General features: G+C 70.2%; 48 protein-coding genes and 1 riboswitch. Of the genes, 23 read left to right on the top strand and 25 right to left on the bottom strand.

Going from position 1 to position 47,924, the window contains the following annotated elements; all coding sequences use genetic code 11:
• On the bottom strand, positions 1-1,587 hold a 1,587-nt coding region (locus RCH12_RS14550; protein ID WP_327017326.1), incomplete at its 3' end, for a metallophosphoesterase family protein.
• 65 nt (positions 1,588-1,652) lie between these two features.
• On the bottom strand, positions 1,653-3,860 hold the full coding sequence (locus tag RCH12_RS14545; protein ID WP_327017325.1) for a metallophosphoesterase family protein: 2,208 nt from the start codon (positions 3,858-3,860) through the stop codon (positions 1,653-1,655).
• A gap of 424 nt (positions 3,861-4,284) precedes the next feature.
• Here RCH12_RS14545 and RCH12_RS14540 point away from each other — a divergent pair, with 424 nt between their 5' ends.
• Together RCH12_RS14540 and RCH12_RS14535 are read left to right on the top strand one after the other, a co-directional pair.
• Positions 4,285-5,649, top strand: coding sequence for a glycosyltransferase 87 family protein (locus RCH12_RS14540; RefSeq protein WP_327017324.1), 1,365 nt, complete (start codon positions 4,285-4,287; stop codon positions 5,647-5,649).
• Positions 5,646-6,251 (top strand): histidine phosphatase family protein, encoded by a 606-nt coding sequence (locus RCH12_RS14535; protein ID WP_327017323.1) that lies wholly within the window; start codon positions 5,646-5,648, stop codon positions 6,249-6,251. Before RCH12_RS14540 ends, RCH12_RS14535 begins: the two co-directional genes overlap by 4 nt.
• 80 nt (positions 6,252-6,331) lie before the next feature.
• On the opposite strand, the gene RCH12_RS14530 is transcribed toward RCH12_RS14535, so the two are convergent.
• Entirely contained in the window at positions 6,332-7,510 is a 1,179-nt protein-coding gene (locus RCH12_RS14530) for a class I SAM-dependent methyltransferase (protein ID WP_327017322.1), read from the bottom strand.
• A 102-nt stretch (positions 7,511-7,612) separates the two neighbouring features.
• On the opposite strand from RCH12_RS14530, the gene RCH12_RS14525 reads away from it, so the two are divergent.
• The 3 genes from RCH12_RS14525 (at position 7,613) to RCH12_RS14515 (ending at position 12,434) form a co-directional block, all read left to right on the top strand.
• Positions 7,613-10,963: a DEAD/DEAH box helicase gene (locus tag RCH12_RS14525; protein ID WP_327017321.1), complete on the top strand. Its 3,351-nt coding sequence runs from the start codon at positions 7,613-7,615 to the stop codon at positions 10,961-10,963.
• 8 nt (positions 10,964-10,971) lie between these two features.
• Positions 10,972-11,856 (top strand): DUF1206 domain-containing protein, encoded by an 885-nt coding sequence (locus RCH12_RS14520; RefSeq protein ID WP_327017320.1) that lies wholly within the window; start codon positions 10,972-10,974, stop codon positions 11,854-11,856.
• Between the two features lie 77 nt (positions 11,857-11,933).
• On the top strand, positions 11,934-12,434 hold the full coding sequence (locus RCH12_RS14515; protein WP_088457584.1) for a glutathione peroxidase: 501 nt from the start codon (positions 11,934-11,936) through the stop codon (positions 12,432-12,434).
• Here RCH12_RS14515 and RCH12_RS14510 read toward each other — a convergent pair.
• Both RCH12_RS14510 and RCH12_RS14505 read right to left on the bottom strand, forming a co-directional pair.
• Positions 12,431-12,814, bottom strand: coding sequence for a cupin domain-containing protein (locus tag RCH12_RS14510; protein ID WP_327017319.1), 384 nt, complete (start codon positions 12,812-12,814; stop codon positions 12,431-12,433). The genes RCH12_RS14515 and RCH12_RS14510 overlap by 4 nt on opposite strands.
• A 224-nt stretch (positions 12,815-13,038) precedes the next feature.
• Positions 13,039-14,607 carry a carboxylesterase/lipase family protein gene (locus RCH12_RS14505; protein ID WP_327017318.1) on the bottom strand — a complete coding sequence of 523 codons (1,569 nt, stop codon included), beginning with the start codon at positions 14,605-14,607 and terminating at the stop codon, positions 13,039-13,041.
• Between the two features lie 159 nt (positions 14,608-14,766).
• Between RCH12_RS14505 and RCH12_RS14500 the strand changes: the two genes are divergently transcribed.
• From RCH12_RS14500 to RCH12_RS14470, 7 genes are all read left to right on the top strand, one after another.
• Positions 14,767-15,330, top strand: a complete 564-nt coding sequence (locus tag RCH12_RS14500; protein ID WP_103430931.1) for a dihydrofolate reductase family protein — start codon at positions 14,767-14,769, stop codon at positions 15,328-15,330.
• A 60-nt stretch (positions 15,331-15,390) separates the two neighbouring features.
• Positions 15,391-16,335 carry a carbohydrate kinase family protein gene (locus RCH12_RS14495; RefSeq protein ID WP_103430796.1) on the top strand — a complete coding sequence of 315 codons (945 nt, stop codon included), beginning with the start codon at positions 15,391-15,393 and terminating at the stop codon, positions 16,333-16,335.
• Positions 16,336-16,543: 208 nt separating this feature from the next.
• Entirely contained in the window at positions 16,544-17,437 is an 894-nt protein-coding gene (locus RCH12_RS14490) for a hypothetical protein (protein ID WP_327017317.1), read from the top strand.
• Positions 17,438-17,530: 93 nt separating this feature from the next.
• Positions 17,531-18,502, top strand: coding sequence for an aldo/keto reductase (locus RCH12_RS14485; RefSeq protein ID WP_327017316.1), 972 nt, complete (start codon positions 17,531-17,533; stop codon positions 18,500-18,502).
• Positions 18,499-19,500 carry an NAD-dependent epimerase/dehydratase family protein gene (locus RCH12_RS14480; protein ID WP_327017315.1) on the top strand — a complete coding sequence of 334 codons (1,002 nt, stop codon included), beginning with the start codon at positions 18,499-18,501 and terminating at the stop codon, positions 19,498-19,500. Before RCH12_RS14485 ends, RCH12_RS14480 begins: the two co-directional genes overlap by 4 nt.
• A gap of 28 nt (positions 19,501-19,528) precedes the next feature.
• Positions 19,529-20,413, top strand: a complete 885-nt coding sequence (locus RCH12_RS14475; RefSeq protein ID WP_327017314.1) for an aldo/keto reductase — start codon at positions 19,529-19,531, stop codon at positions 20,411-20,413.
• Positions 20,410-20,712 carry a putative quinol monooxygenase gene (locus tag RCH12_RS14470; protein ID WP_103430800.1) on the top strand — a complete coding sequence of 101 codons (303 nt, stop codon included), beginning with the start codon at positions 20,410-20,412 and terminating at the stop codon, positions 20,710-20,712. The genes RCH12_RS14475 and RCH12_RS14470 overlap by 4 nt, the downstream gene beginning before the upstream one ends.
• A gap of 40 nt (positions 20,713-20,752) precedes the next feature.
• Here the strand turns inward: RCH12_RS14470 and RCH12_RS14465 are convergent, their stop codons facing one another.
• From RCH12_RS14465 to dnaK, 5 genes are all read right to left on the bottom strand, one after another.
• Positions 20,753-21,676, bottom strand: a complete 924-nt coding sequence (locus RCH12_RS14465) for a LysR family transcriptional regulator (RefSeq protein WP_327017313.1) — start codon at positions 21,674-21,676, stop codon at positions 20,753-20,755.
• Positions 21,677-21,839: 163 nt separating this feature from the next.
• Positions 21,840-22,253 (bottom strand): heat shock protein transcriptional repressor HspR, encoded by a 414-nt coding sequence (locus tag RCH12_RS14460; protein WP_103430802.1) that lies wholly within the window; start codon positions 22,251-22,253, stop codon positions 21,840-21,842.
• Between the two features lie 8 nt (positions 22,254-22,261).
• Complete coding sequence (locus tag RCH12_RS14455; RefSeq protein WP_103430803.1) at positions 22,262-23,266, bottom strand: DnaJ C-terminal domain-containing protein; 1,005 nt, start codon at positions 23,264-23,266, stop codon at positions 22,262-22,264.
• Entirely contained in the window at positions 23,259-23,894 is a 636-nt protein-coding gene (locus RCH12_RS14450) for a nucleotide exchange factor GrpE (protein WP_103430804.1), read from the bottom strand. Before RCH12_RS14450 ends, RCH12_RS14455 begins: the two co-directional genes overlap by 8 nt.
• Positions 23,894-25,762, bottom strand: coding sequence for a molecular chaperone DnaK (dnaK, locus tag RCH12_RS14445; protein ID WP_103430805.1), 1,869 nt, complete (start codon positions 25,760-25,762; stop codon positions 23,894-23,896). Before dnaK ends, RCH12_RS14450 begins: the two co-directional genes overlap by 1 nt.
• 221 nt (positions 25,763-25,983) lie before the next feature.
• On the opposite strand from dnaK, the gene RCH12_RS14440 reads away from it, so the two are divergent.
• Genes RCH12_RS14440 through RCH12_RS14430 form a run of 3 tightly spaced genes read left to right on the top strand, consistent with a single transcriptional unit; the run spans position 25,984 to position 28,717 of the window.
• Entirely contained in the window at positions 25,984-26,709 is a 726-nt protein-coding gene (locus RCH12_RS14440) for a response regulator transcription factor (protein ID WP_279326934.1), read from the top strand.
• Positions 26,706-28,238 carry a sensor histidine kinase gene (locus RCH12_RS14435; protein ID WP_207795473.1) on the top strand — a complete coding sequence of 511 codons (1,533 nt, stop codon included), beginning with the start codon at positions 26,706-26,708 and terminating at the stop codon, positions 28,236-28,238. The genes RCH12_RS14440 and RCH12_RS14435 overlap by 4 nt, the downstream gene beginning before the upstream one ends.
• The gene (locus tag RCH12_RS14430; RefSeq protein ID WP_103430807.1) at positions 28,238-28,717 is read left to right on the top strand and encodes a 2'-5' RNA ligase family protein; all 480 of its coding nucleotides are present in this window, start codon (positions 28,238-28,240) and stop codon (positions 28,715-28,717) included. The genes RCH12_RS14435 and RCH12_RS14430 overlap by 1 nt, the downstream gene beginning before the upstream one ends.
• Before the next feature lie 39 nt (positions 28,718-28,756).
• On the opposite strand, the gene RCH12_RS14425 is transcribed toward RCH12_RS14430, so the two are convergent.
• The 3 genes from RCH12_RS14425 to RCH12_RS14415 are packed head-to-tail and all read right to left on the bottom strand — an operon-like array spanning position 28,757 to position 31,739.
• Positions 28,757-29,866 carry a Gfo/Idh/MocA family protein gene (locus tag RCH12_RS14425; protein WP_327017312.1) on the bottom strand — a complete coding sequence of 370 codons (1,110 nt, stop codon included), beginning with the start codon at positions 29,864-29,866 and terminating at the stop codon, positions 28,757-28,759.
• Entirely contained in the window at positions 29,845-30,549 is a 705-nt protein-coding gene (locus RCH12_RS14420) for a ThuA domain-containing protein (RefSeq protein WP_327017311.1), read from the bottom strand. Before RCH12_RS14420 ends, RCH12_RS14425 begins: the two co-directional genes overlap by 22 nt.
• Positions 30,546-31,739 (bottom strand): Gfo/Idh/MocA family protein, encoded by a 1,194-nt coding sequence (locus RCH12_RS14415; protein WP_327017310.1) that lies wholly within the window; start codon positions 31,737-31,739, stop codon positions 30,546-30,548. Before RCH12_RS14415 ends, RCH12_RS14420 begins: the two co-directional genes overlap by 4 nt.
• A gap of 111 nt (positions 31,740-31,850) precedes the next feature.
• Here RCH12_RS14415 and RCH12_RS14410 point away from each other — a divergent pair, with 111 nt between their 5' ends.
• The 3 genes from RCH12_RS14410 to RCH12_RS14400 all read left to right on the top strand — a co-directional run bounded on the left by RCH12_RS14410 (position 31,851) and on the right by RCH12_RS14400 (position 34,829).
• Positions 31,851-32,879: a LacI family DNA-binding transcriptional regulator gene (locus tag RCH12_RS14410; RefSeq protein ID WP_327017309.1), complete on the top strand. Its 1,029-nt coding sequence runs from the start codon at positions 31,851-31,853 to the stop codon at positions 32,877-32,879.
• 62 nt (positions 32,880-32,941) lie between these two features.
• A complete protein-coding gene (locus tag RCH12_RS14405) occupies positions 32,942-33,445 on the top strand; it encodes a GNAT family N-acetyltransferase (RefSeq protein WP_103430812.1) in 504 nt (167 codons plus the stop codon).
• A gap of 55 nt (positions 33,446-33,500) precedes the next feature.
• The gene (locus RCH12_RS14400; RefSeq protein ID WP_327017308.1) at positions 33,501-34,829 is read left to right on the top strand and encodes an MFS transporter; all 1,329 of its coding nucleotides are present in this window, start codon (positions 33,501-33,503) and stop codon (positions 34,827-34,829) included.
• Here RCH12_RS14400 and thiD read toward each other — a convergent pair.
• The 4 genes from thiD to RCH12_RS14380 all read right to left on the bottom strand — a co-directional run bounded on the left by thiD (position 34,801) and on the right by RCH12_RS14380 (position 37,542).
• Positions 34,801-35,697, bottom strand: a complete 897-nt coding sequence (thiD, locus tag RCH12_RS14395; protein ID WP_327017307.1) for a bifunctional hydroxymethylpyrimidine kinase/phosphomethylpyrimidine kinase — start codon at positions 35,695-35,697, stop codon at positions 34,801-34,803. The genes RCH12_RS14400 and thiD overlap by 29 nt on opposite strands.
• On the bottom strand, positions 35,694-36,335 hold the full coding sequence (gene thiE / locus RCH12_RS14390) for a thiamine phosphate synthase (protein ID WP_088457606.1): 642 nt from the start codon (positions 36,333-36,335) through the stop codon (positions 35,694-35,696). The genes thiD and thiE overlap by 4 nt, the downstream gene beginning before the upstream one ends.
• Positions 36,332-37,150: a hydroxyethylthiazole kinase gene (gene thiM / locus RCH12_RS14385; RefSeq protein ID WP_088457607.1), complete on the bottom strand. Its 819-nt coding sequence runs from the start codon at positions 37,148-37,150 to the stop codon at positions 36,332-36,334. Before thiM ends, thiE begins: the two co-directional genes overlap by 4 nt.
• Positions 37,142-37,242, bottom strand: a riboswitch (TPP riboswitch). (Overlaps the previous gene by 9 nt.)
• Before the next feature lie 33 nt (positions 37,243-37,275).
• On the bottom strand, positions 37,276-37,542 hold the full coding sequence (locus tag RCH12_RS14380; protein ID WP_088457608.1) for a hypothetical protein: 267 nt from the start codon (positions 37,540-37,542) through the stop codon (positions 37,276-37,278).
• A 132-nt stretch (positions 37,543-37,674) separates the two neighbouring features.
• On the opposite strand from RCH12_RS14380, the gene RCH12_RS14375 reads away from it, so the two are divergent.
• Complete coding sequence (locus RCH12_RS14375; protein WP_327017306.1) at positions 37,675-38,475, top strand: isocitrate lyase/PEP mutase family protein; 801 nt, start codon at positions 37,675-37,677, stop codon at positions 38,473-38,475.
• 37 nt (positions 38,476-38,512) lie between these two features.
• Complete coding sequence (locus RCH12_RS14370) at positions 38,513-39,382, top strand: alpha/beta fold hydrolase (RefSeq protein WP_327017305.1); 870 nt, start codon at positions 38,513-38,515, stop codon at positions 39,380-39,382.
• 34 nt (positions 39,383-39,416) lie between these two features.
• Here the strand turns inward: RCH12_RS14370 and RCH12_RS14365 are convergent, their stop codons facing one another.
• The 3 genes from RCH12_RS14365 to RCH12_RS14355 are packed head-to-tail and all read right to left on the bottom strand — an operon-like array spanning position 39,417 to position 42,273.
• A complete protein-coding gene (locus tag RCH12_RS14365; protein WP_103460293.1) occupies positions 39,417-40,187 on the bottom strand; it encodes an ABC transporter ATP-binding protein in 771 nt (256 codons plus the stop codon).
• On the bottom strand, positions 40,184-41,275 hold the full coding sequence (locus RCH12_RS14360) for a FecCD family ABC transporter permease (protein ID WP_134407922.1): 1,092 nt from the start codon (positions 41,273-41,275) through the stop codon (positions 40,184-40,186). Before RCH12_RS14360 ends, RCH12_RS14365 begins: the two co-directional genes overlap by 4 nt.
• Positions 41,248-42,273: an ABC transporter substrate-binding protein gene (locus RCH12_RS14355; RefSeq protein ID WP_241979918.1), complete on the bottom strand. Its 1,026-nt coding sequence runs from the start codon at positions 42,271-42,273 to the stop codon at positions 41,248-41,250. Before RCH12_RS14355 ends, RCH12_RS14360 begins: the two co-directional genes overlap by 28 nt.
• A gap of 197 nt (positions 42,274-42,470) precedes the next feature.
• On the opposite strand from RCH12_RS14355, the gene RCH12_RS14350 reads away from it, so the two are divergent.
• Complete coding sequence (locus tag RCH12_RS14350; RefSeq protein WP_088457614.1) at positions 42,471-43,556, top strand: carboxylate-amine ligase; 1,086 nt, start codon at positions 42,471-42,473, stop codon at positions 43,554-43,556.
• Positions 43,557-43,589: 33 nt separating this feature from the next.
• On the opposite strand, the gene RCH12_RS14345 is transcribed toward RCH12_RS14350, so the two are convergent.
• From RCH12_RS14345 to RCH12_RS14330, 4 genes are read right to left on the bottom strand one after another with little or no spacing between them, the layout of a single operon-like run.
• Entirely contained in the window at positions 43,590-44,084 is a 495-nt protein-coding gene (locus tag RCH12_RS14345) for an FBP domain-containing protein (protein ID WP_088457615.1), read from the bottom strand.
• 8 nt (positions 44,085-44,092) lie between these two features.
• On the bottom strand, positions 44,093-44,692 hold the full coding sequence (locus RCH12_RS14340; RefSeq protein WP_327017304.1) for a TetR/AcrR family transcriptional regulator: 600 nt from the start codon (positions 44,690-44,692) through the stop codon (positions 44,093-44,095).
• A 49-nt stretch (positions 44,693-44,741) separates the two neighbouring features.
• Positions 44,742-44,900 (bottom strand): hypothetical protein, encoded by a 159-nt coding sequence (locus RCH12_RS14335; protein ID WP_205748690.1) that lies wholly within the window; start codon positions 44,898-44,900, stop codon positions 44,742-44,744.
• Positions 44,901-44,940: 40 nt separating this feature from the next.
• Entirely contained in the window at positions 44,941-45,960 is a 1,020-nt protein-coding gene (locus tag RCH12_RS14330; RefSeq protein ID WP_327017303.1) for a DMT family transporter, read from the bottom strand.
• Between the two features lie 33 nt (positions 45,961-45,993).
• On the opposite strand from RCH12_RS14330, the gene RCH12_RS14325 reads away from it, so the two are divergent.
• Positions 45,994-46,590, top strand: coding sequence for a TetR/AcrR family transcriptional regulator (locus RCH12_RS14325; RefSeq protein WP_134407917.1), 597 nt, complete (start codon positions 45,994-45,996; stop codon positions 46,588-46,590).
• Here the strand turns inward: RCH12_RS14325 and RCH12_RS14320 are convergent.
• Positions 46,587-47,198, bottom strand: a complete 612-nt coding sequence (locus RCH12_RS14320) for a hypothetical protein (protein WP_327017302.1) — start codon at positions 47,196-47,198, stop codon at positions 46,587-46,589. The two genes, RCH12_RS14325 and RCH12_RS14320, sit on opposite strands and share 4 nt — an antisense overlap.
• A 102-nt stretch (positions 47,199-47,300) precedes the next feature.
• Between RCH12_RS14320 and RCH12_RS14315 the strand changes: the two genes are divergently transcribed.
• On the top strand, positions 47,301-47,783 hold the full coding sequence (locus RCH12_RS14315) for a VOC family protein (protein WP_327017301.1): 483 nt from the start codon (positions 47,301-47,303) through the stop codon (positions 47,781-47,783).
• Positions 47,784-47,924 lie beyond the last annotated feature (141 nt).

Raw genomic sequence — 47,924 nt, 5'->3', positions numbered from 1 at the left:
ACTGTTCTGGTCTCCCAGGTACAGACGGTCCTTCTCCTGGGAGAACGCCGACCCGGCCGGAAGCTTGGCGTTGGTCTTGTTCACCGAGTCCAGGCCACCGACGACCGTGTAGTCCACTGCTCCGACGGGCTCTTCGGGTTCTTCAGGGTCGGTGCCGGGGTCGGGGTTCGGGTTGCAGCCGAGGCACGGCTGACCGGTGCCGGGGTCGATGACCTGCGGTGCGGTGTCGTCGGTGACGGCCTTGCCCGCGTCGTTCTTCACGATGGTGAGGCCGTCGTAGTACTCGCCGTCGGCGGTGCGGGACTCGTAGCGCAGCTCGTCGCCGGACACGTCGATCAGCTGGTACAGCTCGATGCCGCCGCCCAGCTTGCGGAGGTGGGCGCCGTTCTCGGTCCAGAGGCGCGGGCCGGCGCCGGAGTACATCTTGGAGCCCACCACGGACACGGCGTAGACCGGGCCGTCGTAGTTTTGCGCGGCATTCCAGTCGGCCGGGTTGCCTTCCTCGGCGGCCGTGGTGTTGCCGCGCCCGTAGTTGTGGTCGTGGCCCTGCAGCACCAGGTCCACGTTGTTCGCCTCGAACAACGGCACCCAGGCCTCGCGGATGGCCCGGTTGTTGCGGCCCTCGTCGAGGGAGAAAACCGGGTGGTGGAAGAAGACCACGGTCCACTTGTTCGGGTTGTTCTCGAGGGTCTGCTTCAACCACTCGGTCTGCACGGCCAGGGCGGAGGCCTCGGTGACGTTGCTGTTCAGCGAGATGAACCGCACACCCTGGTAGTCGCTGTAGTAGACGGTGCCGTCCAGGAGCGACGCCACCTCTTCGGCCGCCGGTCCGTTGTCGGGGTATTCGAACTGGGCCTGCCACTGGCGCGAGAGCTCTTCGCCGTCGTACTCGTGGTTGCCCGCCGCCGCGAGGAAGTTCTGGGTGCCGAAGTTGTAGCCGGCCGCGTCGAACACCTCGCCCCACTGGGCGTCGTTGTTGGCGTCGTCGATGAGGTCGCCGGCCTGCAGCACGATGCTGGCGTCCGGGCGGTCACGGAAGGCGTTGCGGATGACGCGGGACGCGTCGGACTTGATGCCGTTCTGCACATCGCCGAGGTAAATGAAGGAGAAGTCCTCCGCCGTGGCTGCTGCGGTGGTGAAGTGCTGCCACTCGCTGAAGTTCGTGCCGTCGCCGATGCGGTACTGATACTGCGTCGCGGGCGTGAGCCCGGTGAAGTTCACCGTGTGGAAGGACTCCTCCCAGCCCTCCTCGGTCGTGACGGTCTCGGAGTCCGTGGCCGCGACGACCGTGTAGTCGGTGCGGTACGGCTCGGCCGTGGCCACCCGGATCTGGCCCTGCGCGGACGTGACGCCGGTGCTCGTGCGCCAGGTCACCGCCTGCGAGGTGGCCAGGTCGGCGGCGGGCGTGAGCACGATCCGGTCGGGGATGCGGGACGGGCCGTGCTGCACGATCGGGGTGACCGTGGCGGCGGATGCCGGCGCCACGACGCCGGCGAGGGGCGCGAGCAGGGCACCCGCCACGGTCGCCACCGTGAGGGTGGCGATCAGGCCAGACCTCCGGGTGCGCCGGGAGGACGAATTCGCCATGGGATGACGGCCTTTCCTGAAACGAGTGGTCGGTGGCTGCGGTGACGCGGATGCGCCGGGGCCGGTCATGCGAGGCCGCCGGGGGAGGTTCCCTCTGCGCGGCGGAAGCGACGGCCGAGGACCATGCCGGCGATGCCCAGCAGCAGGGCGATTCCGGCGGCGGCCAGCCACAGGCCCAGCGACACGACGCCGGTGTTGGCGAGGTCCTTCACGCCGGTGCTGGGGGCACCGAGCGGCAGGATGGTGATCTTCGATTCGGCCGTGACCCCCGACTCGAGTCCGCGCACCACCAGGGTGTGCGTGCCGGCCGGGATGCCGGCGGGGATGCGTCCGGTGAAGCTGAAGTTGCCCGAGGCATCCGCGGTGGGGTAGCCGAGCGTGACCGGGTCGGAGTGCAGCTGCACCTCGAGGTCTTCGTTGGGCTTGAATCCGGAGCCCTTCAGGGTGATCTGTCCACCCGCTGCCACGCCGGTGGCGGAGAGCTCGAGGTCGCCGGGGGTGTAGCTCGGTTCGGGTTGCGGGGCCGAGGTGGGTGCCGTCGTCGGTGCGGTTGTGGGCGCGGCGGTCGGCTCGGTCGTGGGCTGGGTCGTGGGCTGGGTGGTCGGCTCCGTCGTGGGCTCGGCCGTCGGAACCGGGGTCGGCTCAGCGGTCGGCTCCGTGGTCGGAACCGGGGTCGGCTCGGCCGTCGGAACCGGGGTCGGCTCCGTGGTCGGAACCGGGGTCGGCTCGGCCGTCGGCTCAGTCGTCGGAACCGGGGTCGGCTCGGCGGTCGGAACCGGGGTCGGCTCCGGCGTCGGCGGCGTGGTCGGCTCCGGGGTGGGAACCGCGCTGGGCACCACCGGGGTGGGCCGCACCGGGGCGTTGACCGTGGTCCGGGCCGAACCCGGACCGGAGTCGCGGCCCTCGGCGACATCGGTGACCAGCTTGACGCCGTCATCCGTCTTGCTGATCGAAAAGGCGTCGAACAGTTCACCGGTGACCGTGCGGCTCTCCACATAGATCTCATCGTTGGTGACATCGACGGTCTGGTACATCTGGGTGTCGCGGTTCATGCTGCGCAGGTTGGCGCCGTTGGTGATCCAGTTGTTCGTGGCCAGGTCGTCGGGCACGTACATCTTGGGTCCGGCGACGGTGACCATGTAGACCGGGCCGGTCTGGCTGGTTTCCGCGCTGGCACCGGCGGGCAGGTTCTGCTCGTTGGCGAACAGGTTGCCGCGGCCGTAGGCGTGGTCGTGGCCCTGCAGCACGAGGTCCACATTGTGCTTCTCGAAGATCGGTAGCCAGGCTTCGCGGATGATCTTGTTGTCTCGGCCGGAGGTGACCGAGAACACCGGCTGGTGGAACGAGACGACGCTCCACTTGCCCGGGTTCTGTTCGAGCGCTTGGTCGAGCCACTCGGTCTGGGCGGCCAGGTCGGCGGTGTTGATCTGCGACCCGTTCAGCGAGATGAAGCGCACACCCTGGTAGTCGGTGAAATAGGTGTTCTCGCTGAAGGTGGCCTGGATCTCCGGGGTCTGCGCCGGACCGTTCTCGGGGAACTCGAACTGCGCCTTCCAGTACTTGGTCAGCAGCGGGCCGGGGTAGTACTCGTGGTTGCCGGGGGTGGCCATCACGTTGAGGTAGGCGTTTTCGTACCCGGCGGCGGAGAACCACTCACCCCACTCGGCGTCGGCGACGTCGGTGTCGATGAGGTCACCCAGGTGCACAACGGCCTTGGCGTACGGCCGGGCCTCGAAAGCGGCACGGAAGGTGCGGGAGGCGTAGGACTTGACGTCGTTCTGGGCGTCGCCCTGCACGATGAACGAGAAGGGCGCCGGCGTCGACGACGCGGTGGCGAACTCGAACCATTCGCTCCAGGTGTCGCCGTCGCCGACCCGGTACAGGTAACTGGTGGCCTCGGCCAGACCGGTCAGGGTGGCCGTGTGGTACTTGATCGTGTAGCCGAGGTCGGTGGCGAACTCGGTGGTGCTCACGGCCGAGATCGTGGTCCACGTGGCAACGGGACCGTCGGTCATGGTGGCCAACTGCACCTGCGGAGCCGTCACATCCGTCGAGGTGCGCCAGGACACGTTCTGGCTGGTGGCCGGGGTCACCGTCGGCGTGAGGATCACCCGGTCGGGAACGGCTGTCGCGGTGTAGATGGTGGCCGGCTTCACCGCCGGCGGGGCCAGGCCGCCGGCGGCGTATGCGATGCCGGTTCCAAATGTGGTGAGTGCCAGCGCGGCGATGAGGCCGCCCGCCAGCACGGTGTTGCGCCGTTTCGGTGAGTTCACCAAGCGCGTCAAAACGCCATTCATCCCTGTGAATGCCCCTTAGGTCAGGTGACGCTGCGCGTCAGGTCGTGGAAACATGCCGCAGGGCGTATGAGCCCGCGGCGACGCCAACATTAGGACGCTGAGGGAACTCACAGGGAGCGCCAGGAGATGAGTTCAAGTCCTGTTCATGTGGTCACCGGAAGTTCCTCGAGCAGACACCGGCCGGCGTCGTTCAGGCCTCCGCTCGGCAACCGAGAGGCAACCATCCGTTCATCGCTGTTCGTTCGGGATGCCCAGTAAGAGCGGAACCACGCACCTCTGAACGCACTCTCAGGCGGCCGCCCCTCCCGGACAGCTTCTGGTTGTTTCCCTTTCACCTTCGATTCGTACACTCCCCAGTGATCGGCTTCACCAGGTCTGACTGTGGAAAGTGACGTGTGCGATGTCGTATTTTGTGGAATTGGTCGATCACCGGCTGGCCAGGCTACTCACCCCGGCCAGGCGGGACTGGCTGCGGAGCCCCCGCACCCTGCTGCTCGGCTTCCTCGGGCTGCACCTGCTCTTCCTGTTCGCGCTGCTGCCCACCATCCTCACCGGCCGGGTGCTGGGCGACCTGCCGCTCTATCGGGTCTGGGCCGAGCAGGCCCTGGCCAACGGCGTGTGGCAGGGCATCGACGTCGAGTGGGTGTATCCCATCGGCGCGATCGTGCCGATCGTGCTGGCGGATGCGGCCGGCCCACTGCTGTACCAACTGCTCTGGTTCGTGATGACCGGGGCCCTCAACGCCGCGGCCATCGGCATCCTCACCGACTGGGGTCGCGATCGGGCCGGCTACCGGGCGGCCTGGTTCTGGCTGGCCTTCAGCCTGCTGCTCAGCCCCGTCGGACTGCTGCGCCTCGAGGGGCTCAGCGCCCCACTGGTGATCATGGGCCTGGTGCTGGTGGCCCGCCGCCCCGTGCTGGCCGCCGCCTTGCTCACCGCGGCGACCTGGATCAAGGTCTGGCCGGCCGCGGTGCTGCTGGCCGTCGTGGCGGCGAGCCGGCGCCGGGTGAGCGTACTCGTCACCGGCGCTCTGATCACGGCCGGTATCGCCGGCACCGTCTGGGCGGCCGGGGGCCTGCGGTTTCTGACCGGCTTCGTCACCATGCAATCCGACCGGGCCCTGCAGCTCGAGGCGCCGGTGACGACCCCGTGGGTGTGGCTGGCCGCGATGGGCCAGCACGGCACCACGATCTACCAGAACCACGCCATCGCTACCCGCGAAGTGAGCGGCCCCGGTGCCGGCTTCGTGGCGGCCGCGATGACCCCGCTGATGTTCCTGGTCATCGCGGGCATCTTCGTGCTGCTCCTGCTGGCCCTGCGTCGCAGCCGCGACAACGCCCAACTGGTGCTGCTGGGCGCATTGGCCCTGGTGACCACGTTCGTGGTGCTCAACAAGGTGGGTTCGCCGCAATACATGCTGTGGATCGCCCCGGTTGTGGCCGTCGGGGTGGCCCACGACTGGGTGCTCTGGCGGGTGCCGGCCTATCTCTCGATCGTGATCGGCGGGTTGACCACCCTGATCTTCCCGATCTTCTACCTGCCCCTGGTGCACGGGGATGCCGGTGCGATCCTGCTGCTCACCGTGCGCAACGCTCTGCTCGTGGTGCTGCTCGGCTGGTCGGTGCTGGCCCTGTGGCGCACGGCCTTTGCGAGCTCGCCGGCATCCGTGTCTGGTGTCAGCACGCCGGAGCGGGTGGCCTGGCCACCCGCTGACGCCTCCACTTTGCGGGGCGACCCGGCCACACGAGGCAGAATAGGGAGGTGACTGCTACAACGACCTTCGCCCTCGTCCGCCACGGCCAGACCGATTGGAACGCCATCGGGCGCATCCAGGGGGCCACCGATGTTCCCCTGAACGACGTGGGCCGGGGCCAGGCCACGGAGGCCGTCGCGCCGCTCGCGCAGTACGAATGGGACTTCGTCGTGGCATCGCCGCTGTCCCGTGCGGCCGAGACGGCCGACATCATCGCCGCGGACCTCGGCCTCGAGGTGACCCGCCACCTGCCCGGCCTCGTCGAGCGCAACTACGGACCGGCCGAGGGACTCTCCGCCGGACCCGCACTCGACGCCCTGCGGGTCGACGGCGACTCCGGCAGCTTCCGTGGTGCCGAGGCGGCGCTCAGCGTGTCCAACCGCGGCCTGGGTGCGCTGCGCCAGCTCGCCGAGGACTACCCGGGCGCCCGCATCATCGTCGTCTGCCACGGCACCCTGATTCGCCTCAGCCTGATGGCCGCCCTCGAGCGGGACATCCCGCCGATCCTGAACGCCGCCATGTCGGTTGTGCAGTTCAGCCCCGAGGCCGGCTGGACCGCTTCCGTCATCAACAACGAGCCGCTCGAGGCCGACGCCGTGGCCCTCGCCGGCTGACTGTTCCCGCTGCGGACACATGGTCCCGGCACACCGGGCGCACATGTCCGCATGGGCAACAGGTGCGGCTGCCTGACCCGTCAGCGACGGGTGGACACCGTCACGGTGAACTTGGTGTTGCGGCCGACCTGATGGGTCGGGCCCACGATGCGGGTGAGGGCGGGGCGATAGCCGAGGTGGGTGTTCCACACTGTCCACAGTTCGCCCCCGGGGCGGAGGACTCTGGCCGCATCCTCGAAGAGCTTCAGGGCGATGCCGGCGTGCACCGACGACCCGATGTGGAACGGCGGGTTCAGCAGGATCAGCTCGGCGGATGCGTCGGGTTGCGCGCTCAGCGCGTCGTCGCGGAGGACCCGCACCCGCTCCATTACGCCGTTGGCGGTCATGGTGGCCAGGGCGGAGGCGACGGCCGCGGCGGACTGGTCGCTCGCCACCAGCTGCAGGCCGGGCCGACGCTGGGCGAGGGCGGCCGCGAGCACCCCGGTACCGCAGCCCAGGTCGATGGCGGTGATGGCATCCGGCTTCATCCGGTCGAGGAATTCGAGCAGGTAGCGGGTGCCGATGTCGATGGTGGTGCCGGCGAAGGCGGCGCCGTGAGCGCAGACGGTGAGACCCAGGTCGGGATGCTCGACCGTACGCGGCCACGCCGGGCCGGCCTGGTCAGTGCGGTCCGAGACCGTCGGCTGCGTGATGATCAGGACACGCGACTTCTGCCGCGCCGGAGTGACGTTCAGCTCGCCGAAGTGCCGACGCAGCACCTCGTTCATGGCCACGGTCATGTGCTTGATGCGGCCACCGGCGACCACGGTCACGTCGGGGGCGGCGAAGCGGGCGATGGTGCCGGCCAGCTCGTCGAGGGCGGCCAGGCTGCGCGGCAGCTGCAGCAGCACCAGGCGGGCCCCGGTGAACAGCTCGGCGCCCAGCGGCACATGCCGGTACGCCCCGGTGAGACCGGCCAGGTCGGGCACGCTGCCCGCCAGATCGGCCGCATTGTGATCGAGGGCGTGTTCGCCGGAGAGCGCGTCCTGGTAGACGCGCACCTCAGGCTGCACTCCCAGCCGCGCGGTCAGCTGCGCCGCCGCCGCGAGCGTCAGGGCACCGTAGTGGTCCTCGAGCACCACGACCTCGCCGACGCCGGCCGTGGCCAGTCCCGCCGCGGCCTCGTCCAGGATCAACCGGTCGCTCGCGTCGACGGCAAAAAGATTGGTCGCCTCGACATCGGGCCAGCGGCGCAGGCGCTCGAAAGGAAAGTCAGGCATCCGCTCAGAATAGCCGCCAGGGACTCGAACGGCTCGGCGAGGCCGGTGCGGCGTGGGACAATAAGAGACCCCTTCACCCAACCGTCACGGACACCGCACCTTATGGCCCACAACCTCAGCGATCTGCAGATCGCGCGCCTCGTCGGGCCACAGGCATATTCGCGTGGGGTGCGTTACGCCAAGGAGGGCCGGGTCGAAGACCAGGTCTGGCAGCTGGGCGGCAGCCGCCTGCTCGGCACCGTCGGCGGCACCCAGGCCCGACCCTACGACGTCACCGTGACGTTTCAGCAGGATTCCAACGGCACCGTGGTGCGCGCATCCGGCACCTGCAGCTGCCCGATGGGCCTGAACTGCAAGCACGTCGTCGCGCTGCTGCTGGCCAGCCGGTCCACGGCCGCCGACCTCGCCCGCGCACGCTCGGCAGATTCCCAGCGACCCCACACCAGTGCCCCCGCCACCTGGCAGAGCGCCCTGGCGCCGCTCACCCGAGCGCCGGAGGCCGAGCCACCGACGGGCACCGCCCTCGCCCTGCAGTTCGAGTTGCTGCCGCCGCCGCGCGCCGCCCGCCTGCCCGCCCCGAGCGTGTCGCTCGCCCGGCTGGGCGTACGCCCGATGGTGCGCGGCAAGAAGGGCAAGTGGATCCGCGGCAACCTCACCTGGGACAACCTCTCTTACTCCCGCGGCATGCTCAACCGCGCCCAGCTGCGGGTGCTCTCCGCCATTTTCGAGCTCTACTCCTCGGGCCAGCGTTACCACGTGACCACCGACCCGTGGCTGCACCTGGACGGGTTCGCGAACCGCGCCCTCTGGGGACTGCTCGGCGAGGCCCGCGAGGCCAGCATCCCCTTCATCGGCACCACACCCGGACAGGAGCCGGTGACGGTCTCGGACGAACCCGCCGAACTCTCGCTCGACATCCGCCGCGACCACGGCGGCCTCACGCTCTCCCCCACCGTCTCCCTCGGCGGCCGGCTGCTCGACCGCAGCGCCCTGGGCTACATCGGCGACCCGGCGCACGGCCTGTTCACCTGGACGACCACCAGCACCGACGTGCGCCTCACCATCGCCCCCCTGGCGCGCCAGCTCGGCCGCGACCTGCGGGTTCTCGCCTCGGCGCACACCCCCATCACGATTCCGCCCGACGAGGAGAACGTCTTCCTCGCCGACTTCTACCCGTTCCTGCGCGGCCAGCTGTCGCTGATCAGCACCGACGAGTCGTTCGACCTGCCCGACACCGCCCGCCCGGTGCTGGCCCTGTCGATCATCGCCCACGCGGATGCCCGCATCGGTTTGCACTGGGAGTGGCAGTACACCGGCGGTGCCGGCGCCTCGGGCACCCCGGCCATCGCGCCCCTGCACGGCCCGGCCACCGACGACGCCCCGGCCGGCTACCGGGACACGGCCGACGAAGCCCGCATCCTGCATACCGTCAGCGGCATATTCGCGGGATTCCCCGCCCACCAGCCGGCCTTGTTCGCCGCGGAGCTGACCGGTTCCGCCGGCGCTGCCGATTCCCCGGGCATCCTGCGCGCCGACGCCACCCTCGACGGCGCCCGCATGATCGAGTTCCTCGAGGCCGTGCTGCCGGTGCTCGAGGCCACGGACGACCTGCTAGTGCAGTTCGTCGGCGACGCCCCGGAGTACCGCGAGGCCGCCGAGCCGCCCACCCTCACCTTCGCCACCTCGGCGCGGGCCGAGAGCCGGGACTGGTTCGACCTCTCGGTGCGGGTCACCGTCGACGGGGAGGACGTGCCCTTCGACGAGGTCTTCAGGGCCCTGGCCACCGGCCAGGAACTGATGATCCTGCCGGACGGCACCTACTTCAGCCTGGACCGGCCCGAACTGCAACAGCTGCGCCACCTCATCGAAGAGGCCCGCGGTCTGCAGGACTCCCCGAACGACTCGCTGCGCATCAACCGGGCCCAGTCCGACCTCTGGGAGGAGCTGCAGGACCTCGGCAGCGCCGAAGCCGAGGCCGCAGCCTGGCGTGACACCCTCGCCGGCCTCGCCGACGGCGCCACGATCGCGCACCGGGAGCTGCCCACCGCCGTGCAGGCATCGCTCCGGCCCTACCAGCAGACCGGGTTCGACTGGCTCGGTTTCCTCTACGACACCGGCCTCGGCGGTGTCCTCGCCGACGACATGGGCCTGGGCAAGACCCTGCAGGCCATCGCTCTCATCGTCGACGCCCGCGAACGGCAGAGCGAACGCCGCCCGTTCCTGGTCGTCGCGCCCACCAGCGTGGTGCACAACTGGGCCACCGAGTGCGCCAGGTTCGCCCCCGGCCTCTCGGTCGCCGCGATCACCGAGACCACCGCCAAGCGGGGTGCGTCTCTGGCCGAGGCCGTGACCACGGCGGATGTCGTGATCACCTCGTACACCCTGTTCAGGCTCGATTTCGACGAGTACGACGCCGTCAGCTGGGCGGGTCTGCTGCTCGACGAGGCCCAGTTCGTGAAGAACCACAAGTCCAGGGCGCACCAGTGTGCCAAGCGACTGCAGGCCCCGTTCAAGCTCGCCATCACCGGTACGCCGCTGGAGAACAACCTGATGGAACTGTGGTCGCTGCTCTCGATCACCGCCCCGGGCCTGTTCCCCAGCGCCGCCCGCTTCTCCGACTACTACCAGCGGCCCATCGAGACGCAGGCCGACGGTGACAGGCTCGACCAGCTGCGCCGGCGCATCCGCCCGTTCATGCTGCGCCGCACCAAGGACCAGGTGGCCAGCGACCTGCCCGCCAAGCAGGAGCAGGTGCTCGAACTCGAGCTGCACCCGCGCCACCGCCGGGTGTATCAGATGCACCTGCAGCGCGAACGGCAGAAGGTGCTCGGACTGCTCGGCGACCTCAACCAGAACCGGTTCGAGATCTTCCGGTCGATCACCATGCTGCGTCAGCTCAGCCTGGATGCGAGCCTGTACGACGACAAGTACGCCGATATTCCCTCGAGCAAGCTGGATGTGCTCATGGAGCTGCTCGAAGACGTCGTCGCCGAGGGGCACCGCACCCTGATCTTCAGCCAGTTCACCGGCTATCTCGCCAAGGTGCGCACCCGCCTCGACGCCGCCGGCGTGACCTACTCCTACCTGGACGGGCGTACCCGCAACCGGGCCGCGGCGATCGACGGGTTCAAGAACGGCGACACCTCGGTGTTCCTGATCAGCCTCAAGGCCGGTGGCTTCGGCCTCAACCTCACCGAGGCCGACTACTGCATCCTGCTCGACCCCTGGTGGAACCCCGCCGCCGAGGCGCAGGCCGTTGACCGGGCACACCGCATCGGCCAGACCAAGAACGTAATGGTCTACCGCCTGGTGGCCACCGACACCATCGAGGAGAAGGTGATGGCGCTCAAGGCCGTCAAGGCCAAACTCTTCGACAGCGTCATGACCGATGGCGGCGCCCAGGGAACCGGCCAGGGACTCACCGCCTCCGACATCCGCGAACTGCTCGAGTAGCGCCGGTCGTGACCGATATTCCCGCCGGCCGGGCGGCCGACCCGGCTGTCGATCACGCGGTCGATCACGCCGTCGACCAGGCCGTCGAGGCCCGCGAGCGGCTCAAGCAGGCCGCTCGGCGCGCCCACCGCAGCCGGTCGGTGCGGGCCTCCGCCCGGCTCGGGCTGCTCGCCAACGGCCTGGTGCACGCCCTGATCGGAGGAATCGGCCTGCGCATCGCGAACGGCCAGCCCGGCGAGGCCGACCAGCTCGGCGCCCTGAGCGCCATCGCCAACGGCCCCGGTGGCATTGCCGTGCTCTGGCTGTCGACGGTGTCGCTGTGGGGCCTGGCGCTCTGGCAGGGCACCAACTCCGCGTTCAGCGTGGCGCCCAATCGACGGGTCCTCGTGTTCCGCCGCTGCCTCAACGTCGGCAAGGCCCTCGGCTTCGCACTGCTGGGCACCGTCACGTTCGCGGTCGCGCTCGGTGCCAGGGCCGGCGGCGCGGAGACGGTGCGCCGCGCCGACGACGCCATCGTGGAGAGCCCGGTGGGTCTGTTCCTGCTGCTGGTCGTGGGCAGCACCGTGGCCATCATCGGTGGCGGCCTCGTCTGGCGTGGTCTGCGACGCAACTTCCGTGAGGAGTTGCGCTACCTCTGGGGGCCCACCAAGCTCATCGTGCTCGGCCTGGGAGTGTTCGGCCACGTCGCCAAGGGGGTCGCGTTCCTGGTCACCGGCGGGCTGCTGCTCGCCGCCGCCGTGTTCGCCGATGTGCGCTGGGTGGGCGGTCTGGACGCCGGGCTGCGCTACCTGCTCACCCTGCAATCGGGCCCGATCCTGCTCAACGTCGTCGCTGCGGGCCTGATCGCGTTCGGACTGTACCTGGTGGCCCGGGCGGCGTTCCTGCGGCACTGACAACCGCACAGCGCAGTCAGGCTGGGAGTTGGATGAGGGCCCGACGATCTGCTTTAATTTCGAAGTACTCTGTGGGCATGGACATTCGCGAGATCCCCCTCACCGCCGCCGACGGCTCCACAACCTCGCTGGCCGAGTACGCCGACAAGGTTGTGCTCGTGGTCAACGTCGCCTCCCGCTGCGGCCTGACACCGCAGTACGAGACCCTCGAACAGCTGCAGCGCACGTACGCCGACCAGGGCTTCACAGTGCTCGGCTTCCCCTGCAACCAGTTCGCCCTCGGCGAGACCGGCTCGAGCGAGAAGATCGCCGAATTCTGCTCCACCACCTACGGCGTCACCTTCCCGCTGATGGAGAAGACGAAGGTGAACGGTGGCTCCCAGCATCCGCTCTACGCCGAGCTCACCCAAACCCCGGATGGCGCGGGCAAGGCCGGCAAGGTCAAGTGGAACTTCGAGAAGTTCGTTATTTCGCCCTCCGGTGCGGTCCAGCGGTTCCGCCCGACCACCCTCCCCGACTCCCCCGAGGTCATCGCGGCTATCGAGTCCGGCCTGGCGGAGCTGAAGCCCGCCGCCTAACCGTTCTCGGAGGTCGGCACCCCGTAGGACGCCGCACTGTGCATCTCGATGGCCACATACGGTTCGTCGCCGACCACCCAGGCGTTGTGCCCGGACGGAATCAGGTAGGAATCGCCGACGGTGATGGTGGCCGTGGCGCCGTCGTCGAGCATGACCTCCAGGGTGCCCGACAGGCAGTAGCCCACGTGCAGGAGCCGGCAGGAATCGGTGTTGACCGTCGGCTTGATGTTGTCGGCCCACGTCCAGCCCGGCTGCATCGTCATGCGGCCGACCGAGAACTCGGCCAGGTGGTTCAGTTCCAGCAGCGTCTTCTCCGGCGCGCGACGCTCGTCGGGCGTGCTGTGCGACTTGACCTGCAGGGTGTGCGCAGCGGTGGCCATGGTGTCATCCCAACTCTGGCGGGCCCATCAACAAGGTCGGACACGCGGCCCACCCTGACGTGCCTGGCCGTGACCGAGCCAGACTAAACCCACCTGGCGAGCCCTGAAAGCCCGGGCTCGGATTTTCCGTGCGCGAGCATCAACTGTTCCCCGTGCGGACAATTGCACCCGGTACGCCGGGCGCAATTGTCCGAATGGGGAACAGTTGTGGTTGAGGTGGCCGGCTAGGAACCGAAGGCCAGGCGGGCGTCGGCATACGTGGCGGCGACCGTCGTGATGCCGGCGCCGGCGCCAGCGCCAGGGGCGTCGGCGTTGATGTCGACGGGGACGGCGTCGAAGCGGCGCACCGGTTGTGCGTCCAGGTCGCCGGGCAGCGTCGTCCACACGCGCGGGGTCGTCCATTCGGGCCAGCCGGGGTCGCCGTCGCTGATGAAGGACGCTGCGGCCCCGTGCACCTCGTCGGCCAGCCGCTGGGACGGGGCGGTGCCGGCCAGCGCCGCCACCCGCGGGGCGTCCAGCGCGTCGAAGAAGAACGGCAGATCGAGGCAGTGTAGCGCCCCGCCGAAGGTGGGTGAGCGCCACGCGAACGCCCAGAGCCAGGTGGGTGCCGCATCCGCTGTGGCGGCCTCCGCCCGCGCTTCGGCGACCCGCAGCATGACGCCGCGGATGGCGCGGTCGGAGGCGAACTGGCCCAGCAGTTCGGCGGTACCGAGCCTGTCGTGTGCCGCGGCGTACGCCCGCGCCGACGGCGCGGCGACGCCGAGACGGCCGAGCACTTCCGCGGCATCGTCACCGGCCAGCTCGTCGGTGAGGTCGGCTATGGCGAAGTTGAACTCGTGGTCGGTGCTGCCCAGCATGAGCGGCTTGGCGGCGCCGATGCCCGCCCGCACGGCGTCGACCGTGGCCAACGGGACCAGGTCGCCGTCGACGACCGGCCCGAACGGGAGACCGGCGACGAGGGCGTTCGCGATCTCGCCGAGCGGCCCGGCGGGGGTGCCGGCGGCGAAGGCCGTCGCCCGCGGCTGCTCGGCGAGGATCTGGTTTTCGGTGAGCGACCCGAGTCCCGCCCGGGTGGGCGCGACGCCGGCCAGGGCGGCCAGGCGCCGACCGGTGCGCTCCGCCTGGTCGGGCGCGAGATAGGTGGCCACCCCGGAGATGACGATGGCCCGTGCGAACAGCGGTTGTGCCCGCGGCATCGTCAGCAGGGTGAGCACGGCGCCGCCGCCCGCGGATTGCCCGGCGATCGTGACCCGGGCCGGGTCGCCGCCGAAGACCTGGATGTTGTCGCGTACCCACGCCAGCGCCAGCAGCCAGTCGAGCACGCCGCGGTTCAGCGGCGCATCCTCGATCCACCCGAAGCCGTCGAAGCCGAGCCGGTACGACACGTTCACGGTGACCACACCGTGCCGGTTGAAGCTCGCGCCGTCGTACCACGGGCTCGCCGCCGACCCGGAGGTGTAGCCGCCGCCGTGGATGTAGACCAGCACGGGCAGGCCGGCGCCGGCGGGCGCCGGGGCTGGGGCGGGGGTGAACACGCTCAGGTTCAGCGTCGACTCGCCCGGGAAGCTGGGCTCGGGCACCAGAGTGCTGTCGCCACCGTCGATGCGTTGCGGGGTGGCGCCGGGGCTGCCGGCATCCCGCACGCCGGACCAGGCCGGGTGCGGGACCGGGGCCGCGAAGCGCAGCTCCCCGACCGGCGGGGCGGCGTAGGGAATGCCGAGGAACGCTGTCGACCCGGGGCGCCGGACGCCGCGGACGATCCCCGCCGTTGTCGTGACCTCGACGGTGTTCATGGGGCGCCCTTTCACTGAGACGGTGGTGGTGCACCGCGATTGAGGTTATCGCGCAGAGCGTCGCCGGGTCTGGCCCCGACGGCGTCCGGCGCGCAGAATGGATGCGCCACACCGCGGTGAGCATTCGCCGTGGACCGTTCACCGCGCGAGGAGCACACCATGGCCAAGCTGATCTGCACCTTCATCACCTCCCTGGACGGCTATGTGGCCGACACCGAGGGCAACTTCGACTGGAGTACCCCGAGCGATGAGGTGCACACCTTCGTCAATGACCTGGAACGTTCGGTGGGCACCTACCTGTACGGCCGGCGGTTGTATGAGGTGATGGTGGCCTGGGAAACCATGCACCTGAACGACGACGCCCAGCCCGCCGTGATGCGCGACTACACCGCGATCTGGCAGGCGGCAGAGAAGATCGTCTACTCCAGGACCCTGGCCGAACCACTCAGCCGGCGCACCCGCATCGAGCGCAGCTTCGACCCGGAGGCGGTGCGGGCGCTCAAGGCTTCGGCCACCGCCAACCTGTCGATCGGCGGTCCGCACCTGGCGGCGCAGGCCTTCGCGGCCGGGCTGGTCGACGAGGTGCAGCTGTTCATCTCCCCCGTCGTACTGGGCGGCGGCCTGAAGGCCGTGCCCGACGGCCTGCGCCTCGGTCTCGAGCTGACCGACGAGTACGCGTTCAGGAACGGCGTGGTGTACCTGGGCTATCGCGTACAGCACTGACCGCACACGATAATCTGGGGCTGCGCCGGCACCCCCGGCCCCACCAGATTGGACCAGACGATGACGCCTGACCGTGCTCCCGACCGTTCGATCGCCGCATCCACCCGCGCCCTCGTCATCGGCGAGGCCCTCATCGACATCGTGCGGCGCCCGGGCGCCGAGCCGGTGAGCCACGCGGGCGGCAGCCCGATGAACGTGGCGTACGGACTCGGCCGGCTCGGTGTGCCGACCACCCTGGTCACCCAGATCGGGGCAGACCCGTTCGGCGAGATCATCGCGGGGCACCTGCGCGCGGCCGGCGTCGACCTGCTGCCGGGGTCGGTCACGACCGGCGCCACCTCGAGCGCCACCGCCATCCTGGATGCGGCCGGCGCCGCCAGCTATGACTTCGACCTGCGCTGGGAGCTGCCGCCGGTGGCGCTGCCCGCCCCGTGCACCCTGATCCACACGGGCTCGATCGCCGCGATCCTGCAGCCCGGCGGCCGGGCCGTGCTGACCGCGTTCACCGGCGCCCCGGCCGGCACCCTGCTCAGCTACGACCCCAATGTGCGGCCCGGAATCATGGGCAGCCGTGACGACGTGGTGCGGGCCGTCGAAGAGCTCTCCCGGGCCGCGCACGTGGTGAAGATGAGCGACGAGGATGCCGCGTGGCTCTATCCGGGGCGGAGCCTGGACCAGATCGCCCGGGAATACGTGGCGGCCGGGGTGGCCCTGTTCGCCATCACCCGCGGCGGCGACGGCGCCCTGCTGCGCTCCGGCGGGGCCACGGCCGAGCTGGCCGCGCATCCGGTGACGGTGGTCGACACCATCGGCGCCGGTGACTCGTTCATGTCGGGGCTGCTCTACGCGATCCTCGTGAACGATGCCACCGAGGCCATCCTGCAGAACACCCTCGGCGCCGCCGACCTCGGTCGCCTGGGCCAGACCGCCCTGGCGAGCGCGGCGATCACGGTGTCGCGTGCGGGCGCCAACCCGCCCACGGTGGCGGAGCTGTTCGCGCGCTGACCCGCCCCATCCACCGCGCCGATGCAGACAGCGTGGGGCAAGTCAATCCCCTTGAACGCTGCAGCGACCCTGGCTTTACTGTGCCTACGTTGTCCCCATTGAGTGGGTCTCTGGCAACGGGTAACAGGAAGTTTGGTGCGACATGGCGGTCACAACAACCGATACGGCAGTGCAAGTCTCGGTAGAACTCACTCCAACGGATGGAGTGGTGATCGAGGGTAATTCGCTGGGGGTCACCATACGCATCACCGCGCTCCGGCCGGCGTTGATCGAGCACGCCGAGCTGACGCTGATCCGCAAGGTCAACTACACCTACGGCCGCGGCAACATCTACGGCGGCGTGTTCCCCGCCCGCGAACGCACCACCGAGCTGCTGACCACGGTCACGGTGCCGGCGCCGGGTGCCATCCCGGCCGGCCAGACCCGGGTGTTGTCGGGCAGCCTGAGCATTCCCACCGACGGACCGGCCTCGGTGCGCGGAGACCTGATCGACGTGGGCTGGTCGGTGCGCTGCGTCCTGCATGCCGCCGGCGGTCAGATCATCAAGCGGGAACGACTGATCGACGTGCAGTCCTGGGGCCAGACCAGCGCCACCGACATCGGCCATCCGCCGGTCGGCGAACACCTCGGACAGGTCGCGCTGGAGTTCATCGCATTGTCCTCCCGGGTGCTGGAACCCGGCACCCCGCTCACGGGCATCCTGCGGGTGCGTCCCCGCGACGAGATCTCGACCCGGGGCGTGCGCGTGCAGCTGGTGCGCTGCGAGGAGGTCTGGGGCGGGCCCGGCCAGGTCGCCGACCCCGACGCCAGCGAGTCCGAGGGCTACCGGCACGCCGAAGCCGTGACGGCCGCCGTCGTGGTGGGCCCCGCCGGGATGCTCACCCCCGGCACGGTGGTGGATCTGCCGTTCACGGTCGAAACACCCGCGGGCCTGCCGGCACCATCGTTGTCCATCGGCAACCTGCACGTGCGCTGGGAAATCCGGGCCGTCGTCGACCTGCCCCTGCGCCTGGACCCGCGGCTCTCGCTCGACCTGCTCGCCGTCACGGCCAGCCGGCAGCCGAGTGATTCCGGCCTCCCCGGGGCCCTCGACACCGACTGAGCACCGGTCTCACCGGGATTGAGAAGACGGACTGCTGGATCGCATCCGGTTCTCCTGTTGGACAGTGGGCTCCGAGCGGAGCAGCCTGAGGGTATGGAATACACACACCTCGGTCGTTCCGGCCTGTCCGTTTCGCGTCTGTGCCTCGGCACCATGAACTTCGGGCCCGAGACCGACGAGCCCACCTCGTTCGGCATCATGGACGCTGCCAGGGCGGCGGGCATCAACTTCTTCGACACCGCCAACGTCTACGGCTCCAAGCAGGGCCGGGGCGCCACCGAGAGCATCCTGGGCCGCTGGTTCGCGCAGGGCGGCGAGCGCCGCGAGGACACCGTCCTGGCCACCAAGGTCTACGGCACCATGTCCGACCGGCCCAATGACGGCAAGCTGTCGGCGCTCAACATCCGCCGCTCCCTCGATGAGAGCCTGAAGCGCCTGCAGACCGACCACATCGACCTGTTCCAGTTTCACCACGTGGACCGGGACACCCCGTGGGATGAGATCTGGCAGGCCATGGAAACCGCCGTCGCGCAGGGCAAGGTCCTCTACGCCGGCAGCAGCAACTTCGCCGGTTGGCACATCGCCACCGCGCAGGCCGAGGCCCGCAAGCGCAACTTCAGCGGGCTGGTGAGCGAGCAGTCGCTGTACAACCTGCTCAAGCGCGACATCGAACGCGAGGTCATCCCCGCCGCCCAGGCCAACGGGATGGGAATCCTGCCCTGGTCGCCGCTGGACGGCGGCCTGCTCGGCGGTGTGCTGCGCAAGGAGCGCGACGGCAGCCGCCGGGTCTCCGGGGCCAACGCCGAGAAGCTCGAGAAGAACCGCGCGGCCATCGGCGCCTACGAGGACTTCGCCGCCGAACTCGGCACCGAGCCCGGCGACCTGGGCCTGGCCTGGCTGATGCACCAGAGCGCTGTGACCGCACCGATCATCGGTCCGCGCACAATGGAGCAGCTCGAGGCCGGCCTGCGCGCCGTGGACCTGAAGCTCGACCAGGCCGCGCTCCAGCGCCTCGATGAGATCTTTCCCGGTTACCGCACCGCGCCGGAAGACTACGCCTGGTGAGCGCCGGACTGAGTGTTCTCTTCATCGGCGGTACCGGGGTCATCAGCACGGCCGCGGCCGAGTTGGCCGTGGCCCGTGGCCACCGGCTGACCGTGCTCAATCGCGGCCAGTCCGCCCTGCGCAGCGTTCCCGACGCGGCCGAGGTGCTCACCGTGGACGTGCGGGACGCGGCCGCGGTTGCGGCGGCGCTCGGAGAGCGTCGTTTCGACGTGGTGGTGGACTTCGTGGCGTTCACCCCTGAGCACGTGCGCGCCGACATCGCCCAGTTCGCCGGCCACTGCGGGCAGTACCTCTTCATCAGCTCGGCCTCGTCGTACCAGAAGCCGCCGGCCGCCCTGCCGGTGCGGGAGTCCACTCCCCTGCACAACCCGTTCTGGTCGTACTCCCGCGACAAGGCCGCCTGCGAAGACGTGCTCATGGCGGCGCACCGGGAGCAGGGCTTCCCGGTCACCATCATCCGCCCGTCGCACACCTACGACCGCACCCAGATCGCGCTGCTCGGCGGCTGGACCGACATCCACCGCATGCGCACCGGTCAGCCGGTGGTGGTGCACGGCGACGGCACGTCACTGTGGACCCTCACCCACAGCACCGACTTCGCCAAGGCGCTCGTGGGCCTATTCGGCCGGTCGCAGGCCGTGGGCGACAGCTTCACCATCACCTCGAACGAGTACCTGCCCTGGGACGCCATCTACGCCGAGTACGCCCGCGCCGCGGGCGCCCCGGCGCCGCAGATCGTGCACGTGGCGAGCGACACCATGGCGGCGGCCAACCCCGAGTGGAGCGGCCCGTTGCTGGGTGACCGGTCTCACTCGGTGATCTTCGACAACAGCAAGGTCACCGCACTCGTACCCGATTTCGTGTGCACCACCCCGGTCGCGCTCGGCTTCCGCGAGGCAATCGCCTGGTACGACGCGCATCCCGATCACCAGGTGGTGGATGCGGCGCTGAACGCCACCCTCGACGAGCTCGTCACCGCGCACTCCACCCTTTCCTGATTATCCGCAGCACTCGATTGGACACCCTATGAAGACCCGACTCATCGGCGACCGTACCGTCAGCTCCATCGGCCTGGGCGGCATGCCCATGTCGATCGAGGGCCGACCGGACGAAGCCCGCTCCATCGCCACCATCCACGCCGCCCTCGAGGAAGGCGTGACCCTGTTCGACACCGCGGATGCGTACCACCTGCACGCCGACGAGGTGGGCCACAACGAGTCGCTCATCGCGAAGGCCATCGCCTCGTGGGCCGGCGACGCGTCCCAGGTCATCGTGGCCACCAAGGGCGGGCACCTGCGGCCCGGCGACGGCACCTGGTACGTCGACGGCCGGCCCGAGTACCTCACGCAGGCCGCCGAAGCCTCGCTCAAGCGCCTCGGCGGCGACGCGATCGACCTGTACCACCACCACCGGCCCGACCCCGCGGTGCCGTACGCCGACTCGATCGGCGCCATCCGGGACCTGCTCGACGCCGGCACCATCCGCCTGGCCGGTATCTCCAACGCCAACCCGGCGCAGATCCGTGAGGCCTACGACATCCTCGGCGGCCGGCTCGCCAGCGTGCAGAACCAGTACTCGCCCGCGTTCCTCAGCAGCCGGCCCGAGCTCGACCTCTGCACCGAGCTCGGCGTCGCGTTCCTGTCCTGGAGCCCGCTGGGCGGCATCAAGTCAGCCGCCGACCTGGGCACCGCCTTCGCGCCGTTCCAGCGGGTGGCGGATGCCCACGGCGTGAGCCCGCAGGTCGTCACGCTGGCCTGGCACCTGGCCGCGTCGCCCGGGGTGATTCCCATCCCCGGTGCGAGCCGACCCGAGAGCATCCGTGACTCGGTGCGCGCAGCCGACCTGACCCTGTCAGACGAGGAACTCGCCACCCTGTCGGCCGCTCTGAACGACGCCGCGGTGACGGCATGACCGCCATCGTGCACCTCGACCTGCGCCTCGACCCGGCCGCACTCGAGACCGTCCCGGCCCTGCTGAACGAGGTCCTCACCGCGACCCGCGCCTGGCCGGGCAACGAGGGACTCGAGGTCATCGTCGACGACGCCGACCCCGCCCACGTGATCGTTGTCGAGCACTGGGCCACCGCCGCCGACCACGACGCCTACGCCGCCTGGCGCACCACCCCGGAGGGTGTCAGTCGGCTGGGTGAGGTTCTCGTTGCCCCGCCGGTGAAGACGGTCTTCTCCGGCCGGATCCCGCTGGCCCTCTAGCCGGTCAGCGGGCCGGTCAGCGGGCCGGTCAGCCGTCCGGTCAGGCGGCCGAGCCGACCGCGTCGACGGGCTCGAGGGCGGCGGCCGCGGCGGCGACGTCTTCGAGCAGCTGCTCGAGGAACGCCGACGCGGCCGGGCTGGGCTCGTCGGCGACCGCCACGGCCACCGCCCACTCGGGCACGGTCGCCGGCAGCGGCACCGCCACGAGGTCGTCGGGCCGTTTCAGCGCGAAGCTGGTGGGCACGATGGCCACGCCCAGGTTGTAGCCCACCAGTTCGAGCAGCGGATGCACGTCGTTGACCTCCATCGCCGCCCGGTACTCGAAGCCGGCGGCGGCGAACGCCCGCCGGGCGAGCATGTGCGCGCCCCAGCCGGCCTGGAATCCGATCAGCGGTTCGGTGCGCAGGGTCTCCAGGTCGGCCTCGGCCAGGCCCGCGACGGGGTGGTCCGGGTGGCAGAGCACCACCATCTTCTGGCTGCTCAACCGGTGCAGCCGCACTCCGGGCGGGGTGTCCCCGGTCACCACGACCAGCGCCACATCGGTGGTGCCGCTGGCCACCCCCTCGATCAGCTCCACGGAACCCAGCTGGCGCAGCCGCACCTCCACCCCCTGGTTCGCGGTGCGGAAACGGGCGAGCTCTGCGGGCAGGTCCACGGAGCCCAGGCACGGTTCGGCGCCCACGGTGAGGCGTCCGCGCATGAGGCCGCGTACCGCGGCGACGGCGTTCTGGGCCGCGGCCGCGCTGGCCAGGGTGCGAAGCGCATCCGCCAGCAACGCCTGGCCGGCGGCCGTGAGCTCGACCCGGCGAGTGCTGCGGATGAACAGCGAGGTGCCCAGCTCGATCTCCAGGGCCCGGATCGACGCGGACAACCCGGACTGGGAGATGTGCAGCAGCTCGGCTGCCCGGGTGAAGTGACGTTCGTCGGCGACCGTCACGAAGTGTTCAAGCTGGCGCAGTTCCATTCAGCAACCCTACAACTCAGTAGCTCGCCGTCGAGAAGGCCACACACTGACCCGACCGTGCGGTTCCGCGAGTTGCCCCCGTGCGGACGAGTTGCCCCGGCGCACCGGGGTAACTCGACCGCAGCAGGGCAACTCGGCGGAGACCACGGCTCGCGAGGTCTCGCTACTTGTCGAGGGGGCGCCAGATCACCATTTGGTTGGAGCGGCGGGTGCGGGTACCGGCGCGCATCGAGATGACGTCACCGGCCGAGCCGGCCGCGAAGACGCGGCGGCCCGGTCGGTTGAGCAGTTCGTCGGCCAGGGCCGCTTCCAGGTCGCCCACCCGGCTTTCCAGGGCCCGCACGGTGTCTTCCAGCGCGAGGATGCGCCGGATTCCCTCCAGGCTCACACCCTCGGCACCCAGGTCCGCGATCTCCCGCAGCCGGGCCACGTCGCGCATTGAGTAGCGGCGCGAGCGGCCCGGCGTGCGGCCGGGGCTGACGAGCCCCATCCGGTCGTACTGCCGCAGGGTCTGCGGGTGCATACCCGCCAACTCTGCGGCAGTGCTGATCACGAAGACCCGGGTGTTCTCATCCATGACCGGTGTCAGCCCTTGGCCCTGGCGAGCAGTTCGTCGCGCGGGTTCTCCTTGGGCAGCGCCTCGTTGAACGCGAGCAGCTTCTCCTCGGCGTCCTTCGACAGGTGCGACGGCACGGCCACCTGAACCTCGGCGAGCAGGTCGCCGGTGCCCTTCGGGGTGACCACACCGCGACCCTTGACCCGCAGCACCCGCCCACTGGGGGTGCCGGGCGCGACGCGCAGCTTCACCGGCGGCCCACCCAGGGTGGGCACCTCGATGGTGGCGCCGAGGGCTGCTTCGGCGAAGGTCACCGGCACGTTCACCCGCAGGTTGAGTCCGTCGCGTTCGAAGACCGGGTGCTTGCGCACGGTGACGGTGAGCACGATGTCACCGTTCTCGCCGCCGTCCGGGCTGGGTTGCCCCTGCCCGCGCAGCTTGATCTTCTGCCCGTCGGCCACGCCGGCGGGAATCTTGACCTTGATCGACCGACCCTCCTGCGTCTGCAGGGTGATCTGGTCGCCGTGGGTGGCCGTGATGAAGTCGACCGTGGTCGACGCGACCACGTCGCGCCCCCTGGTCGGCCCGCCCGCGCCACGGAAACCCCCGGTGGGGGTGCCGAACCGGCCACCACCCTGGGCGCCGCGGCCGAACATGCCGCCGAGGATGTCGTCGAAGCCGGCCTGCTCGTAGGAGTAGCCCTGCTGTTGCCGGGCTCCTCCACCGAACATGCCGCCGAAGACGTCATCGAAGCCGCCCTGCTGGCCGCCCTGCCCGGGGGCGGTGAAGCGAGCTCCACCGCCCATCGCGCGCACGGCGTCGTACTCCTTGCGCTGTTCGGGGTCACCGATGACCGAGTGGGCCTCGCTGATCTCCTTGAACTTCGCCTCCGCCGCGGGGTTACCCGGGTTGGAGTCGGGGTGGTACTTGCGGGCCAGCTTGCGATATGCCTTCTTCAGGTCGGCCGCGGAGACGTCCTTCGACACCCCGAGAACCTTGTAGAAGTCCTTGTCGAACCAGTCCTGGCTAGCCATCGCTCGGTACCTGCACGACGACCTTGGCCACCCGCAACAGCGAGGACCCGAGGTAGTAGCCGGTCTCGACGACGTCGCCGACGGTTTCCACGTCGATGTCGGGCGTGGGCATCTGGAAGATGGCCTCGTGCACGGTGGGGTCGAACACGTCGCCGACGGTGCCGTACGGCTTGAGGCCGATGCGCTCGGTGCTGGCGCGCAGCTTGGCGGCGATGGTCGCGAAGGCGGTGTCGCCCTCGAGGTCGCCGTGCTTCTCGGCCCGGTACAGGTCGTCGAGCACCGGCAGCAGCACCTTGACGACTTCGCCGGTGACGCGCTCGCGCTCGATCTCCCGGTTGGCCTCGGTGCGCTTACGGTAGTTGGCGTACTCCGCGGTGACCCGCTTGAGGTCGGCGAGATGCTCGCTGGAGGGGTCGGATGCCTCGAGGTCGGCCGCGTCCAGGATGTCCTGCACGGTCAGCTCGTCCTCCTCGATGCCCGCGGCGTCAGCCGCGTCGACGAACTCGGCCGGAGCGGCCGCGTCGGAGTCCGGCCCGCCCGCCGCGGGGGCGCCCGATTCGGGCGCTCCCGCAGCAGCAGCAGACTCGTCTTCAGGACGGTTCTCGTCCGGACGGTTGGCGTCGCTCATTACTTCTTCGCTTCGTCCTCGTCGTCGACAACCTCGGCGTCGACAACGTCTTCGTCGGGGTTGCCCGACTCGGCGGTGGGCTGGGCGGTCTCGGACTCGCCGGCCGCGGCATCCGCCTGGCTGGAGGCGTAGATGGCCTCGCCGAGCTTGCCCTGGCTCTCGGTGAGCTTGTCGAACGCGGTCTTCACAGCGTCGTCGTCGTCACCGGCGAGAGCGGACTTGAGGGCGTCGACGTCGGCCTGGACCTCGGTCTTGACCTCTTCGGGCAGCTTCTCGTCGTTCTCCTTGATCAGCTTCTCGATCGAGTAGGCGAGCTGCTCTGCACCGTTGCGGGTCTCGGCGGCTTCGCGGCGGCGCTTGTCCTCTGCGGCGTGCTCTTCACCCTCGCGAACCATGCGCTCGATGTCTTCCTTGCCCAGCGCGGTGCCGCCGGTGATGGTCATCGACTGCTCCTTGCCGGTGCCCTTGTCCTTGGCGGACACGTGCACGATGCCGTTGGCGTCGAGGTCGAAGGTGACCTCGACCTGCGGGATGCCGCGCGGGGCCGGCGCGATGCCGGTGAGCTCGAAGGTGCCCAGGTTCTTGTTGTCGCGGGTGAACTCGCGCTCGCCCTGGAAGACCTGGATGGCCACGGACGGCTGGTTGTCGTCGGCCGTGGTGAAGGTCTCGCTGCGCTTGGTGGGGATGGCCGTGTTGCGCTCGATGAGGCGCGTCATGATGCCGCCCTTGGTCTCGATGCCGAGGCTCAGCGGGGTGACGTCGATGAGCAGGACGTCCTTGCGCTCGCCCTTCAGGACACCGGCCTGCAGTGCGGCGCCGACGGCGACGACCTCGTCGGGGTTGACACCCTTGTTCGGGTCCTTGCCACCGGTCTCGGCCTTGACGAGCTCGTACACGGCGGGCATGCGGGTGGAGCCACCGACGAGAACGACGTGCGCGATGTCCTCGACCTTGACGCCGGCCTCACGGATGACGTCCTGGAAGGGCTTCTTGGTGCGGTCGAGCAGGTCTTCGGTCATCTTCTCGAACTGGGCGCGGGTGAGCGTCTCGTCGAGGTTGGCCGGGCCGTTCTCGGTCAGCGAGAGGTACGGCAGCTGGATGCTGGTGGACATGCTCGAGGAGAGTTCCTTCTTGGCCTGCTCCGCGGCTTCCTTGAGGCGCTGCTTGGCGATCTTGTCCTTGGAGACGTCGACGCCGGTGGAGTCCTTGAAGCGCTTGATCAGGTGATCAACGATGCGCTGGTCCCAGTCGTCGCCGCCGAGGCGGTTGTCGCCGGAGGTCGAACGCACCTGGATGGTGCTGAAGTCGTCGTCCTTGCCCACCTCGAGGAGGGAGACGTCGAAGGTTCCGCCACCGAGGTCGAAGACCAGGATGAGCTCGTCTTCCTTGCCACGGTCCAGGCCGTAGGCCAGGGCGGCCGCGGTGGGCTCGTTGATGATGCGCAGCACGTTGAGGCCGGCGATCTCGCCGGCTTCCTTCGTGGCCTGACGCTCGGCGTCGTTGAAGTACGCCGGAACGGTGATGACGGCATCCGTCACCTTGTCGCCCAGGTACTGCTCGGCGTCGCGCTTGAGCTTGGCGAGGATGCGGGCGGAGATCTCCTGCGGGGTGTACTTCTTGTCGTCGATGTCGACGGTCCAGTCGGTGCCGACGTGGCGCTTGACCGACGAAATGGTGCGGTCCACGTTGGTGACGGCCTGGCGCTTGGCGGTCTCGCCGACGAGCACCTCGCCGTCCTTGGTGAACGCGACCACGGAAGGCGTGGTGCGGAAGCCTTCAGCGTTTGCGATGACGGTGGGTTCTCCACCCTCGAGTACGGCCACCACCGAGTTGGTGGTTCCGAGGTCAATGCCGACTGCACGAGCCATGTGAGAGTATCTCCTTCAAAGTTTGGGTTCAAGGCCTGTTTCAAAGACTTGAGTGTTGCTGGCTCAAGTGTGCCACCGCCCAAAAACCTAAGTCAAGCCGGGGCCGCCAAAGTTGAGTCGATGAGGCTCAACTCCCAGCATTCTCACAAGAAGTGGGACAATGGCGTGTGCCGCCCTCGACCTCACCCGATCCCGCCGCGGACTCCGTACGCCGACGCGCCGTGCTGGCGAAGCTTCCGCGGATCTCCCGGCTCGACGGCTCCGCCATCCGGGTTCTCCTCGTCGACGACGAGGACACCCTCACCAATCTGGTGAGCCTGGCGCTGAGTTATGAGGGCTGGATCGTGGACGTCGCCCACACCGGGCAGGCCGCCCTGCGGGCCTACCGGGAGAACCGGCCGGACGTCGTGATCCTGGACATCATGCTGCCGGACACCGACGGATTGAGCGTGCTGCGCCACCTGCGCTCCGGCGGCTCCACCACGCCGACCCTGTTCCTCACCGCCAGGGACTCCGTGGATGACCGCATCATCGGCCTGACCGCCGGCGGTGACGACTACATGACCAAGCCGTTCAGCCTCGAGGAACTCGTGGCCCGGCTGCGCGGGCTGCTGCGCCGCACCGTGCAGGCCGTCCCCGAGGAGCAGGCCGCGCTGGTGGTGGGCACCCTGACCCTGGACGAAACCAGCTACCGGGTGCGTCGCGACGACGCCGACATCATGCTCACCACGACCGAGTTCGACCTGTTGCGCTACTTCATGCGCAACCCGATGCGGGTGCTGAGCCGGGCGCAGATCCTCGACGAGGTCTGGAACTACGACTTCGCCGGGCGCGGAAGCATCGTGGACCTCTACGTGTCGTACCTGCGCAAGAAGATCGATGCGGAACGCGCCCCGATGCTGCACACCGTGCGGGGCGTCGGCTACATGCTGCGGCCCGCGGAGTGAGCGCGGTCGGTTCGTCGACGGCTCCCCCCGAGCACGGCGCGACGCCCTGGACGCTCCGCCGCCGACTGGTGGTGGGAATCGCCGGCGTCGTGGCAGCGGTGCTTCTGGGCATGGGCCTGCTGAGCATCGCCGTGTTGAGCACTTCCACGAACACCGTGGCCGACACCCAGCTCACGGCGTCGCTGTCGGCGCTGAGCCAGTCCGTCGACAAGTACCGGGGTGCGCCCGCCGGCGGCAGACACGGGCACGGCGGCGGCGTGGCCAAGTCCTTCGTCGACTTCGTCGGGCACGGGCGCGGCACCGTGATCGCGGTCGTCGCTGACGGTGTGGTCGCCGACTCCGCCCTGTTCTCGGGAACCGGCGCCGTTGTGCTCTCGACCGACGCTATCGAGGCGATCGAGCTTGCCGTCACCGATCTGGAGTCGGACGGCGAGAACCGCAGCCTGAACCTGGGCGACCTCGGCAGCTACCGCGTCGCGACAGTCGTCAACGACGGTGAGCTGCTGGTGGCCGGCGTACCGCTCGAGGCCGCCGAGATGGCGTTGCTGCACCAGGGCCTGGCCATCGCCGTCTTCACGGTGCTGGCCCTGGCCGGAACCGTGCTGGGCACGATTCTGGTCGTGCGGCTCGCCCTGCGCCCGCTGGCCCGGGTGGTCGAGACCGCCGTCGAGGTGACCGCGCTGCCGCTGGCCGTGGGCGACCACGGCATCTCCACCCGCCTCGCGGCCGCGGACACCGATCCCCGCACAGAGACGGGCAAGGTGGGTGAAGCCCTCAACCAGCTGCTCGACCACGTCGACACCGCCCTCAGCGTGCGGGCCGCCACCGACCGGCGGATGCGCCGGTTCGTCACGGATGCCTCCCACGAGCTGCGCACCCCGCTCGCGGCCATCCAGGGCTACGCCGAACTGACCCGGCAGGACAGCGCCGAGCTGCCCGAGATCACCGAGTATTCGCTCGCCCGCATCGAATCCGAGGCCCGGCGGATGAGCTCGCTGGTGGGCGACCTGCTGCTGCTCGCCCGTCTCGACGAGGGCCAGGACCTGCACGTGGAAGACGTGGACCTCGCCGACCTGCTGCTGACCGCGGTGAACGACGCCAGGGCATCCGCGCCGTCGCACAGCTGGCTCGCCGAGGTGCCGGACACTGCCGTGGTCGTGCGTGGCGACCGGGAACGCCTGCACCAGCTAGTGGCGAATCTGCTCTCCAATGCCAGGGTGCACACCCCGCCCGCCAGCAGCGTGACCGCGCGGCTGCGGGTGGGCTCGCCCGGCATGCCGGTGCAGCTGAGCGTGCAGGATGACGGGCCGGGCATCACCGCGGATCTGCTGCCGGTGATCTTCGAACGCTTCGCGCGCGGCGACGCCTCCAGGACCCAGGTGTCCGGCGGCCCCCGCAGCACCGGCCTGGGCCTGGCGATCGCCCTGTCGATCGCCGAGGCGCACGGAGGCACCATCCGGGTGCGGTCCTCCCCCGCGGGCACCGCCTTCACGGTCACCCTGCCCACCCCGGGCACCCGGCGCCCGTGATGCCCCGTCTGGTGGTGGTGCTCCCGGTGCTGCCGCTGCGGGTGGGCGCCCGCTTCGCCGTGGCCGAATGGCCCCTGCACGTCACGGTGCTGGCGCCGTTTCTCACGGATGCCGACCCCGGCGACGTCGGCGACGCCATCCGTCTCGCGGTCGCGAACCAGGCGCCGCTCACCGTCGTCGCCGGCGAGGACGCGCTGTTCGGGCGGCGGCACACCATCCCCGTCACGATGCTGCTCCCGCACGAGGGCCTCACCCGGCTGCACCACACCCTGGTGGACACCCTGCGCCCGTTCGCGGCCGCTCCGGACGAACCGGCCTTCACCGGCGACGGCTTCCGCGCCCACGTGACGCACAAGCCGCCCGCCCGCCTCCACCCCGGCCAGTCCCTCACCCTCGGTCAGATCGCCCTGGTGGACATGCTCCCCCGCACGCATGAGGCCGGCCGCACGGTCCTGGCCGCCACCAGTTTCGCGAACTGAGAGAAAAGCCCCGAAAACTCGAGGTTTCCGGGGCTTGACTCACAGTTCGCGAGGGTTCCAGACCTCCCGATCGGTCAGCGGCACCGGAAGGGGGCGCTCGGTCGTGGTGGTCAGCTCGAGGCGGCGCCCCTCGGCGGCCGACTGCAGCAGCGAGGTCATCACGTCGAGGGAATGCAGCGCGATGTCACCGTTCGCGCGGGCCGCACGGTCGGGGCCGGCCGCGATGAAGTCGAGCAGGCCGACTCCGCGGGCGCTGTCCAGGTAACCTGCCGCCGTCGGCAGGGGCCGCCACCGGGTAGCCCCGAGCTCGAAGAGGCGCGGCTCGCCGTCGAAGCGGTTCGGGTCTGGCACCGAGAGGGTGCCGTTCTCCCCGTGCACCTCGAGGGGCGCCGCGTCGGTGGCGACGCCGTCGAAGCTCGTCGTGATCGTGGACAGGGCGCCACTGTCGTGCTCGAGCACCCCGGTGATGTGCGTGTCGACGTCGACCGGGATCACCGTGCCGGCCCGCGGGCCCTGCGTGATCGTGCGCGTGCCCCGCAGCCGGCTGGCCGCGCCGGTGACCGAGCGCACCGGCCCGAGCAGGTGAACCAGGGCGGCCACGTAATACGGGCCCATGTCCAGCAGCGGGCCGCCGCCGCTCTGGTAGTAGAAGTCGGGGCTGGGGTGCCAGCGTTCGTGCCCCGCTGTCACCATGACGGCGGATGCGGCCAGCGGGCGCCCGATCAGGCCGTCGTCGATCGCGTGACGAGCGGTCTGCAAGCCGGTACCGAGAACGGTGTCCGGCGCGCTGCCCAGGTCCACCCCGGCGGCAAGCGCCGCGGCGACGATCTCGCGGGCGTCGGCCATCCGGGCGGCCAGCGGCTTCTCCCCGTAGACGTTCTTGCCGTGGCCGATCGCGGCCAGCGCGATCTCGGCGTGCGCGGCCGGGATGGTGAGGTTCAGCACGGTATCGACCTCGTCGCTGGCGACCAGCTCGGACACCGACAGGGCTCGCGCGTGCGGCAGCCGGTCGGCCAGGGTTCGGGCCCGGGCGGTGTCGAGGTCGGCGACCGCCGTGATCCGGATCCGGGCGCTGTCGGTGAGAGTGTCGAGGTAGGCGGCCGAGATGTTGCCCAGGCCGACGATTCCTAGGCGGTGCGGGTGACCCACAGCATGCCCCTTTCGATGATGGTGCGCACGTTCGGGTCGGCGAGAACCTCCGGGCTGTGCCCCGCGGTGCTGACGCATAGGCGACCCGCACCCCAGAGCCGGGTCCAGACGGCCGGCGAGGTGATGGGCCGGTGCCAGGGCTCCCAGTCGGGCGCCGGATGGGTCGTGGTGGCGAGCACATCGATGAGGTCGTCGTGCAGCACCCAGTACTGTTCGGTGCACAGGTCGAAGTCGGCGAGGCCGGCGGTGATCGGATGCTCCCGGCCGAGCGGCGTCATCTCCACCGTGTAATCGAGGTAGTTGTTCTCCTGCGCGCCGTCGACCCGGTCCGCGGGCGGTTTGCCCGGGTGGGTGGCGAACTGGCCGCCGATCAGCTGCAGGTAGTCGGCGGAGGCCCGGAAGGAGTCGGCGATGCCGCCGTGCCAGCCCGTGAGACCGGTGCCGGCGGCCACCGCCGCGCGAAGGCCCGCGACCTGGTCGCCGCTGATCTCACTCATCGTGACGCTCTGCACGATGAGGTCGAACCGGGCCATCCGCTCGGCATCGGCGTAGATCTCGGGCGACTCCTCGATCTGCACCGCGTAGTCGTGTGCGGCGAGGAACGGTAGGAACATCTCCGTGGCGGCGACGGGGTGGTGGCCGTCCCAGCCTCCTCGAACGATCAGGGCGTTGTGCTGGGTCATGCGGTTCTCCGTTCCACGGGCGTCATCTGGGATCTGGCCTTGGCGCTCGCCTCGACGGCGGCGAGAACCCGTTGCACATCGAGCGCCTCACTGAAACCCGGCGAGGGAGCGGTTCCGGCGCCGATGGCGGTCACGAAATCGACCATCTGGTGGGTGAACAGGTGCTCGTAGCCGAGGCCGTGCCCGGTGGGCCACCAGTTGGCGACGTAGGGATGCCCGGGATCGGTGACGACGATGCGGCGGAAACCCTCGGCCTCTGGGTCGGAACCGCGGCCGTCGAAGTACTCGAGTTCGTTCATCCGCTCGAAGTCGAAGGCTATCGATCCGCTCTCGCCGTTGATCTCGATGCGGTTCGCGTTGCGACGGCCGGTGGCCATCCGGGTGGCCTCGAACACTCCCAGGGCCCCGCCGGAGAAGGTGGCGGTGAAGGCCATCGCATCGTCGACCGTGACCGGCCCGCGGGCCGCGTCGGGGTCGGCGACACCGCCGAGTCCGGCCGCCGCGGCGCGCTGCGGACGTTCGGTGACAAAGGTGCGCAGGGTCGCAGAAACCTCGGTGATGCTCTCGCCGGTGAGCCACTGCGCGGTGTCGATGCTGTGGGCGCCGATGTCGCCGAGCGCCCCGGAGCCGGCCCTGGCCTTGTCCAGCCGCCAGCTGAGCGGGGCCGCGGGATCACTCAGCCAGTCCTGCAGGTAGTCGGCCCGCACGTGCCGGATGGCGCCCAACCGGCCCTCGGCGATGAACCGGCGCGCCAGCGCCAGCGCCGGCGTGCGGCGGTAGCTGAAGCCGCACATCGACAGCACGCCGGACCGGGCGGCCTGCTCGGCGGCCTCGGCCATCGCCACGGCTTCAGCCACGGAATTGGCCAGCGGCTTCTCGCACAGCACGTGCTTGCCGGCAGCGAGGGCGGCCAGGGCGATCTCGGCGTGGGTGTCACCCGGAGTGCAGATGTCGATGACGTCGATGTCGTCGCGGGAGACGGCGTCGCGCCAGTCGGTCGACCACTCCTGCCAGCCCAGTTTTGTGGCCCGCGCGGCGGTGGTGTCAGCGGACCGGCCCACGAGCAACGCCAGTTCGGGTTCTCGGGGAAGGTCGAAGAATCTCGGCGCCGTGCGCCAGGCCTGCGAATGAGCCGCGCCCATGAACGCGGTTCCGATCAACGCCACCCGCAACGGGGTCCGGTCTGCCATTCGCGCTCCCTCAGTCGACACCATCGTCGGACGCTTGTCCTCTGCGAGGATGGCAGCACCAGCACCACCCCGGCACCTTTTTGCGCAAAAATGGTGGGAGGAGGCAGGGTGATGGGCGACACGGCACGGGTGACACTCAGTGATGTCGCCGAGCGCGCGGGAGTGTCCATCGCCACCGCCTCACGCGCCCTGGCCGGGCGCGGGGAACTGGGTCTGGCCACCCGGGAACGGGTTCTGGCGGCCGCGACGGCGCTGGGCTACGACCGGGGCACGTCGTCGCGCGGCCGGCCCAGCACCCTGGACACGCGATTGATCGAGCTCGTGCTCGGCTCCTTCGACGATGCCTGGACCGACGAGGTCACGGCGGGTGCGCGGCGCAGCGCCTTCGAGCACGGCTACGACCTCGTGCTCACCCTCGAGCGGGACGACCCCGCCGACGACTGGCCCGCGCGGGTCGCCACCCGCCGGCCGTCCGGGGTGATCCTGGGCCTCATCCGGCCCACCCGTCGGCAACTCACCGAGCTGCGCGGGCTGAGGATCCCGCTGGTGCTGTTGGACCCGCGGTCCGACCCCAACGGCGAGCTGGCCAGCGTGGGCACGACCGACCACCAGGGCGGTTACGACGCCGGCGCGCACCTGGCCGCCACGGGCCTCGGCCGCTTCGCCGTGATCACGGGCACCCCGCGGTTCAGGTTCGGTAAGGCTCGCGAGGAGGGCTTCCGCCGCGCGATCGCCGAGCACGCGCCCGGCGCCCCGGTCACGCGCCTGGATGTGGGCTGGGACGGCGCTGGTCTCAGCACCGCGATCCCCGACCTGTTCTCCGGTGACCGTACCCCTGTAGGCATCTTCGCCTGCAACGATGCCATGGCCCTGGCGGTGTACCCCGCGGCCCGGCGGGCCGGGCTGCGCATTCCCGCGGACATCAGCGTGATCGGCTTCGACGACGAACCGCGCTCCATTGTGGCGTCGCCTCCGCTGACCAGCGTGCACCAGCCGCTGGGGGCGATGGCCGCCCGCGCGGTGGCCCTCGTGCACGAAATGCGCGCCCGCGGCGGGGAGCACTTCGACAGGATCGAGCTGCCGACCCGGCTCGTGGTACGCCAGTCCACCCTCGCCGCCCCTCCGCGAACTGTGAGTTAAGCCCCGAAAACCTCGGGTTTTCGGTGCTTAAGCCACGGCTCGCGGGCCGGTAATTTGGGGGGATGGAGATACGCGAGGCCCGCGAGGGCGACTGGGGCGCGATGTGGCCCTTTGTGCGGGACGTTGTGGCGGCCGGCGAGACCTATTGCTGGCCGCGGGACACCAGCGAGGCCGACGCTCGGGCGTGGTGGCTGGGCAAGCCCGGCGGCCGGGTCTTCGTGGCCGAGGACCACGGCCGGGTGCTCGGCACCGCCGAGCTGCACCCCAACCAGCCGGCGGCGGGAAGTCACGTCTGCAACGCCGGCTTCATGGTGGCCCCGCAGGCGGCCGGTCGAGGGATCGGCCGGGCCCTGGCCGAGCATGTCCTCGAGCAGGCCGCGAATGCGGGGTTCCGCGCGATGCAGTTCAACGCCGTGGTGGAGACCAACCACAACGCCGTGAGCCTCTGGCAGAATCTGGGCTTCAGCATCCTCACCACGGTGCCCGGCGCCTTCCGGCATCCGGTGCACGGCTACGTGGGCCTGCACGTGATGCACAGATCGCTGCTGCCCCCGCAGTCGCCCTGACAACTGCCCGAACATCCGTCGCCCATTGTTCACCCCACGGCCCTAGGGTGAACGCATGACCGAGACACTCGACGGCAACGGCGCCGCCCACGCCGCCACGGCCCGCACTCCCGCCCGCGCCGCCGTCGTAGCCTGGAGCCTGTGGGACTGGGGCTCGGCCGCTTTCAACGCCGTGGTCACCACGTTCGTCTTCTCGGTCTACCTCACCGGCTCGTCATTCGGCGACGAGGGCGACGTCGCCGCCCAGCTCGGCTGGGCACTCGCGATCGCCGGGTTCCTGATCGCCGTGCTCGCCCCGGTCACCGGCGCCCGCTCGGACTCCTCCGGCCGGCGCAAGTTCTGGCTCGGCGTGAACACCTTCATCGTGGTTGGCCTCACCGCCGGCATGTTCTTCGTGCTGCCCACTCCGGAGTACCTGCTGCTCGGCCTGGTGCTGCTGGCCGCCGGCAATGTGTTCTTCGAGCTCGCCGGGGTCAGCTACAACGCCATGCTCGCGCAGGTCTCGACGCCACGCACCATCGGCAAGGTGAGCGGTTTCGGCTGGGGCATGGGCTACATCGGTGGCATCGTGCTGCTGCTGATCGTCTACTTCGGCTTCATCAGCCCCGAGGTGGGCCTGTTCGGCGTCACCAGTGAAGACGGGCTGGCGGTGCGGGTGACGATGCTCATCGCCGCCGCATGGTTCGGCCTGTTCGCGCTGCCGCTGCTGTTGCGGGTGCCCGAATACCGGGCGCCGGATGCCGCGAAGCGCGCCAAGGTCGGCTTCTTCCAGTCCTACGTCGAACTGGGCCGCGACGTGGCCAAGCTCTGGAAGACCAACCGCCAGGTCGTCTACTTCCTGTTCGCCAGCGCCATCTTCCGTGACGGCCTGGCCGGCGTCTTCACCTTCGGCGGGGTACTTGCCGCGTCGGCGTTCGGCTTCTCCCCCGGCGAGGTGATCATCTTCGCGATCGCCGCGAACGTGGTGGCCGGAGTCGCCACCATCAGCGTGGGAGTGCTCGACGACAGGCTGGGCGCCAAGCCCGTCATCGTCACCGCCCTGGTGGGCCTCATCGTCAGCGGCAGCCTGGTGTTCCTGCTGCACGACGGCGGCCAGATCGTCTTCTGGACCGCCGGCCTGGCCCTGTGCCTGTTCGTGGGGCCCGCCCAGTCGGCCAGCCGCACCTTCCTGGCCCGGATCATCCCGGCCGGCCGGGAGGGCGAGGTGTTCGGCATGTACGCCACCACCGGTCGTGCCGCCAGCTTCCTGGCCCCCACGGCGTTCGCACTGGCCGTGACCATTTTCGGCGAAACCTACTGGGGCATCCTGGGCATCGTGCTGGTGCTTGTCATCGGCTTGCTGTTGTTGCTGCCGGTCAAGGCCCGGCAGAACCAGATGGGCTGAGCCCTCCCGGCGGTGGCTCCGGATGCGTTCCGGCCGCCGCCCAGAGCGCGTGGAAGTGGTTGATCGGGCCGTGCCCGCCGCCCACCTCGAGCCGGTCGGCGGAGGCCACGCTGTCGCTGAGCCAGGCCTTCGTCTCGGTCAACGCCCGCGGCCAGTCCCGGTGCCGGGCCGCCAGCGTGGCCAGGGCCGACGACATCGAACAGCCGGTGCCGTGGGTGTTCACGGTGTTGATGCGCGGCGCGGAGACCTGCACGATGCGGGCCCGCCCTGGCTCGGTGCCGGCCGCGTCGACGAGGGCATCCGGGCAGGCCGGACCGGCCAGGTGGCCGCCCTTGACCAGCACCCGGGTGCCGCAGGCGCGGGAGAGCCGCTCGCCCTGCTCGAGGGCCGCTGCCCAGTCGGCGGCCTCGGGTTCGTTCACGAGCACGGCCAGCTCGGGCAGGTTCGGGGTGACCAGGTGCACCAGCGGCACCAGGGCGCGGAGCGCGGCCTCGGCGGACGCGTCGAGCAGCCGGTCGCCGCTGGTGGCGATCATCACCGGGTCGAGCACGATCACGGATGGCCGCACCCGGGCCAGCCACGCGGCCACGGTCTCGATGAGGTCGGCCTGGCCGAGCATGCCGATCTTCACGGCGTCGATGGTGACGTCGTCGCTGACCGCGTCGAGCTGTTCCACGAGGAAGGACACCGGTGGGATGTGCACCGAACGCACCCCGCGGGTGTTCTGGGCGACGAGCGCGGTGACCACGGCCATGCCGTAACCGCCGTTGGCGGCGATGCTCTTGAGGTCGGCCTGAATCCCGGCGCCGCCGGTGGGGTCGGTGCCGGCGATGCTGAGCACCCGGGGGATCTCCCTCGGCCCGGTCATCGGGTCCACTCCCGGTGCAGGGCGCTGGCGGCGGCACGGGCATCCGGAGCGGCGCAGACGGCCGACACCACGGCCACCCCGGCGGCCCCGGCCCGGCGCAACGGCCAGACATCCGCGAGCCCGATGCCGCCGATCGCGACGCAGGGCAGCGCACTCGTGGCGGCCAGCGCGGCGAAGCCGGGCACCCCGAGCACGGGCGGATGGTCGGGTTTGGTGCTGGTGGCCCGGATGACGCCGACGCCCAGGTAGTCCACGGTGCCGGCGGGCAGCGCGAAGACCCTGTCGAGCTCGGCCGGGGTGTTGGCGGTGATGCCCACAATCGCGTCGGAGCCGACCCTGTCGCGCACTCTGGCCACGGCTTCGTCGCCCTGGCCCACGTGCAGGCCGTGCACGGCGGCGCGCTCGGCGAGCGCCCGCAGGTACACGTCGACCCTGTCGTTGACGACCACGGTGGCGCGGTCACCGACCGCGTCGGCCACCTGCAGCAGCAGGCGCAGCACGTCGTCGTCCGACCCGGTCTTGTCGCGCACCTGCACGGTGGTGATGCCGCCGGCGACGGCGTCGATCACGGTTCTCAGCACGCCCCTGGCACCGCACAGGGCGGTGTCGGTGACGAGGTAGAGCGAGAGATCGCTCACGCCAGCCGCGCCCGGTCGATGACGGTGGCGCCGTCGAGGGAGTGCAGCCGGTCGAGGAAGTGCGCCGCGAAACTGCCCGGCCCGGCCGCGTCGGCGGCGGCGAGTTCGGCGGCGACGGTGTACAGCAGCGTGGCGGCGGCGGTCGCGGCGAGCGTTGCGCCGGGTTCGTCACGGTCGACGAGCGAGAGCACGGCGGCGGTCACCGCGCCGAGCGCGCATCCGCCGCCGGTGACCCGGGTGAGCAGCACGTGACCGTTGGCCACCCGGATGGTCTGCGAACCGTCGGTGATGAGGTCGACCGCGCCGGACACGGCTACGCTCGCTCCGGTGCTGCGGGCGAGCAGGGCGGCGGCGTCGGCGGCGCCCTCCGGCGAGTCGGTGGCGTCGACGCCTCGGCCGCCGGTGCCCAGCTGGGCCAGGGCGATGATCTCCGACGGGTTACCGCGGATGGCCGTGGGCCGGAAGTGCAGCAGCTCGCGAGCCAGCCCGGTGCGCACCGGCAGCACGCCGATCGCGACGGGGTCGAGCACCCAGGGGGTGCCGGCGGCGTGTGCGGCCGACGCGGCCTCGAGCATCGCACTGCGCTGCTCGGCGTGCGGGGTGCCCACGTTCACCAGCACTCCGGAGGCCACCCCGGCGAACGGTCCGGCCTCGGTGGGCACGTCCACCATCGCGGGCGCGGCTCCCAGGGCCAGCAGCACGTTGGCGGTGAAGTTGGTCACCACCGCGTTGGTGAGGCACTGTACGAGAGGTTGGCTCTCGCGCAGACGGCCGAGCAGATGGGCAGCATTCTCTGGTGTCAGACGGATGGTCATCCGGGACATCCCTTCGCTAGTACGAACTAGATCAGGTTCAACGGGTGTTTTCTCAGCCCCGGCCGTTTGGCAGGGCACCCCGTGTCACTACCGAAACCCTAGCGGCCGGATTGTTCACACCCGGACTAGTAGTCGAAATCGTCGACGGCGAACCACGGCACCGGCACCGCCGGGTCCAGAAGCGCGAGCGGATCCACCTCGAAGGTCTCCAGCACCACGCTGACGCCAGGTGACACGAGCGCCTCCACACCGACATCGCCGACGACGGGTAGCCTGACCATTCCGCCACCCTGCCGGACGGCGGCCGTGAGGGCTGCTACGAGCGCGGTCACGTCGCACGAGCTGCGCAATCGGAACAGGCGCTCGCCGACCGTGAGGGTGTGAGCCTGCATGACATCTCCCTCGGTGTAGATCTCACGCTAAGACCAAAGCGGCGACGTGTATACACGGTTGACAGCGCTGCGTCTTTGTCTTTGTCTGAAACCCTCCAGCGTTTACACCGGCGCACCCGGCACACTGGACCGATGACAACCACACTGCTGAACAAGGCCGAACTCCTCAACGCCCTGCACGTGCCCGGCACGCCACTGATCGTCACGAACGTGTGGGACGCGATCACCGCCAAGATCGTCTCCGAGACCCCGGGCGTGAAAGCCCTCGCCAGTGCCTCGCACTCGGTGTCCAACGTGCGCGGCCTGCCGGACGGCGAGGGCCTCACCGTCGACGAGGCCATCATCGCCGCCCGCATTATCACCGGAGCGACCGACCTGCCCGTCTCGGTCGACTTCGAGAAGGGCTACGCGGCGGATTCCGCGGGGGTCGCCCGCAACGTGCGCCGCCTGATCGAGGAGGCCGGGGCCGCCGGCATCAACATCGAAGACTCCGTGGGCGCCACCAAGGCGCCGCAGTTCGACATCCCCACCGCGGCCGCCCGGGTCGCCGCGGCGCGGGAGGGCGCCGAGGCGGCCGGGGTGCCGCTGGTGATCAACGCCCGCGTCGACACCCTCGCGGGCGGCGGCGAGTGGGCCGAGGCCGTTCAGCGTGCCAACGCCTATCTCGACGCCGGCGCCGACGTGATCTTCTTCCTCGGCCTGAGCGACGAAGACAAGGTCAAGCGCGCCCTCGACGAGGTGAACGGCCGCATCTCCGTGATCGGGAACCCCGGCGCCGTTCCCCTGGCCCGGCTGGCCGAACTCGGCGTCTCCAGGGTCAGCTTCGGCCCCGGTACCCTCGGCCTGGCCCTCGCCGCGTTGCAGCGCGCCGCCGCCCAGCTCACCGCGCTTGGCGATTACCCCGACGACCTCGGCTTCCCCTTCGAGCTCTAACCCGGCCTCAGCGTGGGCGGCTCGGTACGGTGGGGTCATGCCCAGCTTCGCGTCGCACGATGAGACCGTTCTGCACTACGACGTTCTGACCCCGGATGCGGCGGGCGCGCCTGAGCGCCCGCCGCTGGTCGTGCTGGCCGGCGGGCCGGCCCGGCATCCGGAGTACCTGGGCGATCTGGCCGGGCTCACCCGCCTGCGCACCCTCGTGGTGCTGCACCAGCGGGGCGTGGGGGCGTCGTCGCCATCGCCCACCGCGCCCGCCGCATCCTGGCCCGCCCTGGCCGACGACGTCGAGGCGCTCCGCCGGCACCTGGGGCTGGCCGAGATCGAGCTGCTCGGCCACTCGGCCGGCACCCGCGTCGCGCTCGCCTATGCGGCCCGCCACCCTCATCGGCTGGCGAGCCTGTGCCTGCTCACCCCGCCCGCGCAGTGGCTCGTGACCGTCCCCGACGACAGCTCGCACATCATCACGGGGCACCGCGCCGAGCCCTGGTACGCCGATTACGTCGCGCACCGGATCGCGGCGACGGCGGCGAAGACCGCCTCCGACCTGAACCACCTGTTCCCCTACCTCGCCCCGATCGCCTGGTCGCGGTGGACGGCCCAGGCCCGGGAGCACGAGGCGACCGGCGCCTGGCATCCCGCGGCGCAGGACCTGTTCTTCGCCGGGGCCGACCCGGCGGGCATCCTGATCGGCCTGGCGCAGGTGCACTGCCCGGTTCTGGTGGTCGCGGGCGCCGACGACGGCCTGACCGGGCTGGCCCCGGTGCTGGCCGTCGCGGACCTGTTCACGAACGGTCGTGCAGTGACCATCGCCGGCGCCGGGCACTACCCGTGGGTGGAGCAGCCGCAGGCGTTCACCGCGGCGCTGGCCGGTTTCTACCGGCGCCCGGCGGACACGGCCTAGACCCTCCGACGCCGGCCGCCGCGGGGCGCGGCCGTCAGAGCGGGGTGGGATCGAACAGCACGTGAGAGCGGCCCGTCACCGCGTCCTCGGCGACCCGGGCCCGCACCCCGTAGACGTCGCCGATGAGCTCGGGCGTGAGCACGTCTCGCGGGCTGCCCCCGGCGACCGCGCGTCCGTCCTGCAGGACAAGCACACTGTCGCAGAAGGTGGCCGCGAGATTCAGGTCGTGCAGGGCCACGATCGCGGTGACCGGCAGGTCGGCGACGAGGGCCAACAGCTCCAGCTGATGCCGGATGTCGAGGTGGTTGGTGGGCTCGTCGAGCAACAGCTCGGTCGGCTCCTGCGCGAGAGCCCGCGCGATGTGGGCGCGCTGGCGCTCCCCGCCCGACAACGTGCGCCAGAGTCGGTCCGCCTTGTCGGTCAGACCCACGTGCGCCAGTGCGCGGTCGATCGCCCGCGCATCGTCTGCGGTGTCCCCGCCGAAGAGCGACCGGTAAGGCGTGCGGCCCAGCCGCACGACGTCCCGTACCAGAATGTCCACCTCGGTCTCCGCGTGCTGCGTGACGGTCGCCACGGTTCGGGCGACGTGGCGGCGACGCACCGAGGTGAGGTCGGCCCCGTCGAGCGTGATCCTGCCGGTATCGGGTGCCGACACGCCCTGGAGGAGGCGCAACAGGGAGGATTTGCCGGAGCCGTTCGGGCCGAGCAGACCCACCGTCGAGCCGGGCAGCGGGCAGAGGGTCACGTCGTCGATCACGAGGGTGCCGCCTCGCCGCCAGCTCACGCGGTGCGCTTCGAGTGTCACGCCCTGCCCCTGCCCTTGTTCCGCAGCAGCAACAGCACGAACACGGGAACGCCCACGAGGGCGGTGCCCACGCCGACCGGCAGCGGGGTGGGGGCGAAGACGACGCGGGACGCGGCATCCACCCACACCATGAAGACAGCGCCGAGCACAATCGTGGCCGGGATGACCCTCGAGTGGCGCTGGCCGAAGAGCAGGCGGGCCGCGTGCGGCAGAACCAGGCCGACGAAGCCGATGGCGCCCGCGATGCTCACCAGGGTGGCGGTCAACAGGGCCGTGACGATCAACAGGATCAGCCGGGTGCGCCCGACGTGGATGCCGAGAGACGCGGCGACATCCTCACCGAACGCGAAGGCGTCGAGCGATCGCGCCCAGACCAGGCAGATCAGGGCGCCCACCGTGACCACGCCGGAGCTGAGGGCCACGTCGTCCCAGCGCATGCCTTCGAGCGAGCCGAGGAGCCAGAACATCACCCCACGGGTCTCGTCGGAGTCCGCGAAGGCGAACACGACCAGGGAGGTGAGCGCCGAGAACAGCTGGGTGCTCGCGACGCCGGCCAGGATGACCCCCGCCGTGCCGGCGGACGAGAACCGGGCGAGGAGCAGCACAAAGCCGAACGCGGCCAGGGCGCCGATGAACGCGCCGCCGGAGAGCCCGATGGCTCCGCCGCCGATGCCGAGAACCCCGACGAGCACCGCCCCCGTCGATGCCCCGGAGGACACCCCGAGCACGAACGGGTCGGCAAGCGGATTGCGCAGCAGCGACTGCAGGATGACCCCGCTCAGGCCGAGCCCGGCCCCGCACGCCGCTGCGACCAGGGCCCGCGGCAGCCGTTCCTGCCAGACGATCGCATCCTCCGAGACGCGCACCGGGATGTCGGTCAACGCTAGATGGTTCAACAGGATGTCGCGCACGTTGACGAGGGACACATCCGCGGGGCCGAGCGTGACGGCGACGCCCACCGAGAGCACGATCGCGACCAGGCCGAGCAGGCCGAGGGCCAGGGCGAGCACCGCGCGCGGCAGGGGCCGCCCGCGGGTCACCGAGGCGGCTTCAACGGTGCTCAGAGCGCGTCCTTGTGCTCGTCCCACCAGGCACGGATCTTCTCGAGGCCGTCGACGAAGCGGATGGACGGGTTCATCTCGGCGCCGTGCAGGGCGATGTAGCGCTGCTCCTGCACGACCTCGAGGTTCTTGGTGAGGGGGTCGCTCTCGAGGAATTGGATCTTCTCGTCGAGACGGTCGCCGGGGAAGCGGTCGCGCTGCAGATCGCCCAGGACGAGGATGTCCGGGTCGGCGTCGACGACGCTCTCCCAGCCAACGGCAGGCCAATCGTCGGCGGTGTCGGCAAAGACATTCGTCATGTTCGTGGTGCTGGCCAGGAGCGCCGCTGAGCCGAGGCCGCCGGCGATGTAGGGCGTCTTCGTGTCGGCGAACCAGAACATGACCGAGTGTCCGTCGAAGTCCAGGCCGTCGGAGGCCGCCGCGGCCCGCCCTTCGAGTTCGCTGACCAGCGCCTCGCCCCGGTCCGTCACGTCGAAGATCTCGGCCAGCTCGCGGATCTCCTGGTACAACGCGTCGACCTTGAGCGCCGTCGTGCGGGTTCCGCCGCCGTTGACGCTCACACCGTTGTCGCAGTCGGTGGGCGAGAGGTAGGAGCCGATGGCCGTCTCGGCGAGCCGTTCGCGGCTGGCGACCCCGGCGTCGGCGTAGTGGCGACCGAACGAGGCCGTGACGAAGTCGGGGTCGGTGCCCAACAGCACCTCGTAGGTGGGCGCGTTGTCGGCCAGCCGCGGTACCGCCGAGTTCGCGGTGGCCAGCGAGTCGAGCACCGGGTCGGTCCACGACGCGGTGCCGACCATGCGCTCTTCCAGGCCGAGCGACAGCAGGATCTCCGTCGAGTTCTGGTCCAACGACACCACGCGCTCCGGGGCGGCCTCGAACGTCTGCTCGGAGCCGCAGTTCGAGACGACGAGGGGATACCCCGTCTTCCCGTCGCTGGCGACGGCCAGGGCCGCCGGCGAGTCGATCTCCTCGGAGGCGCCGCAGCCCGACAGGGTGGCGAGCGCGACGGCGGTGAGCAGGCCCACGAGGGCGTGCGTCCTTTTCGTAGTGATGGGAACTCCTGACGGTGCTGAGCGTAAAGTGACGGCTCCTCGCGATGCGGGCCTTGGTAAGTATAGCCTTACCTAAATTCCTGACCGCTCGGTGAGGTGTTCCCTGACCTGCCTCCCGGTGACAGGATGTTCCTGTCCGGCTCCGCCGATCCGGCTCCCGGAGGCTGCACATGGTGACGTTTGGCATCGAGGAAGAGTACTTTCTCGTCGACCCGCGCTCCCTGCGGCCGGTCAGTATGGCCGACACCATCCTGGGCGATCTGCCGCCCCGGGCTCGCGCGCCCGGACTCGTCACCCGCGAGTTCCTGGCCTCACAGGTGGAACGAGCCTCGGCGGTCTTCACCGAGCTGACCGAGGCCGAGGCCGACCTGGCCGCCTTTCGAGGCGAGCTGGCTGCGGTGGCGAGGGAGCGCGGCGTCCTGGCTGTCGGAACCGGCACGCCCTTCGACGCCCCGGCGGCGCCGACCCTCACCGACGCGGCCCGGTACCACCGGATCGGGTCCGGAGTGCGCGGGGTCGTGCGGGACCATCAGATCTGCGCCACGCACGTGCACGTGGGCGTGCCCACCCGGGAGGCCGGGGTGCACGCCCTCAATCATCTGCGGGTCTGGCTGCCCACGTTGATGGCGCTGACCGGCAATTCGCCGTTCTGGCGCTGCCGGGACATCGGCTTCGATTCCTGGCGGGCGGTGATCATGCGCCGCTGGGCGACCACCGGCTGTCCGCCGGCGTTCACCGACGCCGACGACTACGACCGGCGCATCCGGCGTCTGGTCGGTGTGGGAGCCACTGTCGACACCGGCACGGTGGCTTGGTACGCGCGGCTGTCCGAGAGCTATCCCACGCTCGAGGTGCGGGTGGCCGACGCCCAACTCGACCTGGCGCCCACGATGCTGCTGGCGGCGGTGGCCCGCGCCCTGGTCGTGACCGGCATGGCCGCGGGCGAGCGTGGGGCGCCGCCGCCCGCGGTGGAGCCCGAACTGCTCGACGCCGCACTGTGGCACGCCTCCCGCGACGGCATCCGCGGCCAGCTCCTCGATCCCACCACCAGGGAGCTGGCCCCGGCCAGTGCGGTCACCGACAGTCTGCTGCGCTCCGTCGGCGACGCGTTGGAGAGCACCGGGGACCGGCCCCGGGTGGCCGAGCTGGTGGAGCAGGTGCGGCGCACGGGAACGGGCGCCCAGCAGCAACGGCGGGCGTTCCGCACGGGCGGGCTCGCCGGATGGCGGGAACTTGTCGAGTCGTCGTTCAGCTGATCGGCGCGCCGACTCCCGCGCCCGGCTCCAGGTTCAGTCGCCGGGGCGAATCACTTCGCCCACGAATCCGGTCGACCGGGCGCGCAGCATCGAGATCCGGTCATCCCGGGCGGCGGCAACGTCGTAACCGATGTAGGCCATCGACGGCAGCTTCCGCACGTTGGCGGAGCACTGGAACGCCTCACAGACCAGGATGCCGACGGTGTCGCCGTTGCGGCCGGCCGCCCCGGCCCGCTGGGCACTGTAGAGCACCACCTCGTTGGGCAGTTTCACATCGCGGCACCACGAGCACTGGGCGCGACGGCGTGGGGAGGCATCCGCCTGTCGGAGGACGATGCCGACAGGCTCGCCGTCGACGGGGACGACGACGTAGGAGCGGCGCTTCATCTTGGGGTCGACCCAGCCGACATAGTCCAGCTGCGCCCAGTCGAGCTGGTCGAAGCCGGGCGGCAGGGTGATGTCGGACACGACCTTGCGGGAGGCGTTCACGAAGGTGGCCTTGATGGTGGCGGTACTGAGGGGGAGCATACGAAGTCTCAATCGGTTGAGTGGTCGGGGTGCTGCGTGTCGGTCGTGGGCCAGTTCCGAAGCGACGTGTCGATGGCGTCGAGCACCCGGGTCCAGCTCGAAGCCGCGGTGGGATCCGAGTGGTCGAAGCCGCCGCCGGACTCGAGCGCGACGAAGCCGTTGATGGCGCTGCCGAGTAGCCGCACACCGTGCACCTCGTCGTCAGGGCTGAGGCCGTAGCCGCTCACAATGGCCCGGGCTGAGCGGGCGATGAGCCCGCCCGCGCTCTGGGCGGCAGCCTCCGGCGATACGCGGCGCTGCGCCGCCTGCCACCGGCCGGGGTGGGCGATGGCGTAGTCGCGGTGGGCGTTCGCGAACGCGAACAGGGCGCTCCGGCCGGCCTTGCCGGGCAGGGCCTCAGCCAGACCGTCCGCGAGTTCCTGCAGGGCGAACGCGGCGGTGAGGTCGAGCAGGTCGTCGAGCCCCGAGATGTGCGAATAGATACTCGCCGGGCGCACGTCGAAGCGGCGGGCGAGGGCGGAGAGCGTCACGGCGGACAGTCCGGTCTCGTCGGCCAGTTCGGCGGCGGCCTGGACCAGCCGGGCTTCGGTCAATCCGGGACGCTTCATCAAATTTCCTAAGTCTCGCAGTTTATAAACTACAGACTATAGGTAATGCTCAGTCCTCGGGAAGCAGCGTGAACTCGACCCGGCCCCAGGCCGCCCCGTTCACCTGCACCTCGAGGGCGTGCACCCCCGGGTGGTAGCGCCGGGTGGTGATGGCCCGGAACGAGTGCGACCGGGCCAGCTGCACGGTCTCGCCGGCGGCCAGGGTCACGATCGGCGCGGTGACCAGGGCTGGGGCGGCTCCCGTGTCGCTAAAGGCGTAGTTCTTCGCGACTCGCCGTTGCTTCGGACCGAACGAGCGGCGTTTCCCGAGATTCTCCGCCTTTACATTCGGGCGCAGCTGCGGATGACGCGGCGCGCTCGGGAGCGATGACCAGCGCTACCGCGCCCGCTCCGAGCACGAGTCCGACGAGGGTGGCGGGAGTGAACGGGTCGGCGAAGAGGATGCTGCCGGCGACGGCCGTGGTCGGCGCCACCAGGTACAGCAGGGCATTGAGGGCAGTGATGCCGAGGCGGCGCAGCAGGTACCAGTAGAGCGCGTAGGCGATGAGGGTGGGGAACACAGCGATCAGCACCGTCGAGAGCCAGAAGCTCAGGGTGGCCGGCGGGGCGAGCGCCCCGGTAAGAGCGGCCAGCAGCGTCACGGCCACCAGCGTGATGGCGGCGTGGGTGGCCAGGGTAGCGAAGACGCCGAGCCGGGCCGGGGTGCGCCGCTCCAGGAAGGTCGCGGCGACGAGACTGGCCAGCGCCACCAACGGCAGCAGGTAGGCGGGGGTGGGCGAGATCGTCGTCGAAGCATCCGCCGCCACGATCAGGACCACTCCCACCGCACCGAGCGCCAGGCCCAGCCACTGCAGCGCCCGCACACGCAGCCCGAGCAGCGGTCCCACCAGGGTTGCCACGACCAGGGGCTGGATCGCGTCGATGAGGGCCGTCGTCCCGGCCGAGACCCCCGCGCCGACGGCCAGATAGACGGGCAGGATGTAGCCGAATTGGGCGAAGAGCCCGATGGTGAGGTGCGGGCGGATGTCGCGCCAGGCCGGGAACGCGCGTCGGTGAGCTCGAAGCCGACGATCTCGGAAGCGCAGCGCCATCATGCCGACCAGCAGGAGTGCCGCGACGACGAGGTACCGCCAAACCAGCACGGTCAGGGCCGGCGCCGCCTCCGTGCCGATCTTCGCGATGATGAACCCGGAACTCCAGGTCAGCACGAAGGCGGCCGAGGCAGCGACCAGAAGAAGTCGCTTAGGTATACCGATCTGTGTACTCATTCGATCGAGTATACAGAACGGTATAGTGGGGCCATGACCACCGAGAACTCGCCCGAGGCGATCCCGCACTACACCCCGGGGGCCGAGCGGCTGCTGGCCGCGGCGTCCGACCTCTTCTATCGGGAGGGTATCCACGCCGTCGGCGTCGACGCCATTGCCGCGGCGGCCGGGGTCACCAAGAAGACGCTCTACGACAGGTTCGGGTCGAAGGAGGCGCTGGCCGTGGCGTATCTCCGCGGGCGGGACGCTCGGTGGCGGGAGTTCCTGGAGCAGGGACTCGCGTTGCAGGCGCCCGGCAGCGTGGACCGTGTCCTCGCGGTGTTCGACATTTCGGCGCGCTGGGCCGTCGCCAACAGCAGCAAGGGCTGCAGCGCCATCAACGCGCGCGCCGAGACAGACGATGCGGCGCATCCGGTGGCCGTCGAGGCGATTCGCCAGAAGAAGTGGATGCGCGACGTGTTCGAGCGGCTCTGCCGGGACGCGGGCATCGCCGGTGCGGACCGGGTGGCCGACATTCTGATGCTGCTCTACGAGGGCGCCCTGGTGACCGTGGGGATGGGCACCTTCGCCGACCCGTTCACGGCCGGACGTACGGCCGCGAACACGATCCTGCGAGGCGACGCCCCCTAGGGACGGTGCGTGGCCGCCTGGGCATGCGCAGCGTCCTGTCGGGCACTGGCTTCGCGCTCCGCCCGGTCGGCGATTGCGGCGTCGTCCACGCTGAGCATCACGCCGCTGTCTCGCAGGGTGAACAGGTGCAGCAGAATCCGCCAGCGGCCGACCTCCCACTGGCGAGGCGGGATCTCCTCATCGTCCCAGGGCTCTGTCGGAGTTCCCAGATTCTGACCGAGCAGGGCAAGGATGCGGTCATAGCCGAGCCTGGTTCCCGGATCGTTCGGGCTCGGCGTGTTGTACAGCTGCAGGTCGATGCCCAGGAAGTCACCCGCGTGGGACATCCAGCTGGCGTAGACCTCGCCGCCGAACGACACCTCGAGGCGCCGGATATCGACCGGGCTCGGCCACGTCTGGCCGGCGGCCGCGCCGGCGTCGTCGTCGTCGTCGTTGTCGTCGTTGCCAGTGTCAGTGTCGGTGTCGACCGGCCGCACCCCCAGCGTCGCAAAGAGGTCACCCACCGCAGCATCCGTCGCCGGCCAAGCGCCCCGGGTGACCGCGAGGACCAGCTCCACGGCCTGGGCCGGGTCGGGTGCCGGCGAATTCGCGGGCGACGCATCCGTCATGCGCACAGACTATGCCCACCGGTGTCGACTCGAGGGCCTAGCGCTCTCTGCCACCATGCGTAGCGTGGACGACCTGAGCACTCCGACGAGAGGACTGCACCGATGAACGGCGTACCGATGAACGGCCTACCGATGAACGCACCGACCGGCATCCTGCGCGGCATGAGCAACGTGAGCTATTGGGCCGAGGACCACGCCGCCGCGACGGCCTGGTACACCGAGCTGTTGGGCATGGAGCCCTACTTTCAGATGCCAGGCTACGCGGAGTGGCGGGTGGGCGACTACGGCCACGAACTGGGCCTGATCGACGCCAAGTACGCCCCGCAGCCTGCAGCGGATGTGCCCGGTGGGGCGGTGCTCAACTGGCACGTCGACGACATCAGGGCGGCCCTGGACCGGCTGCTCGAGCTGGGCGCGACGATGCGCGAGGACATCCGGGAGCGCGGAGAGGGCTTCACGACGGCGGCCGTGGTGGACCCGTTCGGCAACGTGCTCGGCGTGATGACGAACCCGCACTACCTGCAGGTGCTCGCCGACGCCACCCCGGACGGAGAGGCGGCCCGCGCCGGGCATCCGGCGCCCTAAGGTGCGCGCCATATTAGGAGATAGTGAGTTTTCTAGGACGCAGTTGCCTGGGGTGACCCGGTGCTTCCGGACAGTGTTCCTATTTGATTGGATGAAATCATGGGAGCAGTCAGGAAGTCCGGTCCCCGTCGGAGGTTCACG

This window comes from Cryobacterium sp. MP_3.1 (assembly GCF_035984795.1).
Classification (GTDB): domain Bacteria; phylum Actinomycetota; class Actinomycetes; order Actinomycetales; family Microbacteriaceae; genus Cryobacterium; species Cryobacterium zongtaii.
This window is presented reverse-complemented; position numbering and strand designations above follow the sequence as displayed.

Coding starts and splice junctions, on each gene's coding strand:
- RCH12_RS14540 (WP_327017324.1), top strand. CDS start 4,285: ATGTCGTATTTTGTGGAATTGGTCGATCACCGGCTGGCCAGGCTACTC.
- RCH12_RS14530 (WP_327017322.1), bottom strand. CDS start 7,510: ATGCCTGACTTTCCTTTCGAGCGCCTGCGCCGCTGGCCCGATGTCGAG.
- RCH12_RS14525 (WP_327017321.1), top strand. CDS start 7,613: ATGGCCCACAACCTCAGCGATCTGCAGATCGCGCGCCTCGTCGGGCCA.
- RCH12_RS14515 (WP_088457584.1), top strand. CDS start 11,934: ATGGACATTCGCGAGATCCCCCTCACCGCCGCCGACGGCTCCACAACC.
- RCH12_RS14510 (WP_327017319.1), bottom strand. CDS start 12,814: ATGGCCACCGCTGCGCACACCCTGCAGGTCAAGTCGCACAGCACGCCC.
- RCH12_RS14505 (WP_327017318.1), bottom strand. CDS start 14,607: ATGAACACCGTCGAGGTCACGACAACGGCGGGGATCGTCCGCGGCGTC.
- RCH12_RS14500 (WP_103430931.1), top strand. CDS start 14,767: ATGGCCAAGCTGATCTGCACCTTCATCACCTCCCTGGACGGCTATGTG.
- RCH12_RS14495 (WP_103430796.1), top strand. CDS start 15,391: ATGACGCCTGACCGTGCTCCCGACCGTTCGATCGCCGCATCCACCCGC.
- RCH12_RS14485 (WP_327017316.1), top strand. CDS start 17,531: ATGGAATACACACACCTCGGTCGTTCCGGCCTGTCCGTTTCGCGTCTG.
- RCH12_RS14475 (WP_327017314.1), top strand. CDS start 19,529: ATGAAGACCCGACTCATCGGCGACCGTACCGTCAGCTCCATCGGCCTG.
- RCH12_RS14470 (WP_103430800.1), top strand. CDS start 20,410: ATGACCGCCATCGTGCACCTCGACCTGCGCCTCGACCCGGCCGCACTC.
- RCH12_RS14465 (WP_327017313.1), bottom strand. CDS start 21,676: ATGGAACTGCGCCAGCTTGAACACTTCGTGACGGTCGCCGACGAACGT.
- RCH12_RS14460 (WP_103430802.1), bottom strand. CDS start 22,253: ATGGATGAGAACACCCGGGTCTTCGTGATCAGCACTGCCGCAGAGTTG.
- RCH12_RS14455 (WP_103430803.1), bottom strand. CDS start 23,266: ATGGCTAGCCAGGACTGGTTCGACAAGGACTTCTACAAGGTTCTCGGG.
- RCH12_RS14450 (WP_103430804.1), bottom strand. CDS start 23,894: ATGAGCGACGCCAACCGTCCGGACGAGAACCGTCCTGAAGACGAGTCT.
- dnaK (WP_103430805.1), bottom strand. CDS start 25,762: ATGGCTCGTGCAGTCGGCATTGACCTCGGAACCACCAACTCGGTGGTG.
- RCH12_RS14430 (WP_103430807.1), top strand. CDS start 28,238: ATGCCCCGTCTGGTGGTGGTGCTCCCGGTGCTGCCGCTGCGGGTGGGC.
- RCH12_RS14420 (WP_327017311.1), bottom strand. CDS start 30,549: ATGACCCAGCACAACGCCCTGATCGTTCGAGGAGGCTGGGACGGCCAC.
- RCH12_RS14415 (WP_327017310.1), bottom strand. CDS start 31,739: ATGGCAGACCGGACCCCGTTGCGGGTGGCGTTGATCGGAACCGCGTTC.
- RCH12_RS14410 (WP_327017309.1), top strand. CDS start 31,851: ATGGGCGACACGGCACGGGTGACACTCAGTGATGTCGCCGAGCGCGCG.
- RCH12_RS14405 (WP_103430812.1), top strand. CDS start 32,942: ATGGAGATACGCGAGGCCCGCGAGGGCGACTGGGGCGCGATGTGGCCC.
- RCH12_RS14400 (WP_327017308.1), top strand. CDS start 33,501: ATGACCGAGACACTCGACGGCAACGGCGCCGCCCACGCCGCCACGGCC.
- thiD (WP_327017307.1), bottom strand. CDS start 35,697: ATGACCGGGCCGAGGGAGATCCCCCGGGTGCTCAGCATCGCCGGCACC.
- thiM (WP_088457607.1), bottom strand. CDS start 37,150: ATGACCATCCGTCTGACACCAGAGAATGCTGCCCATCTGCTCGGCCGT.
- RCH12_RS14380 (WP_088457608.1), bottom strand. CDS start 37,542: ATGCAGGCTCACACCCTCACGGTCGGCGAGCGCCTGTTCCGATTGCGC.
- RCH12_RS14375 (WP_327017306.1), top strand. CDS start 37,675: ATGACAACCACACTGCTGAACAAGGCCGAACTCCTCAACGCCCTGCAC.
- RCH12_RS14370 (WP_327017305.1), top strand. CDS start 38,513: ATGCCCAGCTTCGCGTCGCACGATGAGACCGTTCTGCACTACGACGTT.
- RCH12_RS14350 (WP_088457614.1), top strand. CDS start 42,471: ATGGTGACGTTTGGCATCGAGGAAGAGTACTTTCTCGTCGACCCGCGC.
- RCH12_RS14345 (WP_088457615.1), bottom strand. CDS start 44,084: ATGCTCCCCCTCAGTACCGCCACCATCAAGGCCACCTTCGTGAACGCC.
- RCH12_RS14340 (WP_327017304.1), bottom strand. CDS start 44,692: ATGAAGCGTCCCGGATTGACCGAAGCCCGGCTGGTCCAGGCCGCCGCC.
- RCH12_RS14330 (WP_327017303.1), bottom strand. CDS start 45,960: ATGAGTACACAGATCGGTATACCTAAGCGACTTCTTCTGGTCGCTGCC.
- RCH12_RS14325 (WP_134407917.1), top strand. CDS start 45,994: ATGACCACCGAGAACTCGCCCGAGGCGATCCCGCACTACACCCCGGGG.
- RCH12_RS14320 (WP_327017302.1), bottom strand. CDS start 47,198: ATGACGGATGCGTCGCCCGCGAATTCGCCGGCACCCGACCCGGCCCAG.
- RCH12_RS14315 (WP_327017301.1), top strand. CDS start 47,301: ATGAACGGCGTACCGATGAACGGCCTACCGATGAACGCACCGACCGGC.